Below are 57,671 nucleotides of genomic sequence, written 5' to 3' on the forward strand. Positions count from 1 at the left end.
ATCGACTCGCCGTGGTCGCTCACCTCGATCAGCCAGAACCAGCTGTGGACGCGCAAGCTGCCCGACTACGGCGACGGCGGCGTGCAGGACTGCCTCTCGGTGGACATCTCCGACTGGCACACCCCCGGCATCCTGTATCGCAAGCCCGCGATCGAGTGCACCCACGACGAAATCGCCCGCGAGGTGTGGGCGCAGCTGAAAGCCCACCTCAACGACCGCGGCGACCTGCTGCGCGACGACGACCTGCACTCCTGGTTCCTCGACCCGGCGATCGTCTGGCACCCCGACCGCGGTCGCAACACCAACGACGATCCGCTGCTCATCAACACCGCCGGCTCCTGGGACCTGCGCCCCGCACCGCACGGCGGGGTGCCCAACCTGTTCCTCGCGGGCGACTACGTGCGTACGAACGTGGATCTGGCCACGATGGAGGGCGCGAACGAGTCGGCGCGCGCCGCGGTGAACGCGCTGCTCGATGTCGCGGGCTCGGACGCCCCGCGCTGCCGCACGTTCACGCTGTATCGCGCCGCCGAACTCGAGCCGTTCCGCCAGCTGGACGTGCAGCGCTACGCGGCGGGCGAACCGAATCTCTTCGACGTGGAGTTCTGATCGCCCGCCGGGCACCATTCATGGGATGTAAGTCCGTGGGCGCATCCTGAAGGAGGACGATCCCCGACGTCCCTGCCTCGCTCGAGGAGATGGAGCGCGCCTACACCCTGGAGAACTTCCGCAAGCGGTTGTACTAGGGGTGTGAGCGGCCCGACCCCGGCTGTCGGCACACGCCGGGGGACCCGCACATAGACTCTCGGCGTGGCGAAGATATCGATGCGTGGGCGGATCGCCCTGCGCGCCGCGGCGGCAGCGTCGTGGGCGTCGCAGAAGGCGGGCCGCGGCAAGGGTTCGATGATCGGCGGGCTGATCGCGCTGAAGATCGATCCGACGATCATGGAACAGCTCGGCCGCGACCGCCGGACGGTGCTCATCACCGGCACCAACGGCAAGTCCACCACCACGCGCATGACCACGGCGGCGCTGAGCACGCTGGGCCAGGTCGCCACCCAGGCCGACGGCGCCAACATGGACGCGGGCATCGTGGCCGCGCTGAGCGCGCACCCCGGCGTGGCGCTGGCCGCCATCGAGGTGGACGAACTGCACCTGCCGCACGTGAGCGACGCGCTGAACCCGGCCGGGGTGGTGCTGCTGAACCTCAGCCGCGACCAGTTGGACCGGGTGGGCGAGATCAACATGATCGAGCGCAGGCTGCGGGCGGGGCTGGCACGCCACCCCGAGACCGTGGTGGTCGCCAACTGCGACGACGTGCTGGTCACCTCGATCGCCTACGACCATCCGAACGTGGTGTGGGTGGCGGCGGGCAGCGGCTGGGCCGTCGACGCCACGAGTTGTCCGCGCAGCGGCGAGCCGATCCTCTGGGAAGGCGAGCACTGGTACAGCACCGGCACGGATTTCCAACGGCCGCAACCGGATTGGTGGCTGGAAGGTACCGACCTGGTCGGGCCGGGCGGTGACCGCCACCACCTCGAACTGGCGCTGCCGGGCCGTGCCAATCGCGGCAACGCGGCCCAGGCGGTGGCGGCCTCCGTCGCGTTGGGCGCCGACGCCGCCAAGGCCGTCGCGGCCGCCGGGACCGTGCGCGAGATCGCGGGCCGCTACCGCACCGTGCAGGTCGGCAAGCATTCCGCGCGGCTGCTGCTGGCGAAGAATCCGGCGGGCTGGCAGGAGGCGCTGTCGATGATCGAGCCGACCGCGGCCGGTCTCGTCATCGCCGTGAACGGGCAGGTGCCCGACGGTGAGGACCTGTCCTGGCTGTGGGATGTGCGTTTCGAGCACTTCGAGGGCGTGCAGGTGGTGGCCTCGGGCGAGCGCGCCACCGACCTCGCGGTGCGCCTCACCTACGCGGGTGTCGAGCACACCACGGTGGCGAATCCGTTGCGCGCCATCGCTTCCTGCCCGCCCGGACGGGTGGAAGTGCTCGCCAACTACACCGCGTTCCGCGACCTCAACCGCGACTTGGAGAATCATGGGTGACTCGACCGTTCGGATCGGCCTGGTCCTGCCCGATGTGATGGGCACCTACGGTGACGGCGGCAACGCGCTCGTGCTGCGCCAGCGGCTGCGGATGCGCGGGTACGACGCCGAGATCGTCGAAATCACCCTGCCCGACCCGGTTCCCAACTCCCTCGACCTCTACACCCTCGGCGGCGCGGAGGATTCGGCGCAGCGCCTGGCCACGCGCCACCTCCAGCGGTACCCCGGCTTGCAGGAAGCGGCCGCGAAAGGCGCTCCGGTGCTTGCCATTTGCGCCGCGATCCAGGTGCTGGGTAACTGGTACGAAACCTCGTCCGGCGAGCGCGTGGACGGTGTGGGCATGCTCGACGTCACCACCTCGCCCCAGAAGACCCGCTCCATCGGCGAAGTCACCACGACACCGCTCATCGACGGGCTCACCGCGCCGCTGACAGGCTTCGAAAACCACCGGGGCGGAACGACTCTCGGCGCCTCGGCCAAGGGGTTGGCCCGCGTCACGCGCGGCGTCGGCAACGGAGTGGGCGACAGTCTCGAAGGGGCAGTGCAGGGTTCCGTCATCGGCACCTACATGCACGGCCCCGCCCTGGCCCGCAACCCCGAACTCGCCGACCTGCTGCTCTCCCGAGCACTCGGCGTGGACTCCCTGGCCCCCCTCGACCTGCCCGAGGTGGACCAACTCCGCCGCGAACGCCTCCGCGCCTGAGAGCCGGCCGGCCTTCTCCTACGCGTTGTGCTACTCGAGTAGCATTCATCGTCGTTTGTGCTACTTTTCAGCCGTAAAGTAGCACAAACGACGGTCGGTGCGGGGTGAGTAGCAGATGCGGATCGAGGACTTCGGCCCCGGTCAGCGACCGTACGTCGTGCGAGCCGAGAACGGCTACCGGGCGTTCGTCCCGCCGTCGCTACCACCGGATCTGGCATTGCAGCCCGGTTTGGTGCGGAGGTTGTCGGGGGCCGACCGGGCAGTCGGCGAGCTGGCCGGATTGGGCCGTGGCCTGCCCAATCCCGAACTGTTCTGCCGGGCGCTCGTGCGACGTGAAGCGGTGCTGTCCAGTCGGATCGAAGGCACTCAGGCGTCGCTGTCCGACCTGGCGCTGTACGAGGCCGAGCAGCCACGCAGGTCCGAGGGCGACGTCCGGGAGGTATTCAACTATGTGCGGGCAACGGATCATGTGCTCGATCCGGATCGCCGACTTCCGCTGAGCCTGCCACTGCTGCGGGAAGCGCATCAGATCTTGCTGTCGGGCGTGCGAGGTGAGTACGCGACACCCGGGGACTTCCGCCGGACACAGAACTGGATCGGGCCACCCGGGTCCGTCATCGACAACGCAACTTATGTACCGCCGCCTCCGGAACAGATGTGGGATTGCCTGGTCGCTCTGGAGAAGTACCTCCACGCCGACGGTGTGCTTCCGCCGCTGCTGGCGATCGCCGCGGTGCATTATCAGTTCGAAGCGATTCGTCCATTTGTCGACGGCAACGGCCGTATCGGCCGCCTTCTGGCGGTGTTGCTACTGGTCGAGTGGGGATTGCTGCCGGGTCCACTCCTCGATTTGTCCGCCTACATCGAACCGCGTCGTGACCGGTACTACGACGGCCTGCTTCGCGTATCCACCGACGGTGATTGGCAGGGCTGGTTCGAGTTCTTCCTCGAAGTGATCGAAGAGCAAGCCCGCGACAGTCTGGCGCGCGCGATCCGTCTGGACGAACTCCGCACAGATCTGCGCCGACGGGTCGCGACCGCGCGCTCTTCCGGGCTGTTGCCACTGTTGGTGGACGAACTGTTCCGATCGCCGGTGATCGGTATCAACACCACGAAAGATGTTCTGGGAGTGACGCATCGGGCGGCGACCTTGAATCTGGAGAAGCTGGTCGCGGCAGGGATCCTGGTCGAGGTCACGCGGAGTCGAACCCGGTTGTTCGCCGCTCCGGAGATCATGGCCGTCATGAGCGACACACCGGCACGCGATATTCGCTGACCGGTGACACCGCACCCGGTCGCTACGGTGCTGCCCGGGTTCCGCCCGCGTCGGAGGCGTGGCCCGATACACGGCACCTGAACGGCTTCGACGGTGAGTACTACCGGCGCTCGCGAATACCCGCCCGACGCGACCTCGCGCTACGGGCGACTGGCCGCCCGTTCCAGATCGCCGATCCGGGACACCTCCGTGGGTGCCGCCGACGCGGCGGCACGATCGGGGCTACGACCATTCCCAGACTGCCTGACCCGCCCGCCCGTGGTCGCCACGAACGCGCCAGCGATCACGATCACTCCGCCGGCGAGTTGGAGGGCCGTGGGGTCTTCGTCGAGGACGGCCCAGGAGGCGGCTATGCCGACGATGGGGACGAGGAGGGAGAAGGGGGCTACGGTGCCGGCCGGGTAGCGGCTCATGAGGAAGGTCCACAGGCCCGAACCGATGACGGTGCCGAACACGACGATGTAGGCGAGGCCCGCCAGGGCGGGCCAGAAGGTGGACGCGGCAGTGTCAGCGAGGGCGCGCAGGCCGGTGGACGGGCCCTCGGTGAGCGCCGACAGGGCGAACAGCGGGAGCGGCGGGATCACGGTCATCCACAGGGTGAGGTGCAGGGGGTTGACGTCGCGACCGGTCGCGGCCAGGCGCGAGCCGATATTGCCGAAGGCCCAGCCGAGTCCGCCCGCCAACGTGAGCAGCAGCGGAAGCAACGGCGCGACGTGCATCCGGTCGGCGCCGATCACCACGATCCCGGTCACGGCCACGGCGAGGCCGCCCATCTGGGCCGGGCGCAGGCGTTCGCGCAGCAGCAGCGCGCCGAGCGCGACGGTGAACGGCGCGGAGGATTGCAGCACCAGGGAGGCGAGTCCGGTCGGCATCCCCTCGCGCATCGCGGTGAACAGGAACGCGAATTGCAGCACGCCGAAACCGGTGCCGTACAACAATAACCAGCGCGCGGGCACGCGCGGACGGGGCACGAACAGCAGCACGGGGACGGCGAGCACCGCGAAGCGCAGGGCCGCGAAGAACAGCGGCGGGAAGTGGTCGAGGCCGTAGCGGATGGCGAGGAAGTTCAGGCCCCAGAGCAGGACGACGGTCAGTCCGAGGAGGCGGTCGCGGTGGTTCACCCGTCCATCGTCGGATCGGTGAACCATCAGGACAATCGAATAATACTGTACTAATACTGTAGAAGTACTTCACCAATGGGAGGCGCGGTGCCCGCCGGATCCGGTCCGCCGATGTCGCTGGAGCGCCTGCGCGTGCTGCGCGAGTTCGCCGATCGCGGCACCATCGCGGCCGCGGCCGCCGCGCTGAACATGACGCCCTCGGCCGTGTCGCAGCAGCTCAAGACCCTGGCGCGGGAGGCGGGCGTGGCGCTGCTCGAACCCGACGGCCGCCGCATCCGGCTCACCGACGCCGGGCAGGCGCTGGTGGTGCGCGCCGACGAGGTGCTCGCCGCCATGGATCGCGCCGCCGCCGAGATGGCGCACTACCGCGGCTCGCCGCGCGGACGGGTGCGGGTGGCGCTGTTCCCGTCCGGCGCGGCGCTGCTACTGCCGCTGGTGCTGCCCGCGCTCGCGGGCGGCGACATCGACGTGATCGCCCGCGACGAGGACGTCCCGCCCAGCGGCGCGCCCGCCCTGCTGGCCGACTACGACATCGTGCTCACCCACCGTGACGAGCGCGCCAATCCCCTTGCGGGCCCGCGCATCACGTGCCACCCGCTGATGCGCGAGCCCATCGACGTGGTGGTGGCGCCGACCCATCGGCTGGCCGGGCAGACCTCGGTGGCCCCCGAGGAACTGGCCGACGAGACCTGGTTGAGCGTGCGCGGCGGGTTCCCCGTGGACGACGTGCTCGAGTCGATCGCCACGGTCACCGGAGTGCAGCCGCGAATAGCGCAGCGGCTCAACGACTTCCGCGTGATCGAGACGCTGGTGGCGGCGGACTACGGCGTGGCGCTCATGCCGCGGTTCGTGGTGGCCGACCCCGACCTGGTGATGCTGCGGCTCTCCGGCGTGCGCGCGGCCCGCATCTACGAACTCGTCACCCGGCCCCGCGCCGAACGTCGTCCGGCCATCGCGACGGTGCTGGACGCGTTCCGCGCGGCGGCCGCGCAGGTCACCGAGCGCGACGAGCCGACGGCGAGCTGACCGTCGCCCCACGGCGGGCGGTCGGCATCCGTCGACGCCGCGTGACCGGACTCGCAGACCTCACCGCGTCGCTGACGCCGCGCACAAGTCGTGGACCAACCGCATCTTCTCCAGCACTCGGTCCGGCAGCACGAACGGGTACAGGTCCTGGTGACCCATCGAGCGGTTGATCATGTTCAGCGACCAGGCCAGCGGCAGCCAGAGCTCGATGATCTTGTCGAAGCCCGCGCGGCCGACCTGGGGCCGGTCCAGCGTGGCGCCCGCCGGCGCGAAGCCGAAAGCGGCGGCGGTGTCCAGGGTGTCGCGGATGTGCAGGTAGTGGGCGAAGGTCTCGGCCCAGTCCTCGGCGGCGTGCATGGTGGCGTAGGAGGAGACGTAGTCGTTCTCCCAGCCGGGCGGGGTGCCCTCGGAGTAGTGCCGGTCCAGCGCGGCCTGGTAGTCGGCGTCGGGGTCGCCGAACAGGTCGCGGAACCGGCGTGAGGCCTCGTCGTCGGCGACCAGGACGGTGAAGTAGTAGTGCCCGATCTCGTGGCGGAAGTGCCCGAGCAGCGTGCGGTACGGCTCGTCCATCTCGATGCGCAACTGTTCGCGGTGCGCGTCGTGCGCCTCGGCGAGGTCGACGGTGATCACGCCGTTCTGGTGCCCGGTCATCACATTCTCCGACCAGCTCGACAGCAGGTCGAACGCGAGCCCGAACTCCGGATCGGCGTCGCGGCCGGTGATGGGCAGCCCGAGTTCGTCCAGCTCCATGATCAGCCTGCGCTTGGCCGCCTCGGCCTCGGCGAACGCCGCCAGTCCCGCGGTGTCGGAGTCGTGGGGCCTGGTCCTGGTGAGGCGGCAGGACTCGCACAGCACCGGGCCCGCGTTCGGATCCTGCGGGGGCGCGATCGCCTCCACGTCCTCGGTCTCGGCGGGCTCCGGCGTGGAAACCAGCCAATTGCACGCCGCCACATGGAGGTTGTCGCACAAACGGAACAGCCCGCCGTCCACCACACCGTTGCGGTGATCGACCGCGGCGTCGCCGGGGGGATCACCGATCACCACCAGCGCCCGCTGGGTGAGGCTGAATCCCAGGGGGCTGTTACACGAAAGGCAGACCGAGTTCTCGAAAGCCAGTTGCTGACCGCAGTTGGGACAAGAGAAATCGCGCACGCAGGTTCACACCTCCACCGGAGCGACGTCCACCGACACGGTAATGATGCTCTCCTTGGCGTCGGTGTAGATGATGCCACGCAGGGGCGGCACGTCCGCGTAGTCGCGACCCCACGCGACGGTCACGTAACGCTCGTCGGCGAACTGGTCGTTGGTGGGGTCGAAGCCGATCCAGTGACCGGTGCGGTCGCCCTGGTCCGGGCTCGGCAGCCAGACCGCCGCCCACGCGTGGGTGGCGTCGGCGCCGACCATGCGCTCCTTGCCGGGCGGCGGGTCGGTGGCCAGGTAGCCGGACACGTAGCGCGCCGCCAGACCGTGCGAGCGCAGGCAGGCCGCGCCGATCCTGGCGAAGTCCTGGCAGACGCCCTCGCGTGCGGCGAACACGTCGGCGACGCTGGTGGACACCGTCGTGGACCCGGACCGATACGTGAAATCGCGGTAGATGCGCGAGGTGAGCTCCCGCACCGCCTCCAGCAGCGGGCGGCCGGGGGTGAGTGATTCCGCCGCGTACGCGGTGACCTCGTCGGTGATCTCGGGTGGGCGCAGGTCCAGGGTGAACTCCACCGCGAACGGCCCGTTGGCGTGGGTCGGTCGCGCGGACTCCCACGGCAACCGGGCCAGACCGCCGGCGGGCAGGCCGGGCGGGTCCACCTCGACGGTCGACTCCGCGGTGACCACCAGTTCGCTGTGCTCGGCGGTGACGTGGAAGTACGAGGAGGTGTTGCCGTACACGTCGGCGCCGACGGAACGGTCCGACGGCACGGGTTCGATGTGGATGTCGTGATCGAGCAGCCGCTGACCGGCGAATTCGCGCGGGGTGAGGTAGGCGCGGCCGTACGAGCTGGAGACCTCGTCGGAATAGGAGTACGTGGTCCGGTGCACCACCCGGTACCGCCGGGTGGCGCCGTCGCCGCCGATCATTCGACCACCCGCGTGCTGCCCCACAGCGGTTGGATACCCACCGGCAGTGCGAGTTTCGTGGTCTCGAACGATTCCGAGACCTTCCGCAGCCGCAGGTGCACGCCGTCGAGGAGTTCGATCAGTTCGGTGCGCCGGCCCGCCTCGTCGGTGTGCTCGAGCTCGGCGGGGTCGACGCGGCGCAGCATGCGCTGGGCGTCGGCCAGGAGTCGTTGCGGGCGTGAGGATCCCGACGCGCCGGGCAAGGCCTGGAAGTCGGCCTCCAGCCGTTCCAGCTGATACGCCAGCGACCGGGGGTTGCCCGCGTCGAAGAGCAGCAGTCCGGCGACGGCGGCCAGCCGCACCGAATCCCGGTGCCTGCGGCGATAACTCACCGACGACTCCGCGGCCTGCAACACCGCTTCGATCACCACGCGCTGCGCCTCCGCCGGATAGGTTTCGGTGAGCGCGGCCGAGAGCAGCGCCGTGAGCCCGACGCCGCGCTCGATACGTTTGCCGATATCCATGACGTACCAACCGGTGTCGCGCACCAGCGACTCCGCGCCGATCCCCGACAGCGAGAGCAACGCGGCCAGCGTCAGCGAGTGCACCGCCGAGAGCGCGGCCTCCTGATCCCCTCCGGTGCCGCGATATTCGGCCAGCGCGCGGTCGACGGCGCTGAGGATCATCCAGGTGTCCTCGGAGAGCTGATCGCGCACCGCCCGCGCCGACGACCCGTAGCGGTCGATGGCGAAGGCGAGCGAGCCGGGCATGTCGCGATCGATCGTCAGGGCTTCGAGGTAGTCGTGGCCTTCGCGCGAGGCACCGGCGACGGCGGGCCAGATCGCGGAATGGGTTGCGGTGGAGGCGCTTCCGCCCGGAGCAGCGGCGCTCCCGGAAGCGCCGCCCGCGCCCACGGACGCGTCGGCCGCCCCGGCGATACCTGGCCGCTGATCGCCCGCACTCGCACGCGAGGGACCGGCACTTTCAGTGGACGTTTCGGTTTCCACACCCTCGCCCGCCGCGCGGTCACTCGCCGCCGCCTGCGCCTCCGGCATCGACGCGCGACGACGGCGCGGATCGGCCAGCACCGCGGGCGGGGCGGGGGTGACGCTCAACCGGGACAGCGCCGCCATGAGAACCGGGACCGCCTCGGCCCCTTCGAGCCACGGGCGATAGCGGTAGTCCTGGTAGCGGTCGTGGGTGGCGATGAGCAGGCGCGCCAGCGATTCGGCGCGTTCGGCGTAGCGGCCCATCCAGAACAGGTCGTTGAGCACGCGCGGGGAGCTGATCGCCTCCACCACCGGCGCGGCGCGGCGCGGCGCGCGATCCTCGTGCGGCGGTTCGGCACTCACGGCCGGGGAGGCGGCAGGGGCCGCGCGCACCCAGACGTCCTTGGCGGCCACCTTGATCACGCTGCGGGAGGGCTCGATCCGCTGGCGCAACTGTCCGAGCCCGCCCGCCATCGCCGTGTACCCGCCGCGCCGGGCCAGCGAGAACAACCGCATCCCGACGGGCGCGGCCGACAACCCGCCGTATCCGTGCACGGCCGGCGCCAGCGAGAACTGCGCGGGCTCCTGGCCGACCCACTTCCACCCTTCGGCCTCGATGCGCGCCCGCAGCTCCTCGCGCGCCTCGGCCGCGAGTTCCGGCCCGAACAGCGTCGCGCCGTCCACGGCGGAACGGAGGATCAACCGGTCCAGGTTCGCCAGCAGATGCGACCGCTGCGCGGCGTCACCGCCCCAGTACGAGGGCGCGCTCTCCAGCAGCAGTTCCTCCCCGAGCAGCGCCCGCGCGATCGCGGGCAGGAAACCGGGCAGCGCCGGGCTCTCCAGCAGTCCGCTGCCCAGCGTGTTCACCACCGTCACCGCGCCGCGCCGCAGCACCTCGACCAACCCGACCACGCCCAGATGCGAATCCGGCCGCAGATCCAGCGGATCGGAGAACTCGGCGTCCACGCGGCGCAGCACCACGTCGACCCGTTCCAGCGCGCCCAGCGACCGCATCCACAGCGACCCGTCGCGCACCACCAGATCCGCGCTCTCCACCAGCGGGAAACCCAGAGTGGCCGCGAGATAGGCCTGGTCGAACGCGGTTTCGGAGTGCACGCCCGGACTCAGCACCACCACGACCGGATCGTCCTCCGGCATCGGCGCCGACTCGATGAGCATCAGCCGCATGGCCCGCGCGAACGGGGTGAGCGGGCGCGGGTTGGAGTGCTCGAACGCCTCCGGAATCGCGGTGGACACCACGCGCCGGTCGGCCAGCGCGTACCCCGCGCCCGAGGGGGCCTGCGCCCAGTCGGCGATCGCGCGGAAGCGGCCGTCGCCCCACCGGCTGATATCGCAGGCGTGCAGGAACAGCTGGTGCCGTCCGGGGATCGTGATGCCGTGCGCCGCACGCACATAGCCGTCGTTGCCGAACACCACCTCCGGCGGCAGCAGCCCCGAGGTGAGGGTGCGGCGCGGGCCGTAGACGTCGGTGAGCACTTCGTCCAGCACGCGGGAGCGCTGCACCAGGCCGGCTTCCAGCCGGGTCCAGTCGTCGGCCGAGACCAGCAGCGGGATCGGGTCCAGCCGCCACGGCGTGGGCACCGCGGGATCGCCCGCGCCGACCTCGGTGTAGGTGATGCCGTCGTCCTCGATGAGTCTGCGCACCCGGGTGTCGAGCCTGCCCAGCCCCGCCGTGCCCAGTTCCACGAAATCGGCGCTCAGCTCCGACCACATGCGGCGCACCCGGCCGCCGGAGTCGACGAGTTCGTCGAAGTAGCCGCCCATCGGCCCGCCGCATTCGTCGTAGGCGCCGACCGCCCCGCCCTCGGCGCGATAGCGCGCGAACTGTTCGGCGATCTCGTCGCGCGCGCCCGTCATCGGTCGCGCCGCCTCGGCCACCATGCCGACCTCACCTCCGCCCCTTCACCCGCGCCCGGCGACGTCGACGCCCGGCTCACCGATCGCTGACCGGTCCCCACACCGTGCGGGCCCGGCGTAGATCCAGGATGCCCTGGACGCCGGCGTCGGTCGACTGTGCGGCCATCTTCGCACGTAGCGCGCCGGGATCTACGCGTTCGACGGTATGACCGGCGGCCTCGAAGCGTCGATTGCGCCGCGATTGCGCCGCGACGGCGTTCACCGGCGGATCGTCGTAGGCCATGCCGCCCGGGTGCGAGACGTGATAGGTGCAGCCGCCGCGCGAGAGCCCCGACTCGGTGTCGATCAGGTCGAACACCAGCGGCGCGTCCACGGTGAGGGAGGGGTGCAGCGAGTTCGGCGGCTGCCACGCGCGGTAGCGCACGCCCGCCACCTGCACATCGGCGTTCTCGGTGGCCAGCAGCGGGACCGGCCAGCCGTTGCAGGTCACGGTGTAGCGGCCGCGATCGGCGCCCACCACGCGCACCTGCACGCGCTCCACCGACGAGTCGACGTAGCGGGCCGTGCCGGTGGCCTCGGTCTGTTCGCCGAGTGTGTACCAGGGCTCGATGGCGCCGCGCAGTTCGATCTCGATGCCGCCGAGCACCACGGTGCCGATGCGCGGGAAACGGAACTCGGTGAACGGGTCGAGCCACGCGGTGTCGAAATCGATGCCGTCGGCGCGCAGATCCGCCGCGACCTCGGCGATGTCGGCCATCAGGAAGTGCGGCAGCAGGTAGCGGCCGTGCAGGTTGGCGCCGTGCCGGATCAGCCCGGCGCGCAACGGATTCGACCAGAACTTCGCCACCAGCCCGCGCACCAGCAGCGACTGCACCATGGCCATGCGGTGGTGCGGCGGCATCTCGAAACCGCGCAACTCCACCAGGCCCAGCCGCCCGCGCGCCGAATCGGGGCTGTAGAGCTTGTCGATGCAGAACTCGGCGCGGTGGGTGTTGCCGGTGAGGTCGGTGAGCAGGTGGCGCAGCGCCCGGTCGACGTGCCACGGACCGGATTCGGCGTCGCGCCCGCGCGCGGACGACGCGGTGAGCCGGGCGATTTCGGCGAAAGCGATCTCCAGCTCGTACAGCGCCGACTCGCGGCCCTCGTCCACCCGCGGCGCCTGCGAGGTGGGTCCGACGAAACGGCCCGCGAACAGGTAGGACAGCGCGGGGTGGCGCTGCCAGTAGGTGAGCATGGAGACCAGCAGGTCGGGCCTGCGCAGCAGCGGTGACCGGGCGGGCGTCACGCCGCCCAGGGTGATGTGGTTGCCGCCGCCGGTGCCGCCGTGCGTGCCGTCCACGTCGAAGGATTCGGTGCCGAGGCGGGCCAGCCTGGCCTGTTCGTAGAGGGTGGCGAGCAGCTCGGACTGTTCGGCGAAGGACGCCGTCGGCTGGACGTTGACCTCGATGACGCCGGGATCGGGCGTCACCGACAGCGAGCGCAGTCGGGGGTCGGCGGGCGGGGCGTAGCCCTCCAGCACGATCGGCAGGCCGCCGGCCGCCGCCGCGTCCTCGACCCGGCGCAGCAGGTCGAGGAAATCCTCCAATTCCTCGACGGGCGGGAGGAATACGTGTATCCGGCCGTCGCGCACCTCGGCCACGAGCGCGGTGACCGGCTCGCCGTCCGGCTCGGCGACCTCGCCGGGTGGTTCCCGGTGTGGGTCTCGCTCAGGGGTGTCGGACAGCGGGTCGCGTTCGGGGCGCGGACGCGGTTCGCTCCAGGACACGGCGTCCAGTGGCAGGCGCAGTCCGGCCGGAGAGTCGCCTTCCGTCAGCACTATTCGGCCGTGGGGCGGGTTCTCGAGCTGCCCGCGTCGCAACCGCCAGTTGGGGCTGGCCCAGGCGCGACCGTCCTCGGTGCGGTAGAGCGGCAGGACGTAGGCGCTGGGTTCGGTGATCGAATCGTCCAGTCGCCGCAGCAGTTCCGCGCGCGCCTCGGGGGAGTCGGCGGTCAGGTCTTCGTCGTCGGCGACCGGATTGCCCTCGGGGAGGCGCACTTTCCGCGCGAGGCGGGCGAGCGGGTCCTCGTAGGCGGGGCGCACTTGGGATTCGGGGAGGGCGAGTCCGGCGGCGATGTGGGCGATCAGGGCGCGTGCGGCGTGCGGGGGTACCGGGTGGATGTCGGGGCGTGGCGGCAGCGTATCTGCCCCGATAGCGTGCGTGTCGCCGGGAGCAATGCTGTCCGGTTCACCGGACGGGACAGCAACCGCCCCGACGGTCTGAGCGTCGCCGCCGCGGCCGTCCGAGTCGCCGGTGGCCGAGCCCTCTGTCCCGGCTTCCTTCGGTCCTCCGGCGAAGGGCTCTTCGGGCACCGCCGCCGCCCCTGGCACGCCGAACGGGCTGGCGAGTTCGTTGTCATCAGGCGCGACCGCTGTCCCTGAGGCGGCCAGCGGTGATGCGGTCGGCGAGGGCGTATCAGCGACGGCAACCGGAGTCCACGGGCCGACCAGCAGGTCGGGCCGGGTCCAGATCGGGGTGCCGTCGGCGCTCCACGCGAGCGCTATCTCCCAGCGCGGCAACGGTTCTCCGGGATACCACTTGCCCTGCCGGTACTGGACGATGCCGTTCGGGGCGTAGATGCGGCGCAGGCGTTCGGCGAGGTCGACGGCGCGTTCACGTTTGTGCGGGCCGTCGGCGTCGGTGTTCCACTCCGGGGAGGTCTGGTCGTCGAGCGAGACGAACGTGGGTTCGCCGCCCATCGTGAGGCCCACGTCCTCGGCGGCCATCCGCGCGTCGATGGCCGCGCCCGAGGCGGTGATGCGCTCCCACTGGGATTCGGTGTAGGGCAACGTGACCCGCGGGTCCTCGTGCACGCGGCGCACCGTGTTCGCGAAGTCGAGGGTGGCGTTGGTGCGACCGGTCGCGCCGGTGATCGGGGCCGAGGAGTTCGGGTGCGGGGTGGCCGAGAGCGGGATGTGGCCCTCCCCCGCGAACAGGCCCGACGTCGGGTCGAGGCCCACCCAGCCCGCGCCCGGCACGTAGACCTCGGTCCAGGCGTGCAGGTCGGTGAAATCGGCGGCGGGACCGGAGGGGCCGTCCAGGGCGGGCACATCCTGCGCGAGTTGCACCAGGTACCCCGACACGAACCGCGCGGCCAACCCGAACTCGCGCAGGATCGACACCAGCAGCCACGCGGAGTCGCGGCACGAGCCGAGCGCGGCACGCAACGTGTGGTCGGGTGACTGCACGCCCGGCTCCATCCGCACCGTGTACGCGACATCCCCGCGCACCGCGTGATTCAACGCGACCAGGAAGTCGATGGTGCGCGGCGCGTCGCCGGGGACGTGGGCGCGCACCCAGTCCCGTACCAGCGCGCCCGGGCCCGCGCCGGGCGATTCGTCCACGGGCCGCAGGTAGGGCTCCAGATCGGCGGCCAGCGCGGGCGGGTAGGTGAACGGGAAGTGCTCGGCGTAGTCCTCGACGAAGAAGTCGAACGGGTTGACCACCTCCAGATCGGCGATCAGCCCCACCGTGATGGACAGTTCCCTGGCGGGCGCGGGAAACACCAGGCGCGCAAGGAAATTGCCGAAGGCGTCCTGCTGCCAGTTGACGAAGTGCTCGCGCGGCGTCACCCGCATCGAGTAGGCGTCGATGCGGGTGCGCGAGTGCGGCGCCGGGCGTAGCCGCACCACGTGCGGGTGCACCTCCACCAGCCGGTCGAAGGTGTAGGTCGTCCGGTGTTCGAGCGACACCTTGATGCCCATCCCGCAAGTTCACCACACGGCGCCGGTGCGTGACGGCCCGAGCGCGGCGTTTCGGCGGACCCGCCGCCGACACACCGGTGCCGGGTCCCACCGCGGGCCGTGCCAGGATGCCAGCATCGAATCACCAGCCGATCCGTCGGGAGGTCCCATGCGCGCGATCTGCACGTTCTGCGAATCCGCCGTCGACCACTGCCACGGCACCCTCGTCGTCCACCCCACCGGCCGCCCCGAGTGCACCGACGACACCTGCCCCGACCCCGACCACGCCCGCCACGCGTTCGTCATCGACTGCACCGACATCGCCGGCGGCTGCGCCTGCGCGGCCGAGGAGGCCCGCCGTTCGGCCTAGCGATCAGCCGACGTCTTCGTCGAGATCGTCCCAGGTGGCGTGGATCCCGAACGGGGCGACCGTTTCGATCGCGAGCGGATTCGCCCGGGTCCGGTGGCCGTAGGAGGCGTACTTGCCCTCGGAATCCAGCGTCAGCATCTCGATCGACACGACCGGCCCGTCGTTGTCCACCATTCGGACGATCCAGTAGTACTGGATGCCGAATCGCGCGTACTCCGCCCGCTTGTCGATCAGGTCTGCGGTCACGGTGCTCGGCGAGACGATCTCGATGACCAGCACCGCGTCCGCGACCGTCGGCTTCAGTTTCCACTTGCCGCGCGGCTCGTCGATGCAGCGGTACACGATGACGTCCGGCCGCTTGTAGTGCAACGGCACCTCGGAGACGAGCATGTCGACATCGCGGTTGATCCGCAGGCACGGCTGACTGTCCCCGCGCTTGGCCCTGCCGTCCAACAGCGCTCGCTCCAGATTGCGGGCGACGGCGTTGTGGTTCGGCGACGGCGACTCGCAGTGCACGATCATCCCATCCTTGACCTCGATGGCACTCGCGATGTCCTCGGGCATCGTGAGGTAGTCGTCGAGCTCGACCGCGTAGGGGTACGGCTTCAGCGAAGACCAGTCGAACGCTTCCGACATCATGACCGTCCTTGGGCTGGTGGGTGCCCCAATCGTAGGTCAGCCCAACGGGGCGGAGAGGTCGCGTCGGTACGCCCCCGTACGCTGGCCGGGTGAATTACGAGCACGTGCTGTTGCCTGCCGGGGTCGTCGCGGGTGCCGAGGAGGCGGAGGGGTATCTCGCGGCGCAGGAGGGGCTGGCCGAGGCGGCGGTGGTGGCCGAGATGCGGGCGGAGGTCGAGAAGCGCGACGCCGAGCTGCCACCCGCGGACACTTTTCTGGGTGGGGATCCAGTGGGTATCGGGACCGCGCTGTTCGTCGCGAGCCCGTATGACGCCATCGGCTACGTCCGGCACCTGCTTTTCGAGATCGCGACGCCGCGCGGCTACGCCATATACGACCCGCAGCTGATGTGGCTGGTCTCGCCCACGAACCACGTGCCGGCGCTGGTCACGCACGGTGGTGCCGGGCACTACCCGTACCTCACCGAAGACGTGCTGCGACAATGGATTCCGGATCTCGCCCCGCCGAACCCCTACCTCATCGCCGAACGCGGCGACCACGACTACATCCAGACCTACCGCGCCAAACCCTCCGAGTACACGGTCGAGTACCGCGCGGGCGGCCCCGACCAGCACTACGCCACCGTGGTCAACGACCCGGCCGTGGTGATCAAGCTGATCTGGGCGTGGGCCACCGGGCAGACCAGCGCGCTCGCGGGCGTCCCATGGGAGCGCGTCGAACTCTGACCCGGCCGCACACCGAAACCAGGGTCACCAGCCCAGCGCACCGACCTGACAGTCCCGTCACTCCGAGCCGCGGCCCGGGCTCCTACCGGTCCTGTACCGCCAACCGCCCGGCCAGCGCGACGAACGACGCCCCGAACACCCGCCGCATCCACGTCACCACCGCGGGCCGCGCGAGGACGTGCGCGCGCACCGCCGCCGCGCACGCGCCGTAGGCGGCGAACACCACGAACGTGACCAGCATGAACACCGCGCTCGACAGCAGCATGCGGGGCAGCGCGTCGGGCGCGCCCGCGGGCACGAACTGCGGCAGGAACGCGAAGAAGAACAGGGTCAGCTTCGGGTTGAGCACGTTCAGCAGCACCGCCGACACGATCACCTGCCGCGACGATGGCGCGGGCGCGCCCGCTTCCGCCTCGGACAGCGCCAGCGCGCCCTTGTCGCGCAACGTCGTCCACGCCATGTACAGCAAGTAGGCGACGCCGAGGTACTTCACCGTGTGGAAGGCGACGGCGCTGGTGTTCATCAGCGCCGCCAGCCCGGTGACGGCGGCCGCCACATGCGGCACGATGCCCAGCGTGCACCCGAACGCCGCCACCGCGCTCGCGCGCACGCCGCGCGACAACCCGGCCGCCAGGGTGAACAGCACCCCCGTCCCCGGGGTGGCCACGACGACGAGCGTCGTCAACAGGAATTCGATGCTCATCCCCCGCACGCTAACCCGTCGGCGGGGACGCGGCTAGACCCGGTTTCGCGGACTACAGCGTGCGCCGCCCGGAAAGGGCACGCCCGAGGGTGAGTTCGTCGGCGAACTCCAGATCGCCGCCCATCGGCAGGCCCGACGCCAGCCGGGTGACGGTGAGACCGGGGAAATCGCGCAGCATCCGCACCAGGTAGGTGGCGGTGGCCTCGCCCTCGGTGTTCGGGTCGGTCGCGATGATCACCTCGGTCACATCGACGCCGTCGGTCTGGGTGCCGATGCGCGCCAGCAACTCCCGGATGCGCAGCTGGTCGGGGCCGACGCCGCTGAGCGGGTCGAGCGCGCCGCCGAGCACGTGGTAGCGGCCGCGGAACTCGCGCGTGCGCTCGATGGCCTGCACGTCCTTGGGCTCCTCGACCACACAGATCATGGTGAGATCGCGGCGCGGGTCGGCGCAGATGCGGCACAGTTCACCGTCGGACACGGTGCCGCAGACCGTGCAGAACTGCACGCCGTCGCGCACCTTCTGCAAGGCGGCCTGCAACCGATCGATCTCCGGCGGCTCCACCTGCAACAGGTGGAAGGCGATGCGCTGCGCGCTCTTGGGACCGACGCCGGGGAGTTTGCCCAATTCGTCGATCAGATCCTGGACCGGACCCTCGTACAACCGACCCGCCCTCGATCAGAAGCCGGGCAGACCGGGCAGCGCACCGCCGCCGAGGCCGCCGGAGAGCGGGCCGAGCTTGTCGGCGGCCAGCTGCTGGGCGTTGGCCATCGCGTCGTTGACCGCGCCGATCACCAGGTCCTGCAAGCCCTCGATATCGTCGGGGTCGACCACCTTCGGGTCGATGGTCAGCGCGACCACCTCACCGGTCGCCTTGATGGTCACCGAGACCAGCCCGCCACCGGCCTGCCCTTGCACCTCCGTCGCCGCGATCTCGGCCTGCGCCTGCACCATCGCCTGCTGCATCTGCTGGGCCTGGGCGAGCAACTGCTGCATGTCGAACTGACCACCACCGGGCTGCACGGTTCGTCCTCTCCTCGTTCGCTGCGCGGTCGCGGGCGAGCCGGTCGCACCACCGCGGGATTGCCGCGTCCCAGCCTAGTCCGCGTGCGACGGCCCAGGCGGACAGGTCGGCGCGGGAGTGCGCGCAATCGGCCGTCCCGGCGCGGTTGCCGGATCTATGCTCGGAGGGAGGTCGGGAGCACGACGATGTGAACCTGGAGACAGCCATGAGCGCGAAACGATTTCGACTGCTCGGCGCGGCGATGAGCGCGGCGATCGTCCCGAGCCTCTTCCTCGGCGGGGCGGGCCCCGCGTCCGCCGCCCCCGCGGCCGTCCCGGTCGCCGACTACGGCGGCGGGTGCGTGCTCGACCCGAACAACAAGGCGGTGACGCTGGATTCGCTGCGTTTCCGCTGTTCACCGGAGCAGGAGGACATGATCTTCCACAACGCTCCGCAGGGTGCGGTGCCGACGGGCGTGCGCGACGGCTGGGTGGTGCGGCCGAGGTATCTGCAAGGCGCGGCCTCCGGCGTGTGGATCGGCAAGACCTTCTACACCGGGCCCGACGGCGGCTTCCTCATGAACCGCGTGACGGGCGCGGGCCTCGAGGCGTGGCGGGCAGACGTGTACCGCGCGCCCGCGTTGCTCGACGGACGCCCGGCGTGGGCGCTGAACTACGCGCCGTCGCCCACGCCGCCGCTGTGGGACGAGATCCGCGAGGTCACCCCGGGCGTGTGGCTGGGCTATTCGTGGTGGCGCGGAGGGCTCCAGAACGTGCTGCTGCTGACGTTCGCGCTGGCGTGAGCTTGACTCTCCCGTTGCCGGAGGGTGTTCGCTGAACCCATGACAGCGACCGTGTCCATCGGCGAGTTCGCCAGGCTCACCTACCTGGGTGTGAAGACGCTGCGCCACTACCACGAGGTCGGCCTGCTCGAACCGGTGTCGGTGGACCCGGTCACCGGCTACCGCCGCTACTCGACCGAGCAGGTCGGCCGGGGGCACCTGATCCGCCGCCTGCGCGCCCTCGACATGCCGATCCCGGAGATCGCGGCGGTGCTGGCCGCACCCGACACCGCCGCCCGCGACGCCGCGCTGCGCGCGCACCTGACGCGGATGGAGGACCAGCTGCGCCGCACCGCCGATGTGGTGGCGTCGTTGCGCTCGCTGCTGACGCCGGGCCCCGCGCTGGAGGTGTCGTACCGCTCGGTGCCCGCGTTCCGCGCCCTCGCGATGGCGAAGTCCGTGGCGCGCCCGGAGATCGGGCCGTGGTGCGGGATAGCGTTCAGCACCCTTTACACAGCGCTGGGCGCCGCGGGCGTTGCGCCGGCCGGGCCCGGGGGCGCGACGTATTCGATGGAGTTCTTCGAGTACGACGAGGGCGAAGTCGTGGTGTTCGTCCCGATCCCCGGGGACGCCGAACCACACGCGCCCGACGGCTGCGCGGTGACCGAACTGCCTGGCCTGCGCTTCGCCGTCGCCGAACATCACGGCGATTTCGAGGATTTCGACCGCACCTACGGCGCGCTCGGCAGCTACGTCGCCGAGCACGATGTCGCACTGCCGGAACCCGTGCGCGAGATCTACCTGACCTCGCCCCGCGAAACCGGCGACACCGCCGACTACCGCACCGAGGTCTGCTGGCCCGTCGGCAGGCTCTGACGCCCGTCGGCGAAAGCCCCTGTCCCGCAATCGAGAAAGGCACCACCATGTCCTTGGCCATCGCCAATATCACCGTCGACTGCCGGAACGCGGCCGCGCTCGCCGACTTCTGGGCGCGACTGCTGGAACTCGAGGTGGATCCCGACCCCAATCCCTACTTCGCGACGGTCGGGCGGGCGGCCGGGATGTCGCCGATCCTGATGTTCATCCAGGTGCCGGACAAGACGCCGGGCAAGAACGTCGTGCACCTCGACCTGTCCGCCGCCGACTGGCGCGAGCACATCGACCGCGCGATCGCGTTGGGCGCCCGGCACATCGGCGATTTCGAGGAGTACGGCGGGCGCTGGACCACCCTCGCCGATCCGGAGGGCAATCTGTTCGACATCGGCGCGAGCTGATCGGCGCGGTTCCGGCGGTAGTGCGGGTCCGGGAGTATTCGGGGCGAAAACATGTCCGGCTCAGCGGGACTCGCCCAGGCGCGCTCGGGCGGCGGCGCACACTTCCCGTGACCCGGGGTGAACCCCGGGTCACGGTGCGGCTCAAGCCAGTTCGCGCTGGAGGTTGCCGAGGACCTCGGCCTGGATCTTCTTCAGGCCGAGCGGGGCGAAGATGCCCTCGAAGATGCCCTTGACGCCGCCCGCGCCCTGCCAGGTGGTGCGCAGCGTGACCTGCGCGCCCGCACCGTCGGGGGTGACGGTCCAGGTGTTCACCAGCGTGGAGTTGGCGTCGCGCTCGGTGACGATCGAATCCGACACCGTGACGGCCGCCTTGATGTCGCGCGAGCGCGATTCGGTGGCCTGCAGGGTCCACTGGGCCACGGTGCCCGCGCCCTTGCCGCCCTCGATCACCTTGTAGTCGCGGTAGTGCGCGGAGAGGATGCGCGGGCGCACCGTCTCGTAGTCGGCGATGGCCTCGAGGGTGCGCTGCGGATCCGCCGCGACGGTGATCGAACTGCTGGCGCTGACCTGTCCCACAATGAGCTCCTCTGTCCCGGGTGCGTGTCTCGACCGCCCCCTATCCTGCCCTGTCGCCCGCGCGGACGGTGGTGCGCCCTCGGCCTTGCCGGGCTTCCGCGTTCGATCGTTCCAGAGGGGACAGCCTGCGGAATTTCGCGTACGGGCCGGCCCTACCGGCCGCAGTACGTGCGACAGCCCGGCAACCCGCCGCCCGGCCAGCCGTGCTGAACATCCGTCGCCGCGCCGCGCCGGGCCACAGCCGGTTCCGGGTCACCATCCGACTCAGGCATCCGAGCGGCGACACCGGGCCGGGCGTCCGCAGCGCCTACTGCCATCCACAACGTCCGGTGTTCCCGATGCAACATTCCCGTGACATTTCTCGCTGGGAGATCATTTCTCGCTGGCCGGGCGTGACGGGGCGTACTAGCGTCGAGGGGTGGCAGTGAGTCTGTTGGGGAAGGCCGGTCACACTCCGGCCGCACACGAATCAGGGTTCGCCGCGCACCGAGCGGGTGTGGATCGCCTCCTGGCGAGTTACCGCGCCATACCCGAGCACGCCAACGTGCGCCTGGCCAAGAAGACCTCGAACCTGTTCCGGGCGAGGGCGAAGAACACCGCCCCCGGCCTGGACGTTTCCGGTCTGACCAAGGTCATCGCCGTCGATCCGGAGGCCGGCACGGCCGAGGTGGCGGGCATGACCACCTACGAGGATCTGGTCGCCGCGACGCTGCCCTACGGGCTGGCGCCGCTGGTGGTGCCGCAGCTCAAGACCATCACCCTGGGCGGTGCGGTCACCGGGCTCGGCATCGAATCGACCTCGTTCCGCAACGGCCTGCCGCACGAATCCGTGCTGGAGATGGACGTGCTGACCGGCGCGGGCGAGATCGTCACCGCCACGCCGGACGGTGAGCACGCCGACCTGTTCCACGGTTTCCCCAACTCCTACGGCACCCTCGGCTACGCCGTGCGGCTGAAGATCGAGCTGGAGCCGGTGCCGCCCTACGTCGCACTGCGGCACCTGCGCTTCCACGACCTGCGCGAACTCGAGGCCGCCATCGCGCGCATCGTGGACGAGAAGTCCCACGGCGGCGAACGCGTCGACTACCTCGACGGCGTGGTGTTCAGCGCCGGCGAGAGCTACCTGACGCTGGGCAGGCAGACCGACGAGCCGGGCCCGGTGAGCGACTACACCGGCATGGACATCTATTACCGCTCGCTGCAGCACGATTCGGCGCAGCCCAAGCGCGACCGGCTCACCATCCACGACTACCTGTGGCGCTGGGACACCGACTGGTTCTGGTGCTCGCGGGCGTTCGGCACGCAGAACCCGAAGATCCGCCGGTTCTGGCCGAAGCGCTACCGGCGCAGCAGTTTCTACTGGAAGCTCGTCGCGCTGGACCACAAATACAACATCGGCGACAAGCTGGAGGCCAGGAAGGGCAATCCGCCGCGCGAGCGGGTGGTGCAGGACATCGAGGTGCCCGTCGAGCGCACCGCCGATTTCATGGAATGGTTCCTGCGCGAGATCCCGATCGAGCCGGTGTGGCTGTGCCCGTTGCGGTTGCGCGACACGGCGGCCCCCGGCGCGGCCGACGAACGCCCCTGGCCGCTGTACCCTATCCAGCCGGATCGCACCTACGTCAACGTCGGCTTCTGGTCGGCGGTGCCCACCGTTCCCGGGCAGCCCGAGGGTGCGGCCAACCGCGCGATCGAAAGCACCGTGACCGAGTTCGACGGCCACAAATCGCTCTACTCGGATGCCTATTACGACGAGGCCGAGTTCGCCGAGTTGTACGGCGGCTCGGTCTACACCGATCTGAAGAAACGCTACGACCCGAACCAGCGGCTGCTGGATTTGTATTCGAAGGCGGTGCAACGCAAATGACGACGTTCAAGGACGCGCGGACCGGAAAGCTACCGGACCCGGGGATGAAGCTCAGCATTGCCGAGATCTTCGAGACCCTCATCGACGGTGAGGTCCCGATCCGCCTCACGGCCTACGACGGCAGCGCGACCGGTCCCGAGGATTCGCCCTACTCGCTGGACATCCGCACGCCGCGCGGCATCAACTACCTGGCCACCGCGCCCGGCGATCTGGGCATGGCCCGCGCCTACATCTCCGGCGATATGACCGCCACCGGCGTGCATCCCGGCGACCCCTACCCGATCCTGGTGGCGATGCGGGACATGAAGTTCCGCCGCCCGTCGGCGCTGGCGCTGGTCGCGATCGCGCGCTCGCTGGGCTGGGAGCGGCTCAAGCCGATCGCCCCGCCGCCGCAGGAGACGCTGCCGCGCTGGCGGCGGATCGCGCTGGAAGGGTTGCGGCACTCCAAGACTCGCGACGCCGAGGCCATCCACCACCACTACGACGTCTCGAACACCTTCTACGAGCACGTGCTCGGCCCGTCGATGACCTACACCTGCGCGGCCTACGGCGAGGCGGACTGGTCGCTGGAGCGCGCGCAGGAGAACAAGTACCGGCTGGTGTTCGACAAGCTGCGCCTGAAGGCGGGCGACCGGCTGCTCGACATCGGCTGCGGCTGGGGCGGCATGGTGCGCTACGCGGCCAAGCGCGGGGTGCGGGTGATCGGCGCGACGCTCTCGGCCGAACAGGCCGAATGGGCCCAGCGCAAGATCGCCGAGGAGGGTCTGAGCGAACTGGCCGAGGTGCGCCACTCCGATTACCGCGATGTGCCCGAGGGCGAGTTCGACGCGGTGTCATCGATCGGCCTGACCGAGCACATCGGCGTGCACAACTACCCGTTCTACTTCGAGTACATCAAGGGCAAGCTGCGGCCGGGCGGGCTGTTCCTGAACCACTGCATCACCCGTCCCGACAACACCCGCACCACCAAGGCGGGCGATTTCATCGACCGCTATGTGTTCCCCGACGGGGAGCTGATCGGTTCCGGCCGCATCATCTCCGACATCCAGAACGTGGGCCTCGAGGTCCTGCACGAGGAGAACCTGCGCGAGCATTACGCGCTGACCCTGCACGAATGGTGTAAGAACCTGGTCGCCAATTGGGACGCCTGCGTCGCGGAGGCCGGCGAGGGCACCGCCAAGGTCTGGGGCCTGTACATGGCCGGCTCCCGGCTCGGCTTCCAGCGCAACGTCGTCCAGCTCCACCAGGTCCTCGGCGTCCGTCTCCCCGACGACGGCACCTGGACCGTCCCCCTCCGCCCCTGGTGGGAGCCGTAGCCCCCAGGTCCGTGGCCGGGGATCGGCGGCCGGAGAAGGGGCCGATACCGGGGCCCGAGCTCCAACCGTCCGGTCGGCACGAAGCGGATCGTTGGAGTGACGGTCGCCCATTCGACCGGTGGTGATGACGTCCCACCGGCGAACCCCGCTCAGTCGAGGAGTTCGGCGAGGAAGACGGCCGGGAGGGTGTTCTCCTCGGTGTGGCCGTCGCCGTGCAGGACGCGCAGGATGGCCAGCACGCCGGGGCCCGCGTCCAGCAGGGGGCGGGTCCAGCCGAGGCGGGCGCAGGTGGCGGCGGCGGGCAGCAGCATGCCGGTGGCCTCGCCCACCCAGCCCGCCGCGGCCAGGCATTCGGCCAGCAGCAGGGCGGTGTCGAGTTCGGCGCGCGGCCTGCGCTGCTCCACCATGCGGCCGTAGAGGGCGCGGGCATGACGCACGGCCAGATCGTCGGCGGCGGACGGGTCGGCGGCGAGCAGTCCGCGGATGGCCGCGATCTCCTCCGCCTCGGCAGTCAACGCCACCGCACCTGTCGCGCGGTGCAGGCGGTGGCCCCCGAGCCGATCGGACTCGGCGTCGCGCGCGGGCTCGACCGGGAACCCCAGCCGCAACCGCTCCCCGCGGATGTGCGCGGCCAGGCGCGGCAACCGCTGGTCGGCGGCCAGGCGCGCGCCCTCGTCCAGGCGCGACGCGGCCGTGTCGAGATCGCCGAGCACCGCCTTCACCCTGGCGCCCACGACGAACGTCGAGATCAGGAAATCCACCGGGCCGATCCGCGTGACGAGGCGGTGACTCTCGTCGAGCAACCGATCGGCGGCGTCCAGATCACCGCGCCGATAGTTCAAGTCGCCGAGCAGCGCCGAGGCCACCCGCACGGCGTGTGACCGAGGCCCCGCCCGCACCCGCGCGATCTCCCACGCCCGCTGGTAGCAGCGCGCGGCGGTGTCGATATCGAGTTGCTCGTAGGCGGCCGCGCCCTGCCCGCACAACCCGAACACCGCGCCGAGCGGATCCTTGGATTCGGCGTGGTACTCCGCTGCCCAGTCCTGCATTTCGCGCGCGCCGTCGAAATCGAACTCGCACAGCCGCACGAACGTGACGAGGTTCGCCGCCGTCGACACCGTCCAGGCGGGCAGCTGATCGGCGCGCTCCAGACAGCCCGCGACCCGGTCCTGCACGCCTTCGGTGTGGTCGCGCGCCACCAGATCGGCGGCCGCCAGGACCTCGGCCTCGCACCGCTGTCGCTCCACGTCCTCGTCACCGGACGACCCGCGCGCCAGCATGCCCGACAACCGCCCGAGCGCGGTGCGCGCCGCACCGGACTGCTGCAGATTGACGTTGGCCCGCGCCACCGCCATCAGCAGCTTCGATCGCGAAGCCACCTGCTGCACAGGCAGTTTCGACACGGTGCCGAGCAGCGTGGCCAGCCGCGACCCGTCGATCAGGTCCATCCCGCCCACCTCGAGCAGGTCCAGCGCCATCTTCAGATCCGCGGCCTCCAGCGCGTGATCCACCGACTTGCGCAGCATCTGGTGCTCGGCGTACCAGCGAGAAGCCTTGCGGTGCAGCGACTTCAGCTTCCCCGGCTGGGTGCGCTCCAGCCGGGCGCGCAGATGTTCGGCGAACAGCGGCTGCATCCGGAACCACTCCGGGTCGTGGTCGATGCGGCGCAGGAACAGCTCACGCTGCTCGGCCTGCTCGAGCAGCAGTTCGGCCTCGCTGTCGTCGGACAGCGCCGCGGCCAGCGACCCCGACACCCGTTCGGTCACCGAGATGGCGGACAGGAAGTCCAGCATCCGCGGTTCCAGTGTGTCGAGCACGTTTTCGGCGAGGTATTCGCGCAGGCCGTGACTGCCGTCGGAGAGCGTGGTGATGAGCGCCTCGGGATCGGCGTCGCCGCGCAGCGACAGGCTGATGAGCTGGATGGCGGCCGGCCAGCCGTCGGTCACCTCGTGGATCCGGCGCACCTGCTCGTCGGTGAGGTCGAAACCGTTGCGCTCCACCAGGATCTGGCGCGTCTCGGCCCGGGTGAGCCGCAGCGCGGCCGAACCGATCTCGACCAGTTCGTCGTGCACCCGCATCCGGCTCACGGGCAGACCCGACTGTTCGCGGCTGATGACCACGAAACGCAAGTGGTGACAACCGTTGTCGAGCAGCGCGGCCATGGCGCGATGCGCGCCGGGATCGGTGACGCGGTGCCAGTCGTCGACGATCACGACGATGGTCTGCCCGCTGCCGTGGATCTCATCGATCAGGGTGGACACGACGTAGGCGGCCGCGTCGGCGGGGCGCTCCTCCAGCGCCTGTTCCAGGCCCGCGCCGATATCGGGGCGCACCCGGCGGATGGCCTGGACGAGGTGGGCGAGAAACCAGACCTCGTTGTCGTCGTCGTGGTCGACGCCGATCCACGCCACCGGCACCCCGCCCGCGTCCAGCTCGGCCCGCCACTGCGCGGCCACGGTGCTCTTGCCGAACCCGGCGGGCGCGTGGATCACGGCGAGCCTGCGCCGCCCGCCCGCGCGCAGCGTGTCGAGCAGGCGGGGGCGCGGCACCGGCTCGCGGGCCGGGGTGGGCGGGCGGAATTTCGTCGCGGCGGTCGGCGGCAAGGTCACCGAATTGCCGGACGGAGAAACGGTGGGGCGCAACGTCAACGGCATACTGCGCCGGGCGGTCACCAGCGACCCGGTGGTGTGGGCGGCCGACTCGCCCGCGGGTTCGACCAGCGCCGGGTCCAGCAAGGCCATCTCGTCGGGCACCTGGCCGTGCGCCTCCTGCACCGCGCGCAGCAGCGACCCCAGTTCGAACGCCGACGCGGGCCGCCGCTGCGGGTCCGTCGCCATGGCCTGCTCGATCACCTCGGCGACATCGGCGGGGATGTCCTGCTCGCGCAGATCGGGCACCGGCTGGGTGGTGATGCGCAGGAACTGCGCCACCACCTTCTCGCCGGCCTGCCGCTCGAACGCCGCGTGACCGGTGAGCAGGGCGAACAGCGTGGCGCCCAGCCCGTACACGTCCGAGCGCACGGTCGGCTCGTCGCCGCGCAGCAGTTCGGGCGCGGTGAACGCGGGCGAGCCGGTGATCAGGCTGCCCGAGGTGCGGAAGCCGCCCGGGATGCGGGCGATGCCGAAATCGGTGAGCTGCGGTTCGCCGTACGCGCTGAGCAGCACGTTCGCGGGTTTCACGTCGCGGTGCAGGATCCCGGCGCGGTGCGCGCTCTCGATCGCGCCCGCCAGTTTCACCCCGGCGCGCAGCGAGTCGGCCCAGGTGAGCGGGCCGTGATCGCGGACGAGCGTTTCCAGCGAACCCCGTGTGCAGTACGGCATCACGATGAACGGGAGGCCGGTGGCGGTCACGTCGACCTGGAGGATGTCCACGATGTTCGGGTGCCCGGAGAGCCGGCCCATGGCCTGTTCCTCGCGCAGGAACCGTTCCCGGCTCTCGATGCCGATCTCCGAGGACAGCACCTTCACCGCGACCACCCGGTCCAGCGCGGGTTGCAGACAGCGATAGACCACGCCGAACCCACCCCGCCCGATCTCCACGGCACCGGTGAGGCCCATCGACTCCAGATCGTCGGCGACCCCGAGGGGTTCGCTGCGCTGGGTGTCCGAATCGGCCGACGTCCCTTCGCGACTCGACCGGCCCGAACCCGGCTCTGGATTCACGTGACCACCTCGAATTCACATCGAATCGGCGTCACCGGCGATCGTGGCGGGTGCGGGCAACCGTCCCCGCGCGAACCCACGCGATGTCCGAATTGCCTGCGCATACTCCAACGTAGCGCGACCGCGTGCGGGTTGGGCGAAATTGTCGCGGCGCGCCTCAGCGCACGGCGAGCGCGATCACCTGGGTCACCTGGGCCGGTGCGAAATTGTCGTCGCTGACCAGGATCAACGTGCGCTCCCCCGACGGCAGGCGCGGACCCCAGGTCATGCCCTCGACGTTGTCGACGTGCGCGAGGCCCACCTCGCCGAGGTCGGCGAGCAGGCGCTTGGCCACCGGGCGCGCACCCGCCAGCGGGGCGTCGAGCACGTTCGTCGCGCCCGCCAGATCCGCCTCGTAGATCCGGATCTTGTTGCCCGCGCCCACCACGAAGGAGCGTTCCAGCACCAGCAGCCGGGCCGGGTCCAGCGGGTCGGCGGCCAGGATCGACGCCACGCCGTTGGTGCCCTGACCTGGCTCCGGACTCGACTCGGTGAACACCGGCTCCAGCGGGTAGGCGAACTGGGCCAGCGGCGGACCGAACCTGCCCTGCACCGTGATCCGGGTGAGCGCGCCGTGCGCGACCGTCGCGTCCGGTCCGTCCTCGAGCAGCGGTCCCTCCAGCGCGGTGACGAACAGCGAGCCGCCGGCGGCGAACGTCGCGGCCTCCAGCGCGGCGTTGCGGCGCGGACCGGAGTCGGGGCGCATCCGCTCGTTGTCCGGGATCGGCAGCTCACCCGCGAAGGCGCCGTCGGGGCGGGAAACGCGCACGGCGGGGTCGTCGAGCACACCGTCGGCGCGCTCGCCCTCCTGCGTCCAGAAGAAGTCGCCCGACCACGGGTCGACCCGGATCTCCTCCGGGTCCACCGATTTCGGCGCGTACGGCGCGCCGTTCGCGGAGAGCAGCGGGCGGGTGCCGGTGAACTCGACCGCGCCGAGCCCGTGCGCGCCGACGGCGGCGCGGGCGGTGTAGAAGCGCGCCGGGCCGCGCTCGGACCTGTCGTCGCTGATCAGCACGTAATCGCCGGTGGCGGGCCGGTAGTCGATGCCCGACAGCCCGCCGACGACGGTGCCCTCGAACTCGAAACCGTGCGCGATCGTCTGGTGGCCGAGCAGGCGGACGCCCGGCTGGGCATGGGCCGGTGACGTGGTCAGCGCGCCTATCGCGACCGTCAGGGCGAGAATCGAACCGATACGTCTGCGAACCGTCACGGTCCCCCACCGTATCGGCCGCGCCGGACCACAGGGTGAACGGAACCGGAAGAGTCCGCTCACCGGGACCCGCGAAAGGCGGAAGCCCGCCACCGCGAAAAGCGGTGGCGGGCTTCGCCGTTGACGCGCGTACTACTTGCGCAGCGAGGCGGGCACCTCGAAGCGGTCGCCGTACTTGGCCTTCAGCTCGTCGGCGCGGGCCACGAAGCCCTCCTGGCCGCCGGGGTAACCGACGATGAACTGGTGCACACCACCGGTCCAGGCCGGGTACCCGATGCCGAAGATCGACCCGATATTGGCGTCGGCGGTGGTCTCGAGCACACCCTCGTCGAAGCACTTCTGGGTCTCGATCGCCTCGATGAAGAGCATGCGGTCGATCAGATCCTGGATCGGCACGGTGAAGTCGGCCGTGGTCTTGAAGTGCTCGCGCAGACCGGGCCACAGGCCCAGGCGCTTGCCGTCCTCGTCGTACTCGTAGAAGCCGGCCTTCTTCAGGCGGCCCGGACGACCCTGCTCGACCAGGTAGTCGACCACGTCCTGCGCCGGGTGGCGCTGCTTGCCCATGGTGGTGTCGCCCGCCTCGGCGGCCGCCTGGGTCTCCTTGGCGATCTTCTGCATGAGCTCGAGGTTCAGCTCATCCGAGAGCTGCAGCGGCGCGGCCGGGTAGCCCGCCTGCAGACCGGCCTGCTCGATGGTCGCGGGCTCGATGCCCTCGGTGAGCATGGCGATCGCCTCGTTGACGAAGGTGCCGATCACGCGCGAGGTGAAGAAGCCGCGGCTGTCGTTGACGACGATCGGGGTCTTCTTGATGGCCAGGGTGTAGTCGAACACCCGCGCCAGCGCCTCGGGCGAGGTCTTCTCACCCTTGATGATCTCCACCAGCGGCATCTTGTCGACCGGCGAGAAGAAGTGGATGCCGATGAAGTCCTCCTGGCGCTTCACGCCGGTCGCCAGACCGGTGATCGGCAGCGTGGAGGTGTTGGAACCCAGCAGCGCGTCGGGGGTGACGATGTCCTCGATCTCCTGGAACACCTTGTGCTTGAGCTCGGTGTTCTCGAAGACGGCCTCGATCACGAAGTCCACGCCCGCGAAGTCGGCCGCGTCGGCGGTCGGCGTGATGCGGTCCAGCAGCGCCTTGGACTTCTCCTCGGTGGTGCGGCCGCGCGAGAGCGCCTTGGCCTCGATCTTCTCCGAGTAGTTCTTGCCGCGCTCGGCCGCCTCGATCGTGACGTCCTTGAGCACCACGTCGTAGCCGGCCTTGGCCGAGACGTAGGCGATGCCCGCGCCCATCATGCCGGCGCCGAGCACGCCGATCTTCTTGATCTCCTTCTGCGGCACGTCCTTCGGACGCGAACCGCCGTTATTGATCGACTGGAGATCGAAGAAGAACGCCTGGATCATGTTCTTGGCGACCGGGCCGGTCAGCAGGTGCACGAAGTAGCGCGACTCGATGAGCGAGGCGTTGTCGATGTCGACCTGCGACCCCTCGACCGCCGCGGCCATGATGGCGCGCGGGGCGGGCATGTTCGCGCCCTTGATCTGCTTGCGCAGGTTCGCGGGGAACGCGGGCAGGTTGGCGGCGAACGCCGGGCTCGACGGGGTGCCGCCCGGGATCTTGAAGCCCTTCTTGTCCCACGGCTGCACGCCGCCCTCGGGGTTGGCCTTGATCCACGCCTTGGCGGCCGGGATCAGCTCCTCGACGGTGCCGACCAGCTCGTCGACCAGGCCGATCTCCTTGGCCTTGGCCGGACGGTTGCGCTGGCCCTGCAGCAGCACCTGCATCAGGGCGTTCTGCAGGCCGAGCATGCGCACGGTGCGGATCACGCCGCCGCCCGCGGGCAGCAGGCCGAGGGTGACCTCGGGCAGGCCGATCTGCGAGCCCTTCACATCGGCCGCGATGCGGTAGTGGGTGGCCAGCGCGATCTCCAGGCCGCCGCCCAGCGCGGCGCCGTTGATGGCGGCCACGACGGGCTTGCCGAGCTGCTCGAGGCGGCGCAGCGCGCCCTTGATCTCGCCCAGCTCGTCCATCAGGGCCTGCGCGTCGTCCGGGCCGACCTTCATCATGTTCTTCAGGTCGCCGCCGGCGAAGAAGGTCTTCTTGGCCGAGGTCAGCACCACGCCGGTGATGTTGTCCTTCTCGGCCTCGAGCCGCTCGACCGTGGCGGTCATCGACTTCTTGTACAGCTCGTTCATCGTGTTGGCGCCCTGGTTCGGGTCGTCCATCGTCAGCACGACGATGCCGTCCGAATCCTGCTCCCAACCGATCATGTTGGTTTCGCTCACAGCTCTGTGTCTCCTGTGTCTTTACGTCTCAGCTGTTCGGTTGGGTCAGACCCGCTCGATGATGGTCGCGACGCCCATGCCGCCGCCGATGCACAGGGTGATCAGCGCGTAGCGGCCGCCCCGGCGCTCGAGCTCGTCCACCATGGTGCCGGTGATCATCGCGCCGGTGGCGCCCAGCGGGTGGCCCATCGCGATGGCGCCGCCGTTGACGTTCAGCTTCTCGTCCGGGATGTTCAGGTCCTTCTGGAACTTCAGCACCACGGAGGCGAACGCCTCGTTGATCTCGACCAGGTCGATGTCGTCCAGCGTCAGGCCCGCCTTGGCGAGGGCCTTCTTGGCGGCCGGGGTGGGACCGGTCAGCATGATGGTGGAGTCGGCGCCGCTGGTGGCGGTCGCGACCACGCGGGCGCGCGGGGTCAGGCCCGAGGCCTTGCCGGCCTCCTCCGAACCGATCAGCACCAGGGCGGCGCCGTCGACGATGCCCGAGCTGTTGCCGCCGTGGTGGACGTGGTTGATCTTCTCCACGAAGTGGAACTTCTGCAGCGCCACCGCGTCGAAGCCGCCCATCTCGCCGATCACGGCGAAGGAGGGGTTGAGCTTGGCCAGGTCCTCGGCCGTGGTGCCGGGGCGCATGTGCTCGTCGCGGTCCAGCACGACCAGGCCGTTCTGATCCTTGACCGGCACGATCGACTTGGCGAAGTAGCCGCCGGTGGTGGCCTTGGCGGCGAGGTCCTGCGAGCGCACGGCGTAGGCGTCCACGTCGTCGCGGCTGAAGCCCTCGATGGTGGCGATGAGGTCGGCGGACACACCCTGCGGAACGAAGTAGGTGTCGTAGTTGGTGGCCGGGTCCAGGGCCCAGGCGCCACCGTCGCTACCCATGGCGACACGCGACATGGACTCCACGCCACCGGCGATCACCAGATCGTCGAAGCCCGAGCGCACCTTCTGCGCGGCCAGGTTCACGGCCTCGAGGCCGGAGGCGCAGAAGCGGTTGAGCTGGAAGCCGCCGACGGTGTCGGGCAGGCCCGCGACGGTCACGGCGGTGCGGGCGATGTCCATGCCCTGGTCGCCGACCGGGCTCACGACGCCGAGGATCAGGTCCGACAGGCGGTCCTCGTCGAGGTTCGGGAAGCGGTTGCGCAGCTCCTGGATCAGACCAACAGTCAGGTCGATCGGCTTGACCGAGTGCAGCGAACCGTTCTTCTTGCCGCGGCCGCGCGGAGTGCGGATGGCCTCGTAAATGTAGGCCTCTGTGGTCATATCGGAGTGTTCCTTCCTTGGGGTGCGCCTGCACCGCGATGTGCGGCACGGCCGCGGACAACCTCGCCGACCGGCCATGGGACCGACCGTCCGTATTCAGTTGACGGTGCTCGCCCGTGCCCGTGGTCCGCACCGCATAACGCTGTACAAATCATGGCGAACACCGGCGGACGCACGTCCCAGGGTCGCCCGTACGCCTGGGCTAACCATAGAACCTCGTCACACCGGAGTTCACGGCCACCCGTTCATACTACCGTCGTGTGCGAACTCCGGTTAACTTAACGGTGTCGAGGCGGTGGTTGTCAACCATCGAGCCGGGTCGCGCCCAGCTCGGAGCGCAGCAACTCCAGGGCGACCTCGTCGGGGTCGCGCCGGTCCTCCGGGGCCACCGGCTTGGCGGCCTCGGCGAGCATCTCCTGCTCCTCCTCGGCCGTCAGCGGGCCGGGTACCGCGGGAGCGGGCGCGTACTCGACGGGATCGGGCGGCGGATAGCTGCCCGGACCGGGGTCGTCGGGTAGGTCGGGGTAGTCGGGCGGGGGGATGTCGTCGTCGCCTCCCGAGCGGGGTGGCGGGGCGGGCCTGCCGCCGCCGGTGCCGCCCGCCTTCGCCTGGCTCGGGCGCGAATAGCGCGGCGGGGTGTTCGACTCCCGGTTACCTTCCGGAGCGGGCGGGCGCGACGGCGCCGCGGGGGCGCGAGTGCCCGCGGCCCGGTTGCCCTGGGCAGGACGATCCGTCGCGGCCCCTTGACCACCTTGGCCGCTTCGGCCACCCTGACCGCCCCGGCCGCGCGGGGCCTGCGCCGCGGCACCGGCCACCACCCACCGGATCTCGTGATCGCGGCCGAGGGCCGCGCGCACCGCCGATCGCACCGCCTCGGTATTGCGCGGATCCGACAACCGCTGCGCCAGCGGCGCGTGCTGGTGCGCGAACACGATGACGCCGTCCTCGACCCCGGCCACCGACGCCCCCGACAGCAGCGCGTGCACCGCCGCCCCGAACTCCCGCACCTTGGCCCGGATGTCTCCCCAAGCGCTTTCGACCGCGCGCCTGAGCTCTTCACCGTCCGGCGCACCGGACGAATCTGCATGCGTTGCTTCGGGTTCCGAGGGTGCGGGAGCTGCTGCGGGCATTGCCGGAGTGGGTTCGGGCGCGCCGACCGGCTCAGCGGCCCGCATGGGGGCCGACTCGAAAGCCTTTGCGGGCACGGCAGATTCGGACACCTGCGCGGTGGGCTCGGCCCGATCCGCAGATTCACCCCGCCGGACCGCAGGGTCAGCGTGCTGCGCGGCGGCCTCGGCCTGCCGGGTGGTGGGCTCCGGCCGCTGAGGGGTGGGCTCAACTCGACCAGCGGAATCAGCTTGTCCGGCGGCAGGCGCAGCATGTTGCGCGCCGGATTCAGCGCGTCGAGCGGCGGTCTCGGCACCGTGTGCGGTGGGCCCAGCGTGATGTCCGCCGGATTCAGCGTGCAGAGCGGAGGCCTCGGGCTGCTGCGTGGCGGACTCGGCCTGCCGCGCGGCGGGTCGAGCGTTCTCCTGATGCGCGGCGTCACCCGGATGGGCGGTTTCCTGCCCGCCCGCCGGCGAACTCACAGCGCCCTCCACAGGACCGGACGCCCCGGCGCCGGAGCCCGCCCCGGCCGCCCGCACACCCGCCGACGGAGTCTCCGCAGGGCCCCTTTCCGCCCCGCGCGCCGCACTCGACGCCGCCGAGTCGGGCCGCGCCGAAATACTCTCGGTCGGCACATCGGCACTCGGCCGCTCGGGCACCGGGCTCGGTTCACCCACGCGCGACTCGGGGGAGGCCGGGCGATCCTGACCCGCGGGCTGCTCGGCTCCGGCGACGCCCGGCGACGCCGAGTGCACGCCACCGGGCGGCGCCGGCGAATCACCGGCGCTCAGGTTCTGCGCATCGGGTCGCGTCGCACCCCCGGCTCGCTCATGTCCGGCGGCGACTTCCGACTCATGGGGCGTATCCGAGGCGGAGTGCTCCGCCCGCAGCGAGCCGACCGCGTCGTCACCGCGCCCCTGTCCACCACCCGAGGGACGCCGACCTGCGGCATTGTCGAGCGAATCCGGGCGGTCCGGGCCGGAACCGCTTGCGGCATCACCCTTTCCGGGGCGTCCGGACTTCTCCTCGCGCAGCGCGGCGAGCGCTTCCGCTCCGCGGCGGCGGGACGGGTCACCGCCGGACGGGCGCGGAGATTCCGTGCGCGGCGCGGCGGCCGGGGCCGCTGCCGACGGGGCGGGCACCCCGCCGGCGAATCCGCGCTCCAGGCGCTCCAGGCGTTGCAGCGTGGCGGATTCCGCGTCGGACACCGAGGGCAGCAGCATGCGGGCGCAGATGACTTCGAGCAGCAGGCGCGGGGCGGTGGCGCCGCGCATCTCGCCCAGACCCTCGTGCAGGAGTTCGGCGTAGCGGGTGAGGGTGGCGGAGCCGATGCGCTCGGCCTGCTCACGCATGCGGTCCAGCACGTCGCCGGGGCCGGAGACCAGCCCGCGATCGGCGGCGTCGGGCACCGCGCGCAGCAGGATCAGATCGCGGAACCGCTCCAGCAGGTCCACCGCGAAGCGGCGCGGGTCGTGCCCGGCCTCCATCACCCGGTCGACGGTGCCGAACAGCGCCGCGCCGTCGTCGGTGGCGAGCGCGGCGACCGCGTCGTCGATGAGCGCCACGTCGGTGACGCCGAGCAGCGCGACGGCGCGGTTGTAGGTGACGCCCTCGGGCCCGGCGCCGGCCAGCAGCTGGTCGAGCACGCTCAGGCTGTCGCGCGGCGAACCGCCGCCCGCGCGGATGACCAGCGGATACACCGCCTCCTCGACCGGCACGTGCTCCTGTTCGCAGATCCGGCCGAGCAGCCCGCGCATGGTGGCGGGCGGCAGCAGCCGGAACGGGTAGTGGTGGGTGCGCGAGCGGATGGTCGGCAGCACCTTGTCGGGCTCGGTGGTGGCGAAGATGAAGATCAGGTGGGCGGGCGGCTCCTCCACGATCTTGAGCAGTGCGTTGAAGCCCGCCGTGGTGACCATGTGCGCCTCGTCCACGATGAACACGCGATAGCGGGATTCGGCGGGCGCGTAGAACGCGCGGTCGCGCAGTTCGCGGGTGTCGTCGACGCCGCCGTGGCTCGCGGCGTCGAGTTCGATGACGTCGAGATTGCCCGAACCGCCCGGCCCGAGCGCCACACACGACGGGCAGACGCCGCAGGGCCGCGAGGTGGGGCCTTGCACGCAGTTCAGCGAGCGCGCGAGGATGCGCGCCGAGGAGGTCTTACCGCAGCCGCGCGGACCGGAGAACAGGTAGGCATGACTGATCCGCCCGGTGTCCAGCGCGGTACTCAGCGGGTCGGTGACGTGCTCCTGACCCACCACCTCAGCGAACGTTGCCGGTCGGTACTTCCGGTACAGAGCCACGGCCAGAGGTTACCGGCGCCCACCGACAGGCCGGGCGGCGACCGGCCGCCACGCGGACCCGGGCGAGCGAAGGCGCCGGACGCCCGCGAGAATGTGACATATCTAACAAGATTCCCGGCGACTTCTTCGCCCGTGCCGAACCGCTCGCGCGCGGGCGAACCCACCCGCGATCCCGCACGCCGTCCCGCGACCGACCGAACTATTTCCGCCGACCAGTCCCCTCCGCCGGGAGTCGACCGAACTCACACCCCGATTCACCGCCGATTTGCCGACATAACGAATCAATCACCGGAATCGACACGGCCGGATCGCCGTGGCTACCGTGGGCAATGGCAACTTCGGTAGCCAAACCTTCATCAGGTTGGTGACCCCGACCGGTCCCTCATCCCGGCCGGGGCACAACCTTCGCACCACATCGCCGCATCCCACCGCGCCTCCCGGAGGTCCGCGCCACCGTGCCGTCGTGTGACGAAATCGCCGCCGCCTGGCTCTCCCAGACCGACTTCGCGGGCAACACCGCCGCGGTCGGCTTGCTCAGCCGGGCGATCAATCCGCAGGAGTACGCACTCAAACGCGATTCGCTACCCGTGGCGGCGGCCGCCGATCCGATGACCGCCTCGGCCATCCTGGAACTGCTCGAACGCGGCCAGGTGCCCACCATGGCGGCGATCCGCACCCTCACCGCGCAGAACGAGATGCGCCGCGAGGCCGCGCGCATCGAGCGCCTGGGCAGACGCGCCCAGCGCAGCATCGACGAGTTCGGCAAGGTGCTGGCGCGGCTGGCGCACGAGCACTGTGCCGAGCACGGCACGGGCCCCACCCGCCGCGACATCCTCACCTCGGAGCCGGTCACCGCGCTCATCGCCGCACGAATCGGCCCGGTCGCGCCCAACGCGGTCAAGCACCTGTGGCTGGTGGAACGCGCCCAGCGCGCCGGCTGGATCGCCTTCAACGCCAGTCCGCACTCGCTGTGCGCGGCACGGCGATTCCACGCGGCCCCGTTCGGCAAGCGGGTCTCGCTGCGCCCGATGCACACGATCGGCACCCTGGTGGCGGGCTATCTGGCCGACCATCGGGACGCGCACGGCCACCCGCCGCACTGGACGGCGCTCGCGGACGAAGCGCGCGACGACCGCGGCCACCGGATCTTCCACGACACGGCCGACGCCCACGCACAGCGCCTGTGGCTCACCACGGCCGAGTGGATCGCGATCGAGGACGATCTGCCGGTGCCGGGCCGCCGCGGCCTGCGCGCGCTGTCGCGCCGCCGCACGGCCGGTGCGTGATCCGGGACACAGATCTTTTCACCCCTGGTCGCCCGTCTTACGCTGACGGCGCAACCAACGAGGGGATGTAATGCTCGGTCGGATCGCTCTGTTCGCCACCCGCCATCCGCGGGCCATTCTGCTCGGCGCGCTCGCCGTGGCGGTGCTGGCCGGGCTGTTCGGGGCCACGGCGGCCAGCCACCTGAAGTCGGGCGGATTCGTCTCCGACGACGCCGAGTCCCTGCGCGCCTCGCGTGTGCTCGAGGAGCACTTCCCCGGCGCGACGCCGAACTACGTTCTGCTGGTCGACTCCCCGGCGGGCGTGGACACCGAGGCCGCGCGCGACACCGGACAGCGCCTGGCCGAGGAGCTGCGCGATACACCGGCCGTGGAGGGCGTGCAGTCGTACTGGACGACGCCCGCGCCCTACAACACCGCGCTGCGCGGGGCCGACGGCAACAGCGCGCTGGTGCTGGCCGCGATCACCGGCGACGAGACCGAGATGCAGAAGATCGCGGGCGAGCTGACCGATCGCCTGGCGGGCACCGCCGACGGTGTCACCGTGCGCGCGGGCGGGCCCGCCGCGGTCTACAACGACGTCACCGTGCAGACCTCGCGCGATCTCGCGATCGCCGAGGCGGTCGCGATCCCGCTGTCGATGATCGTGCTGATCCTGGTGTTCGGCAGCCTGATCGCCGCCGCGCTGCCGCTGGCCGTGGGCCTGTTCGCGATCGCCGCCGCGCTGGCCATCCTGCGGCTGTTCACGCTGATCACCGACGTGTCGATCTACGCGCTGAACATGACGACCGCGCTCGGCCTGGCGCTGGCCATCGACTACAGCCTGTTCATCGTCAGCCGCTATCGCGAGGAGCTGGCCGCGGGCCGCGACGTGACCGCCGCGACCGTGCGCGCCGTACAGACCGCCGGGCGCACGGTGCTGTTCTCCGCGCTCACCGTCGCGCTGTCGCTGGCCGCGCTGAGCGTGTTCAACCTGTACTTCCTCAAGTCGTTCGCCTACGCGGGCGTGGCGGTGGTCGCCGCCGCCGCGGTGGCCTCGATCCTGATCCTGCCCGCCGCGCTGGTGCTGCTCGGACACCGCGTCAACTCGCTCGACCTGCGGGTGCCGGTGCGGCGGCTGCTGCGCAGGCCCGCCCCCACCGCGGCGCCGCGCCCGGAGGACACCGGCTGGTACCGCCTGGTGTCGAAGGTGATGCGCCACCCGATTCCGTTCGCGACGATCATCATCGCGCTGCTGCTGGTGGTCGGCTCGCCGTTCCTGAACCTGGCCTTCGGCTACCCCGACGACCGGGTGCTGCCCACCTCGGCGGAGAGCAGACAGGTCGGCGACGAACTGCGCTCGAATTTCCCGCAGGCCGACCCGGTTTCGGCGGTGTACATCGTGCTCGACGACTACACCGGCGGCCCCGAACCGATCGCGGCCTACGCGAAGGAACTCGCGCAACTGCCCGACGTCCCCGCGGTGCTCTCCAGCGCGGGCACGTTCGCGGGCGGCCTGTCCGCGCCCGCGCCGCCCGGTATGGCGACCGATTCGGTCACCTACCTGACCGTCAGCAGCGCACTCGACCCGTACTCCGAGGAAGGCGCGCGGCACCTGGAGATGATCCGGGCCGTCGAACCGCCCGTGCCCGCGCTCTACAGCGGCGCGGCGGTGATCAACGACGACGCGCTCTCGGCGCTCGGCGCGCGCCTGCCCATCGCGGCCGCGCTCATCGCGTTCACCACCCTGCTCGTGCTGTTCCTGTTCACCGGCAGCGTGGTGCTGCCCGTGAAAGCGCTTGTGCTCAACACCTTCTCGCTGACAGCGGCGTTCGGCGCCATGGTGTGGGTGTTCCAGGAGGGGCACCTGTCCGGGCTGCTCGGCTTCACCGCCGTCGGCTACCTGGTGCCGACCATGCCGATCCTCATGTTCTGCCTGGCGTTCGGCCTGTCGATGGACTACGAGGTGTTCCTGCTCTCGCGGATTCGCGAGGAGTGGCTGCGCACCGGCGACAACACGCGCGCCGTGGCGCTCGGCGTGGCCCGCACCGGGCGCATCATCACCGCCGCCGCCCTGCTGATGGCCATCGTGCTCGGCGCGATGGTCACCTCCAAGGTGTCGTTCATGCAGCTCATGGGCCTCGGGCTCACGCTCACGGTGCTGGTGGACGCCACCGTCATCCGCGGCATGCTGGCCCCGGCCCTGATGCGCCTGCTCGGCACCGCCAACTGGTGGGCGCCCGCGCCGCTGGCCAAGCTGCACGCGAAGATCGGCCTCACCGAGGACGCGGAACCGGCCGCGCCCGCACCCAGTCCGGATCTGGCGAAGAAGGGCTGAACCCGTTGGCGGAGCGGCGGATTCAGTTGACTTCCGAGGCCGGCGCGGTGAAGGTGTTGCACTCGGTGGTGAGGTTCTCGTCCACGCCCGCCTCGAACCAGTTGCCGCTGTTCTCCGGCGTGCCGTGATCGCGCGCGTCGGTGGGGCCGTCGCCGCGGCCGAACGCGTCGCGGCGGGCGACGGTGATCTGCGACGAGCTCAGCCCGCCGCCGTCCTCGGACGCACCGAGGTACATGCCGTTGAAACACTGCGCCTGCAACTCGATTCGGCGCGAGAGCTCGAGCCCGCGCGCGCTGCGGGTGCCCGCGTCCACGCGCTCGCTGTTGGCGGCGCGCAGGATGCCCGACACCGACTGCACGTGGTGGGCGTACTCGTGGGCGAACACCGAGAGGTAGACCACCCAGTTGTCCTTGAACAGATCGGTCTGCAACTGGCTGATCGGCATGTAGATGGACTTGTTGGCCGGGCAGTAGAACGCGGCGAAGTCGGTGGTGGTGCCGGTGCAGGGCGTCTTGATGCCCTGCGTGGAGGCGCTGACGTGCACGGTGGGCGGGGTGAACGGCAGTCCCGCCTGGTCGAGCACCGGCTTCCAGGCGTCCTCGAGGCACTGTTCGGCGGTGTCGAAGAACGCGCGCGCGACCTCGACATCGGTGCTCCAGCGGGTGTACTCGCAGTCGGCGGGGATGAGCGTGTGCGGGCCGGTGACCAGCGGGTTGGCGCCCGTCTCGGCGGGACCCTGGGTTCCCTCCTCGTAGGTGATCCCCGAGGACGGACCCGTCGCGCGATCATCGCGGTCGATCATGCGAAAACCGTTGCGCACCAACGCCGCGACCACCACGGCCACGATCAGCAACAGCACACCGGCGATCTTCGATCCGCCGCTCTTACGCGGCGGACGGGGCGCCTGGCCGGGCGGGCCGTAGGGCAGGGGCGGCGGCATCGGCGGGCGGTAACCGCCCTGCGGCGGATCGGCGGGGCGCCGGCCGTACCCGGGCGGCGGACCGTAGGCCGGGCGCGGCGCGTAACCGGGTGGTTGCTGCGGATATCCGGGCGGGGGGCCGTAACCGGGGCGCTGCCCATACCCGGGCGGCGGGACCGGACGCCCACCGGGTGGAACCGGTCCATATCCGTACGGTGGTTGGGTCACTCCCCCGTACCCCCTCGTCTCCGATGTTTCGCCGACAGCCGCTGACGCAGGATAGCAACCTGTCTAGAGTAGGCACCCATGCTGACATTCCGGGGGGCCGCCGTAGGCGTGCTGCTTCTCGCCGCGGCGGGATTGGCGAGCGCGCCGGCGGCCCAGAGCCAGCCCGCACCCGACGGGATCACGATTGTCGCGGATCTGAAGCTCAGCCGCGAAGGTGTGCTCGAAGTGGTCGAAGAAGTCACCGTGCCCGAGGGCGAGCACTTCACCCAATCCTTGCCGCTGCGACTGCAACTCGACGGCGATATCGAGCGCCGCTTCCAGGTCACCGACATCCAGGCGCAGGGGGCGGGCACCGCGCAGGTCGCCGACGAGCAGTTCACCATCGACGCCACCCCGGGGCAGTCGACCTACTCGTATTCGATCCACAACACCGTCAGCGACGCGCCGGGCACCCAGGTGTTCAACTGGTTCGGCGTGCTCAACACCGATATCGCCGCGATCAGCGCGTCGGTGATCAGTCCCAGCTTCGAAATGGCCATCGTGGACTGCAAACTCGGCCCGCCCGGCAACACCCGGCCGTGCGCCGATGTGCGGATCGAGGCCGACGGCGTGCTCTGGCTGGAGCAGACCGATCTGAACAAGGGCGACGCGATCGACCTCACCCTCCAGCTGCCGCCCGGCACGGTGCCCGCCAACGCCGATGTGGAGGATCTCGGTAAACCCGGGCCGTTCTCGGTGACCGCGCCGGTGCTGCTGGCGTTCGGCGCGCTGCTCGCCGCGCTGGCCGGGCTCGCGGCGTACGTGCTGCGCGCCCGCCGCGCCGACGCGGCCGCCCTCGCGGGCACCGACAGCATCGACCCGCTGCGCGAGGAGTCGGGCGAGGTGCGGTTCACCTCGCCCGAGGGCATCCTGCCCGGCGAGGCCGGTGTGCTGCTCGACGAGCACGCTGATCCGGTCGACATCGCCGCCACCGTCGTGGATCTCGCGGTGCGCCGTTACCTGTGGATCGACCGCATCGCCGAGAACGACTGGCGCATCACCAGAGTGAACGCACCCGACGATCAGCTGCGCGACTACGAAAATGCCGTCTACGAGGCGATTCTGCCCGAAGGCACGGACGCGGTGACCGTCGGCCAACTGCGCGGCCGGGTCGACCCGGCGCCCATCCGCGCGGCGATGATCGCCGACGCCGTCGACAACGGCGCGTTCACCGACCGGTCGGGGATCGCCCCGGCCACCTGGATCGGCGGCGCGCTGGTGGTGGCGGGCGTCGCCGCGACGGTCGCCCTCGCGAGCGCCGGCGGGGCGGCGCTGGTCGGCGTGGCCGTCGCGCTGGCGGGTGTCGCGACGCTGTTTTTGCCCAAGTACCTTCCGGTGCGCACCGCCCACGGCAGGCAGCTGGCCGGGCAGGTGCGGGCGCTGCAACGCGGCCTGGATGCCGTTCGCCCCGAACGGATTCCGCCGACCGACCAGGAGACGGTGTTCTCGCGCGGGCTGCCCTTCACGGTCATCGGCGGGCGCGGGGACAACTGGATCCGCGCCTTCCGCGACCTCAATCCCGCCGCCGACGCCCACCCGGGCCTCTATTGGTTCGGCGGATTCGAGCGCGACCCGAACCTGCACCGGTTCGCCGCGCACTTCCCGTACTTCATCATCGCCGTCGAAGGACTCTTCGGGGAGAACTGACGAAAGGTCCGGGCTCCCTGGGGAACCCGGACCTTTCCTCGACTGCTCAGTCGACCGCGGTGACGCGCCGCATGGCCGAGAGCGGATCGGCGTAGAGCGAGCTGAGCGAGGTCACCACCGCGGCGAACTCCTGCACCTTGCCACCGAAGCCGCTGATGCGAATGTCGGTGGACGGCAATGTGGAACTCTGCCGGAAGGCCTGCGCGACGTGCGCGATGCCCGGCCGGTACCCGGTGAACGCCTGCCCGCCCAGGATCACCCGGTCGGGGTTGAGCATGTCGCGCACCAAGGCGACGGTCTGGCCGAGCATGGTGGCGCGTTCGGCCAGCAGCTCCTGCGCCTGCGCCGAACCGCCCGACGCCGCGCGATACAGGTCCGCGATGGTGGTGCCCGCGGTGCCGTTGTGCGCCGGGATGATTCCGCGTCCGACCGCGCGCGCGTGCAGCGCCCGGTCACCCACGGTCACTTCCAAGCAGCCCCGCTTGCCGCAGGTGCATTCCACGTCGGAACCGGTCGGCAGGTGCGCGATGGAACCCGGGCCGTTGCTCGGGGTGTGCACGCGGCCGTCCAGCGTGACCGCGACACCCGCGGTCTCGCGCACGTAGAAGTACAGGCTGCTGCCGCGCTCGCCACCCTCCCGCGGTTCCGGGGTGGGGAGCAGGAGCTCGGAGGCGGCCATGGCCTCCACGTGCGGGGCCACCGAGACCGGCAGCTCGAGCACGTCACCGAGTACGGCGCCGACCTTGGCGCCCTGCCACTCCAGCTTCGGGTGGTCGACCACGCCGGTCAGCGTGTCGACGCGGCCGCCGATGGCGACGCCGGCCCAGAGTGGTTTTCGCCGGTGCCAGCGCTGTAGGAAGGCTCGCGCGCTGCGCGCCACCGTGGTGGTGGCGAATTCCTGACCGGTCTGCGGCGTCGCGATGGCGAGACCGCCGAGAATGCGGCCCCGCAGGTCGGCGGCCACGATCTTGGTGGCGGCGGCGCCGATGTGGATGCCGAGAGTGATGTAGGTGTCGTGGTCGATCTCGAACGGCACCCGGGGGCGGCCGACGGCACCGGAGGCGGTCAGGTCGGGGCGTTCCCGCAGCAGACCGGCGGTGAGCAGCGCGGACACCTGACGGTTGACCGTCGCGATACTCAAACCCGTGGTGCGGGCGGCGTTGTCGCGGGAGATCGGACCCGCGGTGGCGGCGCGGAGCACCGCGGCGGCGGGGTTGTCGGAGATACGGAGTTCCGGCGCGACGACGGGGCGCTGAACACGGACACGGCCGGTGGCAACCCGCGAAACGGATCGCTCCAGGGTGGGGATGGACATGTGAAGATTCCTCGCTGAAGACCCGCTCGAAGCGGGTCGTGCCTACACGTGCGGCGACGGTGCAGCGAGCGAGTACGGAAACCGGCTCAGCTGCGGGGGCAGCGACAACACAGTTCCCGCGTCAACGGCAGCCGAAGGCCCAGCGCGGCGGTCACATAGGTGACCCGCGGCGCGATGTGACGGCTGGCGGACATGTTCATGAAGGTAACACCCGGGCCGCCACCATTCCAAGGCCCGACCGCTCCCGGTGTTCCAGGACACACCGTTTCGCCTGGTCGGGTGCCACGCACGCGGAATCGGGCCCCGCTCGGCCGAGAGGTGTTGAGCGGGGCCCGATTCCGCGTCGTGCGGCGCGGTCGCCGTGCCTGCTACTTGGCGGGCGGGGTGAACGGCTGGTTGATCGTGGTGAAGTACTGGATCACCGCGCCGATCGCGAACGGAGCGGTCACGAAGATCTGCCCGGCGAGCGTGCCGAGGGCGCCGACCGCGAGGATGCCGCCGAGGCAGCCGATCGCCGCCGCGGGGATGAACGGGCCGAACAGACCGACGATCGTCGCCGAGGCGACGGTGGCGCCGGCGATGCCGCCGAGGACGCAACCCAGCGCGCCGCCACCGAGGCCACCGACGAGCGTGCCGATCGCGGCGCCGAGGGAGACGGTGCTGGTCAGGCGGCTCCAGGCGGCCTGCTCACGCTCGTACTCGGTCTTCCACGGCGCCTGGTTCTCGAACGGCAGCGCGACGGGCTTGTAGATCGCCTTGTCCAGCGACAACTGCGGCGTCAGGGTCGCGGTGCGGCCCGCGATCTGCGCGGCGATCGGGAACTCGAACTCGTCGAGGCGGAACGTCAGCGGCGTCCCCGCGACGGTGGTGCCATCGGCGGCTTTGATCTTCAACGCGCCGTCCTCGACCACCAGCGAACCCTGGTCGATGGAGATGATCGACTGGGTGTCGGTGCTGTCGGCGGTGAAGTTGATGACGTCGGCGGCAGGCGCTTCCGGAGCCGCGACAGCGGTCCCCGCCGTAATGCCGGTCGCGACCGTGAGCATGGCCGCGACCACGGCGAGCTTCCTGAATTTCATGTGTGCTGCTATCCCTCATCCGATGGAGCTTTCGTGACGAAAGCATCGAGCACGCGACGCCGCGGGACGAGGGAAAAACGCAGCAAGATCGGAACTGCGGCAACCGACCGGCGAACTACTACTTACCGGTTTTCTCCTTGGCCGCCGCTTTCATCTGCTTCTTGAACGCGCGCACCTCGAGCAGCGACTGTTCGTCGGTGATGTCGGCGGCCGAACGGCGCGAATCCTTTTCGGAGTAGGCGCCCGCCGCCTGCTCCCAGCCCGCCGGACGCACACCGAGCTGCTTGCCGAGCAGGGCCAGGAAGATGCGCGCCTTCTGGTCGCCGTAGCCGGGCAGATCCTTGAGTCTGCGCAGCACTTCCTTGCCGTCGGGGTCGCCCTTGGTCCAGATAGCGGTGGTGTCGCCGTCGTAGTGTTCCACCACGTAGCGGGCCAGCTCCTGGGTACGGCGCGCCATCGACCGCCCGTAGCGGTGAATGGCGGGCGGGGTGGCGCCGAGTTCCTCGAACGCCTCCGGATCGGCGTCGGCGATCTTGTGGATATCGAAGCCGTCCATGCGATCGGCGATCTTCTTCGGCCCGCGGAAGGCGTGTTCCAGCGGAAACTGCTGATCCAGCAACATCCCGGTCAGCAACGCGAACGGGTCCTCGGAGAGGAGTTTATCCGCCTCGGGTTCCTGGGCGAGACACAATGTCACGGTCACCGTCGACATCCTTTCGCGATCGTCGGCTCGTGCGGGCCCTGCGATCATCTCACCCATTTCCTACTGTGTGGTACGTCTCGGTGCCGCGTAGGCTCGGCGCATGCCACTGACTGCGGCGATTTCCAGGGACGGACACGGACCCATGAGCACTGAACCGCTGCGCCCGGACCGCTTCGACAGCGCGGGCCAGGACCAATTGGTCGATGTGCGCGACCTACAGGCCGCGCTGCCCGGTATCCATCGCCTGCGCACCTGGGCCCACGAGGCACTAGCGCTGCGCCCGGGGGAGAAGGCCGTCGATATCGGCTCGGGAACGGGATCGGAGGTGTTCGCGTTCGCCGACGCCGTCGGGCCCACCGGCGAGGCCGTCGGCGTCGAACCCGACCCGAACCTGCTGGCCTCCGCCGAGCGTCGCGCGAATCAGCTCGGCTCGGCCGCGCGATTCCATTCCGGCGACGCCTACGGCATCCCGTTCGGCGCCGACTATTTCGACGCCGCGCTGTGCGAGCGGGTGTTCCAGCACCTCACCGCGCCGGTGCGGGCGGCGAACGAGATCGCCCGCGTGTTGCGCCCCGGCGGGCGGGCCGTGGTGGTCGACGTCGACTGGGACACCGCGATCGTGCATCCGGGCGAGCGCGGCGTGGTGCGCCAGGTGCTCGACACGCTGATCTCCGCCACCACCAATCCCCTCGCGGGCCGCGCCATCCCCGGCCAGCTCACCAGGGCAGGTCTGGTGGTGGACGAGATCGGCTCCCACGCCCTGGTCCAGGACCGCGCGGCGGGGCCCGGCTCGCTCGTCACCCGCATCTCCGCCATGGCGGTGGCGCGCGGTTCGATCACCGAAGCCGAGCGCGAGGACTTGCTGCGCGACCTCGAACGCGGCGCCGAAACCGGCGACATCCACCTCTCGGTGACCATGTTCGCGGTGCTGGCCCACAAACCGAACTGACGGCGAAGGCTCCCCGCCCCGGGGAGCCTTCTCGTCCCCTTACTTACCCAGCAACTTCTCCGTGGCGGCCAGCAGCACGCAGGTCGCCAGGCCGTCCATCGCCTTCTCCAGCTCCTCGGTCTTCGGGAAGCTAGGGGCGATGCGAATGTTCTTGTCCTCCGGGTCCTTCCGGTAGGGGAAGGCCGAGCCGGCGGCGGTCAGCGCGATACCCGCCTCCTTCGCCAGGGCGATCACGCGAGCGGCGGTGCCCTCCAGCACATCCAGGCTGATGAAGTAGCCGCCCTTCGGCTCGGTCCACGACGCGACCTTCGAGGCGCCGAGGCGGTCCTCCAGGATCTTCAGCACCAGAGCGAATTTCGGCTCCAGGATGGCGCGGTGCTTCTGCATGTGCGCGCGCACGCCGTCGGCGTCCCGGAAGAAGCGCAAGTGGCGCAGCTGGTTCACCTTGTCGGGGCCGATGCTCTTCTTCGCGGCGTGCGAGAGGTACCAGTCCAGGTTCGCGGTGGACGCGCCGAGGAAGCTCACGCCCGCGCCCGCGAAGGTGATCTTGGAGGTGGAGGCGAACACGATGGGCCGGTTCGGGTTACCGGCGGTGGCCGCCAGGCCGAGCACGTCGATCACCGGGTCCGCGGTGTCGGTGAGCGGGTGCACCGCGTAGGCGTTGTCCCAGAACAGACGGAAGTCGGGCGCTGCGGCGGACAGCGAAACCAGTTCGCGCACAACCTCTTCGGAGTAGGTGACGCCGGTGGGGTTGGAGTAGTTCGGCACCGCCCACAGACCCTTGATCTGCGGGTCGGCGGCCAGCAGCTCGCCGATCAGGTGGGTGTCGGGGCCGTCGTGGCGCATCGGGACGGTGATCATCTCGAAGCCCAGCGCCTCGGTGATCGCGAAGTGGCGGTCGTAACCCGGTGCGGGACAGAGGAATTTGAGGGTGGGCTCGGCGGCCCAGCGGCGCTCGGAATCGTTGGTGCCGTACAGCATCGCGTAGGTGATGACGTCGTGCATCAGCTCCAGGCTGGCGTTATTGCCCGCGAGCAGGTTGTCGACGCCGATGCCGAGCAGTTCGCCGAAGAGGGCGCGCAGCTCCGGGAGTCCGTGCAGGCCACCGTAGTTGCGGCAGTCGGTGCCGGTGCCGTCGCGGAAGTCGCCGTCGCCGGGTAACGAGAGCAGCGCCGCGGATAGGTCCAGTTGTTCCGGCGAGGGTTTTCCTCGGGTCAGATCCAGCGTGAGCTTCTCGGTCCGGAGCTTCGCGTAGTTCGCGGTCTGGGTCTCGTGCTCGGACACGAGCTCCTCGTGGCTCATCAAACCGATCTGCGTTTGCCGGGGCATCCTTGGGCAGCCTTTCGAAGCAGCTGGGGGTGTGGTTTCGGTGGTCCGTTCCGATGTCGGGGGGACCATCGGCGGATCGCTGCCCACGTTACCCGGCGGTTGCCCGTATCAGTAGGCGTTCGCCCGAGTGAGGAGACTGGCCGATCTCCGGCCGCTGGGCCCGTCGACCGGGCCGATATATAGGGGACCCCGCGCACCCGGCAGAGCCCGTTGACCCTTGCTGCCTTCCGGCCCTGGGGGAGTTCACAGGATGCGCGCCGCGCGGGATCCGTCGGCCAGTGTAGCGGGTCACCCCCGCCCCGCCCACATCCGCCCCCGATCACCCGTCCCACCAGCACCGACACCCCCACCCCACCGACTCCCCGGCACCCATTTGGCATCCCACCGGGGTCACCCGGTATGCTGCTCCACGGAGGATTCGCCTAGTGGCCTATGGCGCTCGCCTGGAACGCGGGTTGGGTTAACAGCCCTCAGGGGTTCAAATCCCCTATCCTCCGCTCAACCGGCTGGCCGGGTGGTTCACGAACCACCCGGCCAGCCGTTGTTTCGGGGGCATGTCTGCGCGGCTCCACCCCTTCCCTCTGCCACCTTCTGACCACCGCATGTTCTGGTTTTCAACACGAAACTGAGGCCGACTCGAACCAGGGGGACCGATCATGAGCCAGCCGGGATACCGCCACCAGCCGATAGTCGTCGAACCCCGGGATGCGGCGGCGTATCTCGCCAAGATGGATCTGGACGTGGACGACATCGCGAACGCACTCGCCGCGGGCGAGACCGTTGCGGGCAACATCACGGGCTTCCACCCGTCTACCGGCGCGGGACTGGCCAGGTGGATCTACACGGTCGACAGGCTGCCGCTCGACGTCGGAGGACAGGATGTCGACTTCCGAGTCGTCGAAGCCGGCTAGGACCTTTCTCGACCCGGATCGCGTCCGGATCGCCCGGATGCGCCGAGGCTGACCAAAGTCGAACTGGCGCATCGTCTCTCGGTCACGCCCCGGACCATCGCGAAATATGAGGACGGTATGGCGCCGACCGGTGTCGCCGGTTCTCTCGGTGCTGCCCTCGACTACCCCGCCACCTATTTCTCGGTTGGTGCCCCACCGCTGATCGGCGCGAACGAGGTCCGGTTCCGCGCCGCGCGACGCGCGACCGCGCGGGAACGGGATGCCGCCGTAGCGGCCGGTGTGTCCGGGATCGAGATCGACAGGTGGATCTCGACTCGGTTCGTGCTGCCTCCGGTCGACGTACCGTCGTTCACCGGCCACGCCCCCGCGACCGCCGCGCAACTCCTGCGCGCCGTATGGGGGCTCGGAACGAAGCCGCTGCCCAACCTGGTGCAGTTGTGCGAATCCCGGGGAATCAGGGTGTACACCCTGCCGCCGTTGGCGGACGCGGTCGACGCGTATTCACTGTGGCGCGACGACATTCCGTATGTCTTCCTCCATCTCGTGCTGCACGGCGAGGAAGCGTGCGACACATCGAACCAGGAACGCGAAGCGGATGCCTTCGCGTCCGAGTTCCTCCTGCCCGCCGCGAGTGTCGCCGAATACCTGCCGAACAACCCGTCGCTCCCACAGATCCTGATGCTGCGCGACACGTTCAAGACCTCGGCGATGGCGACAGCGTTCGCCTGTCACAAGGCGGGGCGCCTGTCCGACTGGGCCTATCGGCAGACCTGCGTCGAGCTGTCCACGCGCGGTTATCGCACCTCCGAACCGGACGGTATGCCCAATTACGAGATGTCACGGGTCTTTCCGCAGGTCTTGGATCGAACCGGCGCGGTCCACGCGCGCACCATCGCCGGCGAACTGCACCTCCCCGTGAGCGACGTCCACGCGCTGACCTTCGGAACCGAGCTGCGCAGTGCGCAATCGACCGAGGTGAATGCGGAAACGGCGCGGCGCGGTCCGACCGGGCGTCATCTGCGCATGGTGTGAGCGAGCGGCGGTGTCCGCTACGTTCAGCTCACCCGTACACCCGTCACGACGCCGAGTCCAGTGTTCGGGTAGCCGCCGACGCAGGGGGCCGTGAGTCCTTCGGACAGGTTGCCGAAGTAGCGCTGGGTGTACGGGCCGACGCCGGGGCCGAGGCCGTAGGTGAGGTACACACCGACGCAGTCGACGTCGACCCCTCGGTACATATCGGTGGTGCCGGGGCAGTGGACGGTCACGCTGGTGAGATTGCGAGTTTCCACGCAGCCCGGCGGCACCGCCTGCGCGGCACCGGAACCGGCGAATACGGCGGTGGTGCTCGCGGCCAAGGCTATTCCGAAGGCAGCCGGAACGACACGGGTGAGTTTCACGCTCGAATCCTCCTATTCGTCCCCTTCGGATCGAGCGCACCATAACGGGGACCGCACCGGCAGACCCCAGAACCGGTGCCCACGATGGGACCGGGCGGCGGCTCGGGGGTGCGGTGGTGGAGGCGGTGACGCCGACCGGTGGGTTCAGTCACGGTGCGGCCGTGCGGATTCGGACCGAGCACGGTGGGCGCGCGTTCGTGAAGGTGATCGAGGGTGCGGATGGGTTGGCCGGGGCGTATCGGTCCGAGGCGGGTACGGCGGCGCGGCTGCCGAGGGAGGTGTCCGCGCCGCGCGTGCTGTTCACGCTCGAGGACGACGGGTGGTTCGCGGTCGCGTTCGAGGACCTGGACGGGCGACATCCGCGGTTCGCCCAGCCCGACGAGTTGGCGGCCGCACTGCGCACGGTCGAACGACTGGCGACCATCCTGACGCCGTGCCCGATCCCAGACGCGCCCACCCTCGACCTCGACCCGATCCTGGCCACGCACCCCGTCACCCGCGACGTCGACCCCACCACAGCTCAACGTCGTACCTGGCGAGCTCTACTCGCATGCTCAACAGCTCAACGACCTCGGCGGGCGGCTCAGGTCGATCGCCGACGCTGCGCGCACGACCACCGAATCGGCGGATCCGAGCCAAGCGTTCGGTGTGCTGGCCGACCCGATCGGATGGTTGCTGAAGGCGCAGATCCACGAACCCACCGTCGGGAAGATCTACCAGGTCGGCGACGCCGCCGGTGTCATGGGTGTTCGCGTACAAACCTGCGCGCAGGTCTACGAGACGGTCGACGTCACCGCGCGGACGGATCGTGAGGCCGAGGAGCTGTGATGATGGAGTTCGAAGTGCTCGGCGTCGAAGTCGATCTGAACCCGGATGTCGACTACGAAGGCAACTCCGCTGGTCGGCTCACCGGATTCACCCCGGCCGAGGCCCTCGTCCAGATCTCGCACGGTTTCGATTCGGACAGCATCTTCAACATCTTCTCCGGGGTCGCCGCGCTGGGTATCGACATGCTGGGTGCTGTGACCGATCCGATCGAGCGTGAGGCACTCCATCATCCGCTCGCCGGCGGCCCGTGCCGCGACCCACGCCGCCAGGGGCAGCACGGCGCCACCGAGGAGCATGGGGACCACCATGGACTGTGTGAGGTTGCGGCCGGCGAAGACGATGATCAACGCTATGCCGACGACGACCTGCGCGTACGCCGTGGCGAGCACGATTCCCCAGCGTGTCCAGTCGTCATAGGTGCGGCGACGGAGTCGCACCAGCGCCACCGCACCCGGAAGCGCCGCGCCGCCCAGGCAGATCAGCATCGGGAGAAAGCCGGCCGCACTCACGGACGATGCCCGCCGCTCGGCGGACAGCCGGTGGTCAGCGTACCCACCGGCCGTCGCCACTCGGAGCGGCACGTGTCCGGTACGTTCAGCCCACCCGCACACCCGTCACGACGCCGAGTCCGGTGTTCGGGTAGCCGCCGACGCAGGGGGCCGTGAGTCCTTCGAACGGGTTGCCGAGTCCCCCCGGTGACCCTCCTACTCCACAACCTCCACTCGGTCACCCGGCCACAGGTACTCGTAGAACGCCTTGGCGCCCTCGTGCGTCATGCGGACGCAGCCGTGCGATTCCTTTTCGATGGGGCCGACGTGGAAGGCGATGTCGCCGTTGAAGAAGGTGGCGTAGGGCATGGGCGCGTTGTGCATGGTGCTCCAGTGGAACTCGCGCTTGAACGACACCTTGAACACGCCGGGCGGGGTCTCGTAACCGCGCATACCGTGCGAGATCGGGGTGGGGCCGTAGGCGACCTTGCCGTTGTCCATCAGCCAGGCCTCGTTGGTGGACAGGCGCATGCAGGCGCGCGCCTCGGTGGAGCAGGGGGCGACCGGCACCGGTGGCGGGATGATTGCCGGAACACCCGGGATGTCGGGTCCGCCCGGCCACAGTGGTTCGGCCTGCGCGGTCGCCGTCATGGCGAACACGGCCGATGCGATACCGGCGAGCACCGCGAAGCGGGCCGCCCAGTGACGTGAACGAGTGCTGCTCATTACGTTCCTGACCTCTCTACCGGGCCGCCGACGTCGGTGTCGGCGGTAGGCTGGATGGAACCGTCGCGAGGTGAACATGATCATCGCGGACCCGGTCCGCAGCGGTCAACGGTGCGCGATACACGCGTAACCGATCCGTTGCCAGACACCGATCCGTCACCTCCCTACGGTCTCGTCGCGCCCGCGAACCCCGGTTCGGGCAGGGGCTTGCGGCGGAAGGACACGTGCCGGTGGCCGAAGAAGCTGACCACCGCCACCAGCGCCATCACCACGACGGCCGACGGAATGCTCGGCAACCCGAGCACCGAGACGGCCGCTTGGAGCAGCACCATGTTCAGCAGCAGTCCGCCGGAGTTCACAGCCACGAAGGCGCAGAAATCGCGGACCACGTGCCCGCGCACCCGGAACACCAGGGTCCGGTGCAGCACGAAGGCCACCACGATGCTGATCGCGTAGGCCGCGGCGGGTGCGGCGGCCGCGGCGATCCGGTCGCCGAACACCGCCAGCCAGAAGACGGTCAGCGCGATCCCGAGCACCGTGTTGAATCCGCCGACCACGGCGAACGCGATTTCCTGCCGGCGCACCACGCGCAGCAGCGGGCCCGGATCGGCGGTCACGGTCATCGCGCACCTACCAGCTCGGCCGGGGTGGGCGGCGCGGGCGCGGGCTCGTCCGGGTCACGTTCACGGCGGTACAGCCAGTGCAGTGCCGCGACGCCGGCCACGCCGAGCAGGGCCGCCGCGCCCCCGATCTTCCAGCCCGGCGGGCGCCACGAGAGTACGAGTTCGGCCTCGGTGTCGGCCGGAATGTCCACGGCGACAAAGGTTCGCGCGACGGTGTCGAACGGGATCTCGCGTCCGTCGAGCGTCACGCGGTAGCCGGGCCAGCCGAGGCGAGCGAACACGACGCGGCCGCCCGAATCCGAGCTGACGCGCACGCGACTGGTGGTGTCGGACTCGGCGAGCGACGTCGCCCTGACGCCCTCGGCCACCGCGATCCGCCCGTTGACGGTGGAGACGGGACCGTCGAGGCGCTCGAGCACCGCGATGTAGCGCTCGTGGCCGGGGTAGTCGACCCACCGCCAACCGGCCGGGGGTTCCTGGCCGCGCGCGTCCGGGTACAGGGCCGTGTGCAGGACCACGCGGTCGATCTTCATGAGGTCGACGATCGTCTTGCCGGTGGAGGGCTCGACGGCGAACGCGCGCCGGTAGGCGTCGGGGCAAGCACTGACATCCCAACGCATGCAGAGGAGTTCGCCGAAGTAGAAGTGCCCGTTTGGTGTGTATCCGCCGACGTAGTCGAGGCCGAGATTCTTGGCGTAGTTGCCGAAAACCAAAGAGCCGTAAGCCCCTTCGGCGGCGCGTTCGCCGGGCGGGATCAGCGCGCGGTCGGCCAATTGCAGTGTGTTGCCGGGGAAGTCGGGGAAGGCGGCCTTCATCTCGGAACGCTTCTCGGGCAGGTTCCAGCCCAGCGGCGTCGGTTGCGCGGCCGCTACCTGGAGGTAGGCGATCGGCGCGACGGTGGCGACGACGAAACCGCACGCCGCCGTGCCGCCACGGTTGCGCGTCAGCCAGACAGTCACCACACCGAGTGCACCCACCGCGAGCGCGGCCACGACATGCCAGGCGAATTCGCTCGGCGCCGCGGAAATCGAACGCACCCACAGCACTCCGATCAGGGCGGCCGCGACGAGTCCGCGCGTGCGCGCGTTCTCCACCGTCGCGCACCGGCCGAGCAGCACGCACACCAGCACCAGCAGGCCCAGCGCCACCATCGGCAGCACCCGCCCCGGCCAGCGCAGTGGACCGATCGCACCGGGACCGGCCGCCCACATCAGCGCCACCGCCGCGAACACGATCGGGCCGGTGAGCTCGCGCACCATGCCCTTCGCGCGCTCCCAGTCGATGAACGCCAGCGCGGGGATCAGGAACCACGCGATATAGACCACGGGCATCGGCTGCACGTACCCCCACCAGGAAGTGAAGGCGGGCAGGGTGCTCGGCAGGCTCGCGTTGAGCGACTCCGACCACGGCACCGTGAGCAGCGGCTCGTTATTGATCTGCGCGGTGCCGCGCCAGGTCGACTTGGCCGACAGCGCGCTCGGCAGATAGGTCGCCAACCCGGCCAGCGCGGCGCACGCCGACACCGCGAGCAGCCGCAGCGACGGCCGCCACACCCGCTGGTAGACGACCTCGCCGATCACCACGGCGGCGATCATCAGCCCGGCCTCCACGGCGGGGAACACGTACTGCACCGAGATCGTGAGGTACAGGAAGACGAACACCGGGATCGGCCCGCCGCGCCCGCGCGCGTACCGGACGCCCGACGCCCACGCGTGGGTGAGCCAAGCGGTGCCGGTGAACGCCGTCATCCAGCTGGCCTCGTCGAAGAAGAGCAGCCAGCCGCTGAACGGCAGCGCCACACCGGCGACCGCCGCCCAGGGCGCGCGCGAACCGTAGGCGAGGCAGATGCGGAAGACGCCGAGGCCCAGGATGATCGCGAACAGCAGTTTGACGACCGTGGCGTAGAGCGCGAGGTTGTCGACCGAGGGGGCGATGAGGTCGATGAGCAGTTGCGGCGGGTTCAGCAGGCCGGCTTCCTCGATGGCGTAGTTACCGGCCAGCCAGTGTTCGGGCACCAGGACGGGGAACTCGCCCGCGCGCAGTCGCTCGCCCATCATGACCCACAGCGGCGCGTACTGGGATTCGGTGTCGTCGGCGTAGAAATGCCGGGCGTTGGCGAGCAGGACCGCGACGTATCCCGTGACGACCCCGAGCGCGGTGACGATGCCCCATCCGACTGTCCCGGGCGTTGCCCGAGTTGTGCTGTCCGCCACGAGTCCCAGACATTAACAGGCGATGTGTGATCCGTGACACGGAAGCGACACGCGCGCAGCTATCGTTGGGCGTACGCGACTTCCCCACGAGTGAGGGCGACCATGCGCACACGGTTCGAATTCGACCTGCATTCCCTCGCGACGCCGGCGCAGATCCTCGAGCTGTTCACGGACTTCTCCGCGAACCGCCCGCGCCGCTGGCCCGCCCTCTCGTCCCGGCACTACCGGGTGTACGACGTCGGCGAAACCACCGCCGACGTGCAGGAAGGTCAGGATTTCCCACCCATCTCGGCGCGCTGGGTCTACGACTGGTCCACGCCGGGCCTGATCCGGATGCACGTCGTGGACAGCGCGCATCTCGCGCCGGGCAGCCTCCACGAACTCACCATCCGTCCCGCGGACGACGGCGGCAGCGACATCCACGGGCTCTGGGACAACACCGCGATCCACCCCTCGGCGCGTCTCGGCGTGGGGATGATGCGGCTGATGGGGCCGAAGTTCTTCACGACGTACTACCGGCGGGTGTTCGACGGGCTCGCGAAAGAGGGGTGAGGGACGCGCACCGGAACGACGTCTGGTGGTGCCGATATCCCCGTGCGGGTAGGTCACCGAATCGCGCCGGGCCGCATGGTTGCACCGGCCGGACAAGCGGTGATTCCGCCGCAACGATGCGAGACCGGGGTGCACGCCCGGGGATACGTGTGAGTACGCCGCCACAGCCCCGCTCGCCCGAAGCGATCGGGCGCCCCCGATCGACGGCGGTATCCCGCACGAGGAGTGGCCACTCCCGGAGTGCGCGACGCAACGGCCTTGTTTCGGGGCGCCGCGGCTCGCGGTGTCCCGCCGCCGGTGCCAGAAGGGTGAACTCGCGCGGCAGGGGTCGCCCACTGTGCGTCACGAAGTGGGCTCGGCGCCGCCGTCGCGACGTGCGCGAACCTGCGCAGTGGGCACGCCGTGGGTCGGGGCGCTGTCGCTACAGCGCACACTCACGCGCTGGGCGCGCCCGAGAGTCAGGGGGCGGCCGCGAGGGCGGACGGGACGGTCGACAGGGCGGTGCGGAGGAGGGTGGCGTAGCGGTCGAGGTCGGGGAGGTCGGCGTGGAGGGAGAGGGTGACGGTGTCGCCGAGGCCGTGGACGCCGTGGGTGAGGTGCATGACCGAGCCGAGGGCGGGGAAACCGGCGGTGAAGAGCACCGGGCCGCCGAAGGCGAGGTCGGCGGGGCCGCGGTGGACGCTGGAGACGACCGTGTGGCCGGCGAGCGCGTCGGGGACCACGTCGAGCGGGTAGCGGGCGACGTCGCGGCGCAGGATGGGCGCCGGCGTGCAGGTGGTGACGCGGTCCTGCGCGGCCAGCAGCGGGTGGCGGGCGCGGCGGCGGCGCTGGTCGAGATCGTCGGCGATGCGACGGGCTCGCGCGCGCAGATCGGGCTCGTCGGCGAAGAGGTCGATGCCCAGGCTGCGATAGTTGTTGCGCGCCCGCGCTTTCCCGTCCAACGCCATCGGCACCTGAGCGCCGAGCCGCTGCTCCCCCGCAAGGTATTCCGACAACGCGACGGACACGGCGGTGAGCACCACCACGGTCACCGTGTAGTCGGGCACCCGCAACTCCCCCGCCTGGCACACGATCATGCGCACCCGGTGCCGCGAAACCTCCCCGTCGCCAACCAGATTCACCGCCGACGGCGCGAAACCACCACCGGCAGCGGGAACTTCCCCCGCCTCCGTCAACGCGGCGAGCTCCCGCTGCGCCCGAAACGCCCCCACCCCGAACACCACGGTCCCCACCATCCGAAAGGGAAACTCCGCCAATCCCCGAACCGCATCAACCACCGCACCGACCCGCTCCGGCGAGGGAACAGCACCGAACCACGAGCGCGCGGGTCCCCCCGACTTACCCGGGGGCACAGAGGCTTCCACAGCATCGACCTCAGTCCCCTGCGGCAGGTCCGTGAAGAGGGCGCGGGCGAGCGTGGCGGCGTGACGGCCGTCGGCCAGGGCGTGTGACATCTGGAGGACGGCGACGGTGACGGGGCCGGAGGAGGTGGGGGCCCCGGTGACGGCGCGAAAGACGTGCAGGCGCCACGGGCGGTGGGTGGCGTCGACGCCCGTGGCGAGGAGGGTGCCGAGGGCGGATTCCACAGCAGGCCAAGTGCACTCGGGCAGATGGTGCTCGAAGAACTGGTCGTCGGCGAAGGCGCACGGCACCCACGACGGGTACGACAGATCGCGCGGGACTTCGCGCAGCCGCACGCTCAGATCGGGGACGAGCGCCGCCCGAGCCGCCACCCTCGCGCGCAGTTCTTCGCTCGGCACGCCGGTGTCGGTGAAGCAGTACAGGAGGAACAGGTCGTTGCGCGTGCGACCCGACAGCCAGAACATCGTCGCATCCTGCGGCGCCACCGAACCCACGGTCACGACCCTAGTCGGCGCCGTCGCGCGAAACGCACCGCACGCACGCGAAGGCCCCGAGTCGAGACGACCCGGGGCCCGTGCTGACAGTTCGGCGCGCCGCTCAGGCGGGACCGAACTCCCCCGCAGATACGCCGGTTAGGAAGGCGTCCCATGCGCGCGGCGTGAACGCGAGAACGGGGCCCTCGCCCCGCGCCTTGGTGTCACGGACCGCTACATCGCCGTCGCCGAGAAACGCCACTTCCACGCAGTTCCCGTCGGGGCCGCTGTATGTGCTCTTACGCCACACAGCGCCCGTCAGATCAACTTCCACGGCACTAGCTCCTTCGCTGCGTCGAGAACGA

General features: G+C 70.3%; 47 protein-coding genes, 1 tRNA gene and 1 other RNA gene (1 of these 49 running past the window's edge). 21 read left to right on the forward strand and 28 right to left on the reverse strand.

Going from position 1 to position 57,671, the window contains the following annotated elements; all coding sequences use genetic code 11:
- The 4 genes from DFR74_RS30285 to DFR74_RS30300 form a co-directional block, all read left to right on the forward strand.
- On the forward strand, nucleotides 1–609 hold the 3' end of the coding sequence (locus DFR74_RS30285; RefSeq protein WP_067507785.1) for a hydroxysqualene dehydroxylase. It extends 1,092 nt beyond the left edge of the window; 609 of the gene's 1,701 nt are visible here — the last part of the coding sequence; the start codon falls outside the window, past its left edge; it ends in the stop codon at nucleotides 607–609.
- 216 nt (nucleotides 610–825) lie between these two features.
- Nucleotides 826–2,046 (forward strand): Mur ligase family protein, encoded by a 1,221-nt coding sequence (locus DFR74_RS30290; RefSeq protein WP_067508080.1) that lies wholly within the window; start codon nucleotides 826–828, stop codon nucleotides 2,044–2,046.
- Entirely contained in the window at nucleotides 2,039–2,749 is a 711-nt protein-coding gene (locus DFR74_RS30295) for a type 1 glutamine amidotransferase (RefSeq protein ID WP_067507788.1), read from the forward strand. Before DFR74_RS30290 ends, DFR74_RS30295 begins: the two co-directional genes overlap by 8 nt.
- Before the next feature lie 115 nt (nucleotides 2,750–2,864).
- Nucleotides 2,865–4,025: a Fic family protein gene (locus DFR74_RS30300; protein WP_067507790.1), complete on the forward strand. Its 1,161-nt coding sequence runs from the start codon at nucleotides 2,865–2,867 to the stop codon at nucleotides 4,023–4,025.
- 140 nt (nucleotides 4,026–4,165) lie between these two features.
- Here DFR74_RS30300 and DFR74_RS30305 read toward each other — a convergent pair whose 3' ends face one another.
- Complete coding sequence (locus DFR74_RS30305) at nucleotides 4,166–5,146, reverse strand: EamA family transporter (protein WP_113975361.1); 981 nt, start codon at nucleotides 5,144–5,146, stop codon at nucleotides 4,166–4,168.
- Between the two features lie 111 nt (nucleotides 5,147–5,257).
- Between DFR74_RS30305 and DFR74_RS30310 the strand changes: the two genes are divergently transcribed.
- A complete protein-coding gene (locus tag DFR74_RS30310; protein ID WP_067507794.1) occupies nucleotides 5,258–6,172 on the forward strand; it encodes a LysR family transcriptional regulator in 915 nt (304 codons plus the stop codon).
- Nucleotides 6,173–6,232: 60 nt separating this feature from the next.
- Here the strand turns inward: DFR74_RS30310 and DFR74_RS30315 are convergent, their stop codons facing one another.
- Genes DFR74_RS30315 through DFR74_RS30330 form a run of 4 tightly spaced genes read right to left on the reverse strand, consistent with a single transcriptional unit; the run spans nucleotide 6,233 to nucleotide 14,833 of the window.
- Nucleotides 6,233–7,324 (reverse strand): zinc-binding metallopeptidase family protein, encoded by a 1,092-nt coding sequence (locus tag DFR74_RS30315; protein ID WP_067507796.1) that lies wholly within the window; start codon nucleotides 7,322–7,324, stop codon nucleotides 6,233–6,235.
- A gap of 6 nt (nucleotides 7,325–7,330) precedes the next feature.
- The gene (locus DFR74_RS30320; RefSeq protein ID WP_067507798.1) at nucleotides 7,331–8,245 is read right to left on the reverse strand and encodes a transglutaminase family protein; all 915 of its coding nucleotides are present in this window, start codon (nucleotides 8,243–8,245) and stop codon (nucleotides 7,331–7,333) included.
- Nucleotides 8,242–11,115: a circularly permuted type 2 ATP-grasp protein gene (locus DFR74_RS30325; RefSeq protein WP_067507800.1), complete on the reverse strand. Its 2,874-nt coding sequence runs from the start codon at nucleotides 11,113–11,115 to the stop codon at nucleotides 8,242–8,244. The genes DFR74_RS30320 and DFR74_RS30325 overlap by 4 nt, the downstream gene beginning before the upstream one ends.
- Before the next feature lie 52 nt (nucleotides 11,116–11,167).
- On the reverse strand, nucleotides 11,168–14,833 hold the full coding sequence (locus DFR74_RS30330) for a transglutaminase family protein (protein WP_067507802.1): 3,666 nt from the start codon (nucleotides 14,831–14,833) through the stop codon (nucleotides 11,168–11,170).
- A 148-nt stretch (nucleotides 14,834–14,981) separates the two neighbouring features.
- Between DFR74_RS30330 and DFR74_RS30335 the strand changes: the two genes are divergently transcribed.
- Entirely contained in the window at nucleotides 14,982–15,182 is a 201-nt protein-coding gene (locus tag DFR74_RS30335) for a hypothetical protein (RefSeq protein WP_067507803.1), read from the forward strand.
- Between the two features lie 3 nt (nucleotides 15,183–15,185).
- On the opposite strand, the gene DFR74_RS30340 is transcribed toward DFR74_RS30335, so the two are convergent.
- On the reverse strand, nucleotides 15,186–15,821 hold the full coding sequence (locus tag DFR74_RS30340) for a Uma2 family endonuclease (protein ID WP_067507805.1): 636 nt from the start codon (nucleotides 15,819–15,821) through the stop codon (nucleotides 15,186–15,188).
- 89 nt (nucleotides 15,822–15,910) lie between these two features.
- Between DFR74_RS30340 and DFR74_RS30350 the strand changes: the two genes are divergently transcribed.
- Complete coding sequence (locus tag DFR74_RS30350; protein WP_067507807.1) at nucleotides 15,911–16,546, forward strand: hypothetical protein; 636 nt, start codon at nucleotides 15,911–15,913, stop codon at nucleotides 16,544–16,546.
- Between the two features lie 82 nt (nucleotides 16,547–16,628).
- Here DFR74_RS30350 and DFR74_RS30355 read toward each other — a convergent pair whose 3' ends face one another.
- From DFR74_RS30355 to DFR74_RS30365, 3 genes are read right to left on the reverse strand one after another with little or no spacing between them, the layout of a single operon-like run.
- Complete coding sequence (locus DFR74_RS30355; protein ID WP_067507809.1) at nucleotides 16,629–17,249, reverse strand: LysE family translocator; 621 nt, start codon at nucleotides 17,247–17,249, stop codon at nucleotides 16,629–16,631.
- Between the two features lie 52 nt (nucleotides 17,250–17,301).
- Complete coding sequence (recR, locus tag DFR74_RS30360) at nucleotides 17,302–17,910, reverse strand: recombination mediator RecR (protein ID WP_067507811.1); 609 nt, start codon at nucleotides 17,908–17,910, stop codon at nucleotides 17,302–17,304.
- A 15-nt stretch (nucleotides 17,911–17,925) separates the two neighbouring features.
- On the reverse strand, nucleotides 17,926–18,270 hold the full coding sequence (locus DFR74_RS30365; protein WP_067507813.1) for a YbaB/EbfC family nucleoid-associated protein: 345 nt from the start codon (nucleotides 18,268–18,270) through the stop codon (nucleotides 17,926–17,928).
- A gap of 206 nt (nucleotides 18,271–18,476) precedes the next feature.
- On the opposite strand from DFR74_RS30365, the gene DFR74_RS30370 reads away from it, so the two are divergent.
- The 3 genes from DFR74_RS30370 to DFR74_RS30380 are packed head-to-tail and all read left to right on the forward strand — an operon-like array spanning nucleotide 18,477 to nucleotide 20,305.
- A complete protein-coding gene (locus DFR74_RS30370; protein WP_067508082.1) occupies nucleotides 18,477–19,052 on the forward strand; it encodes a hypothetical protein in 576 nt (191 codons plus the stop codon).
- A gap of 39 nt (nucleotides 19,053–19,091) precedes the next feature.
- The gene (locus DFR74_RS30375; protein ID WP_067507815.1) at nucleotides 19,092–19,907 is read left to right on the forward strand and encodes a MerR family transcriptional regulator; all 816 of its coding nucleotides are present in this window, start codon (nucleotides 19,092–19,094) and stop codon (nucleotides 19,905–19,907) included.
- 47 nt (nucleotides 19,908–19,954) lie between these two features.
- Nucleotides 19,955–20,305, forward strand: coding sequence for a VOC family protein (locus tag DFR74_RS30380; protein WP_067507817.1), 351 nt, complete (start codon nucleotides 19,955–19,957; stop codon nucleotides 20,303–20,305).
- 141 nt (nucleotides 20,306–20,446) lie between these two features.
- On the opposite strand, the gene DFR74_RS30385 is transcribed toward DFR74_RS30380, so the two are convergent.
- On the reverse strand, nucleotides 20,447–20,881 hold the full coding sequence (locus tag DFR74_RS30385; RefSeq protein WP_067507819.1) for an SRPBCC family protein: 435 nt from the start codon (nucleotides 20,879–20,881) through the stop codon (nucleotides 20,447–20,449).
- Nucleotides 20,882–21,305: 424 nt separating this feature from the next.
- Between DFR74_RS30385 and DFR74_RS30390 the strand changes: the two genes are divergently transcribed.
- Together DFR74_RS30390 and DFR74_RS30395 are read left to right on the forward strand one after the other, a co-directional pair.
- Nucleotides 21,306–22,748: an FAD-binding oxidoreductase gene (locus tag DFR74_RS30390; RefSeq protein ID WP_067507821.1), complete on the forward strand. Its 1,443-nt coding sequence runs from the start codon at nucleotides 21,306–21,308 to the stop codon at nucleotides 22,746–22,748.
- On the forward strand, nucleotides 22,745–24,064 hold the full coding sequence (locus DFR74_RS30395) for a class I SAM-dependent methyltransferase (RefSeq protein WP_067507823.1): 1,320 nt from the start codon (nucleotides 22,745–22,747) through the stop codon (nucleotides 24,062–24,064). Before DFR74_RS30390 ends, DFR74_RS30395 begins: the two co-directional genes overlap by 4 nt.
- A 149-nt stretch (nucleotides 24,065–24,213) precedes the next feature.
- Here DFR74_RS30395 and DFR74_RS30400 read toward each other — a convergent pair whose 3' ends face one another.
- The 5 genes from DFR74_RS30400 to DFR74_RS37430 form a co-directional block, all read right to left on the reverse strand.
- Nucleotides 24,214–27,726 (reverse strand): serine/threonine-protein kinase, encoded by a 3,513-nt coding sequence (locus tag DFR74_RS30400; RefSeq protein WP_232331714.1) that lies wholly within the window; start codon nucleotides 27,724–27,726, stop codon nucleotides 24,214–24,216.
- 157 nt (nucleotides 27,727–27,883) lie between these two features.
- Entirely contained in the window at nucleotides 27,884–28,975 is a 1,092-nt protein-coding gene (locus tag DFR74_RS30405) for an esterase-like activity of phytase family protein (protein WP_113975363.1), read from the reverse strand.
- 132 nt (nucleotides 28,976–29,107) lie between these two features.
- A complete protein-coding gene (locus DFR74_RS30410) occupies nucleotides 29,108–31,258 on the reverse strand; it encodes a 3-hydroxyacyl-CoA dehydrogenase NAD-binding domain-containing protein (protein ID WP_067507825.1) in 2,151 nt (716 codons plus the stop codon).
- 45 nt (nucleotides 31,259–31,303) lie between these two features.
- On the reverse strand, nucleotides 31,304–32,518 hold the full coding sequence (locus DFR74_RS30415) for an acetyl-CoA C-acetyltransferase (protein WP_067507827.1): 1,215 nt from the start codon (nucleotides 32,516–32,518) through the stop codon (nucleotides 31,304–31,306).
- Nucleotides 32,519–32,820: 302 nt separating this feature from the next.
- Complete coding sequence (locus DFR74_RS37430; protein WP_084537499.1) at nucleotides 32,821–35,925, reverse strand: DNA polymerase III subunit gamma and tau; 3,105 nt, start codon at nucleotides 35,923–35,925, stop codon at nucleotides 32,821–32,823.
- Nucleotides 35,926–36,380: 455 nt separating this feature from the next.
- On the opposite strand from DFR74_RS37430, the gene DFR74_RS30425 reads away from it, so the two are divergent.
- Both DFR74_RS30425 and DFR74_RS30430 read left to right on the forward strand, forming a co-directional pair.
- Entirely contained in the window at nucleotides 36,381–37,211 is an 831-nt protein-coding gene (locus DFR74_RS30425; RefSeq protein WP_067507829.1) for a hypothetical protein, read from the forward strand.
- 70 nt (nucleotides 37,212–37,281) lie between these two features.
- Nucleotides 37,282–39,525 (forward strand): MMPL family transporter, encoded by a 2,244-nt coding sequence (locus DFR74_RS30430; RefSeq protein ID WP_067507831.1) that lies wholly within the window; start codon nucleotides 37,282–37,284, stop codon nucleotides 39,523–39,525.
- A gap of 22 nt (nucleotides 39,526–39,547) precedes the next feature.
- On the opposite strand, the gene DFR74_RS30435 is transcribed toward DFR74_RS30430, so the two are convergent.
- Nucleotides 39,548–40,465 carry a neutral zinc metallopeptidase gene (locus DFR74_RS30435; protein ID WP_067507833.1) on the reverse strand — a complete coding sequence of 306 codons (918 nt, stop codon included), beginning with the start codon at nucleotides 40,463–40,465 and terminating at the stop codon, nucleotides 39,548–39,550.
- A gap of 285 nt (nucleotides 40,466–40,750) precedes the next feature.
- Between DFR74_RS30435 and DFR74_RS30440 the strand changes: the two genes are divergently transcribed.
- Complete coding sequence (locus DFR74_RS30440) at nucleotides 40,751–42,358, forward strand: DUF2207 family protein (protein ID WP_067507835.1); 1,608 nt, start codon at nucleotides 40,751–40,753, stop codon at nucleotides 42,356–42,358.
- Nucleotides 42,359–42,404: 46 nt separating this feature from the next.
- Here the strand turns inward: DFR74_RS30440 and DFR74_RS30445 are convergent, their stop codons facing one another.
- From DFR74_RS30445 to DFR74_RS30455, 3 genes are all read right to left on the reverse strand, one after another.
- The gene (locus tag DFR74_RS30445) at nucleotides 42,405–43,673 is read right to left on the reverse strand and encodes an ROK family transcriptional regulator (protein ID WP_067507837.1); all 1,269 of its coding nucleotides are present in this window, start codon (nucleotides 43,671–43,673) and stop codon (nucleotides 42,405–42,407) included.
- Between the two features lie 368 nt (nucleotides 43,674–44,041).
- Nucleotides 44,042–44,752 carry a hypothetical protein gene (locus DFR74_RS30450; RefSeq protein WP_067507839.1) on the reverse strand — a complete coding sequence of 237 codons (711 nt, stop codon included), beginning with the start codon at nucleotides 44,750–44,752 and terminating at the stop codon, nucleotides 44,042–44,044.
- Nucleotides 44,753–44,870: 118 nt separating this feature from the next.
- Complete coding sequence (locus DFR74_RS30455; RefSeq protein ID WP_232331715.1) at nucleotides 44,871–45,455, reverse strand: HhH-GPD-type base excision DNA repair protein; 585 nt, start codon at nucleotides 45,453–45,455, stop codon at nucleotides 44,871–44,873.
- 142 nt (nucleotides 45,456–45,597) lie between these two features.
- On the opposite strand from DFR74_RS30455, the gene DFR74_RS30460 reads away from it, so the two are divergent.
- Entirely contained in the window at nucleotides 45,598–46,404 is an 807-nt protein-coding gene (locus DFR74_RS30460; RefSeq protein ID WP_067507843.1) for a methyltransferase domain-containing protein, read from the forward strand.
- 39 nt (nucleotides 46,405–46,443) lie between these two features.
- On the opposite strand, the gene DFR74_RS30465 is transcribed toward DFR74_RS30460, so the two are convergent.
- Nucleotides 46,444–47,733, reverse strand: coding sequence for an aminotransferase class I/II-fold pyridoxal phosphate-dependent enzyme (locus DFR74_RS30465; RefSeq protein WP_067507845.1), 1,290 nt, complete (start codon nucleotides 47,731–47,733; stop codon nucleotides 46,444–46,446).
- 178 nt (nucleotides 47,734–47,911) lie between these two features.
- An RNA gene (gene ffs / locus DFR74_RS30470) (signal recognition particle sRNA small type) lies at nucleotides 47,912–48,006 on the reverse strand.
- A 138-nt stretch (nucleotides 48,007–48,144) separates the two neighbouring features.
- Here ffs and DFR74_RS30475 point away from each other — a divergent pair.
- From DFR74_RS30475 to DFR74_RS30485, 3 genes are all read left to right on the forward strand, one after another.
- Nucleotides 48,145–48,230, forward strand: a tRNA-Ser gene (locus DFR74_RS30475).
- A gap of 159 nt (nucleotides 48,231–48,389) precedes the next feature.
- On the forward strand, nucleotides 48,390–48,644 hold the full coding sequence (locus DFR74_RS30480; RefSeq protein WP_067507847.1) for a hypothetical protein: 255 nt from the start codon (nucleotides 48,390–48,392) through the stop codon (nucleotides 48,642–48,644).
- 321 nt (nucleotides 48,645–48,965) lie between these two features.
- On the forward strand, nucleotides 48,966–49,676 hold the full coding sequence (locus tag DFR74_RS30485; protein ID WP_147265990.1) for a M78 family metallopeptidase domain-containing protein: 711 nt from the start codon (nucleotides 48,966–48,968) through the stop codon (nucleotides 49,674–49,676).
- 23 nt (nucleotides 49,677–49,699) lie between these two features.
- On the opposite strand, the gene DFR74_RS30490 is transcribed toward DFR74_RS30485, so the two are convergent.
- On the reverse strand, nucleotides 49,700–50,041 hold the full coding sequence (locus DFR74_RS30490) for a hypothetical protein (protein WP_147265991.1): 342 nt from the start codon (nucleotides 50,039–50,041) through the stop codon (nucleotides 49,700–49,702).
- 648 nt (nucleotides 50,042–50,689) lie between these two features.
- Here DFR74_RS30490 and DFR74_RS30500 point away from each other — a divergent pair.
- Nucleotides 50,690–50,869 (forward strand): hypothetical protein, encoded by a 180-nt coding sequence (locus DFR74_RS30500; RefSeq protein ID WP_067507854.1) that lies wholly within the window; start codon nucleotides 50,690–50,692, stop codon nucleotides 50,867–50,869.
- On the opposite strand, the gene DFR74_RS30505 is transcribed toward DFR74_RS30500, so the two are convergent.
- The 4 genes from DFR74_RS30505 to DFR74_RS30520 form a co-directional block, all read right to left on the reverse strand.
- Nucleotides 50,815–51,378 carry a hypothetical protein gene (locus DFR74_RS30505; protein ID WP_170160826.1) on the reverse strand — a complete coding sequence of 188 codons (564 nt, stop codon included), beginning with the start codon at nucleotides 51,376–51,378 and terminating at the stop codon, nucleotides 50,815–50,817. The two genes, DFR74_RS30500 and DFR74_RS30505, sit on opposite strands and share 55 nt — an antisense overlap.
- Before the next feature lie 195 nt (nucleotides 51,379–51,573).
- Nucleotides 51,574–52,083 (reverse strand): L,D-transpeptidase, encoded by a 510-nt coding sequence (locus tag DFR74_RS30510; RefSeq protein WP_067507859.1) that lies wholly within the window; start codon nucleotides 52,081–52,083, stop codon nucleotides 51,574–51,576.
- A 164-nt stretch (nucleotides 52,084–52,247) separates the two neighbouring features.
- Entirely contained in the window at nucleotides 52,248–52,706 is a 459-nt protein-coding gene (locus DFR74_RS30515; RefSeq protein WP_067507861.1) for a GtrA family protein, read from the reverse strand.
- Nucleotides 52,703–54,919, reverse strand: coding sequence for a hypothetical protein (locus DFR74_RS30520; RefSeq protein WP_067507863.1), 2,217 nt, complete (start codon nucleotides 54,917–54,919; stop codon nucleotides 52,703–52,705). Before DFR74_RS30520 ends, DFR74_RS30515 begins: the two co-directional genes overlap by 4 nt.
- 102 nt (nucleotides 54,920–55,021) lie before the next feature.
- Between DFR74_RS30520 and DFR74_RS30525 the strand changes: the two genes are divergently transcribed.
- On the forward strand, nucleotides 55,022–55,471 hold the full coding sequence (locus DFR74_RS30525) for a hypothetical protein (RefSeq protein ID WP_195126142.1): 450 nt from the start codon (nucleotides 55,022–55,024) through the stop codon (nucleotides 55,469–55,471).
- 458 nt (nucleotides 55,472–55,929) lie between these two features.
- Here DFR74_RS30525 and DFR74_RS30530 read toward each other — a convergent pair whose 3' ends face one another.
- Together DFR74_RS30530 and DFR74_RS30535 are read right to left on the reverse strand one after the other, a co-directional pair.
- Nucleotides 55,930–57,333: a wax ester/triacylglycerol synthase domain-containing protein gene (locus DFR74_RS30530; RefSeq protein ID WP_067507865.1), complete on the reverse strand. Its 1,404-nt coding sequence runs from the start codon at nucleotides 57,331–57,333 to the stop codon at nucleotides 55,930–55,932.
- A gap of 97 nt (nucleotides 57,334–57,430) precedes the next feature.
- Nucleotides 57,431–57,640 (reverse strand): DUF397 domain-containing protein, encoded by a 210-nt coding sequence (locus tag DFR74_RS30535; protein ID WP_113975365.1) that lies wholly within the window; start codon nucleotides 57,638–57,640, stop codon nucleotides 57,431–57,433.
- Nucleotides 57,641–57,671: the final 31 nt, after the last annotated feature.

Origin of the sequence: Nocardia puris (genome assembly GCF_003315035.1) — a bacterium.
GTDB classification, from domain to species: domain Bacteria; phylum Actinomycetota; class Actinomycetes; order Mycobacteriales; family Mycobacteriaceae; genus Nocardia; species Nocardia puris.

Bases quoted from the DNA above. Each gene is read 5' to 3' on its own strand.
- DFR74_RS30395 (WP_067507823.1), top strand. From the start codon at position 22,745: ATGACGACGTTCAAGGACGCGCGGACCGGAAAGCTACCGGACCCGGGG.
- DFR74_RS30430 (WP_067507831.1), top strand. From the start codon at position 37,282: ATGCTCGGTCGGATCGCTCTGTTCGCCACCCGCCATCCGCGGGCCATT.
- DFR74_RS30370 (WP_067508082.1), top strand. From the start codon at position 18,477: ATGAGCGCGAAACGATTTCGACTGCTCGGCGCGGCGATGAGCGCGGCG.
- DFR74_RS30525 (WP_195126142.1), top strand. From the start codon at position 55,022: ATGCGCACACGGTTCGAATTCGACCTGCATTCCCTCGCGACGCCGGCG.
- DFR74_RS30450 (WP_067507839.1), bottom strand. From the start codon at position 44,752: ATGAAATTCAGGAAGCTCGCCGTGGTCGCGGCCATGCTCACGGTCGCG.
- DFR74_RS30465 (WP_067507845.1), bottom strand. From the start codon at position 47,733: ATGCCCCGGCAAACGCAGATCGGTTTGATGAGCCACGAGGAGCTCGTG.
- DFR74_RS30290 (WP_067508080.1), top strand. From the start codon at position 826: ATGCGTGGGCGGATCGCCCTGCGCGCCGCGGCGGCAGCGTCGTGGGCG.
- DFR74_RS30330 (WP_067507802.1), bottom strand. From the start codon at position 14,833: ATGGGCATCAAGGTGTCGCTCGAACACCGGACGACCTACACCTTCGAC.
- DFR74_RS30435 (WP_067507833.1), bottom strand. From the start codon at position 40,465: ATGCCGCCGCCCCTGCCCTACGGCCCGCCCGGCCAGGCGCCCCGTCCG.
- DFR74_RS30340 (WP_067507805.1), bottom strand. From the start codon at position 15,821: ATGATGTCGGAAGCGTTCGACTGGTCTTCGCTGAAGCCGTACCCCTAC.
- DFR74_RS30335 (WP_067507803.1), top strand. From the start codon at position 14,982: ATGCGCGCGATCTGCACGTTCTGCGAATCCGCCGTCGACCACTGCCAC.
- DFR74_RS30515 (WP_067507861.1), bottom strand. From the start codon at position 52,706: ATGACCGTGACCGCCGATCCGGGCCCGCTGCTGCGCGTGGTGCGCCGG.
- DFR74_RS30480 (WP_067507847.1), top strand. From the start codon at position 48,390: ATGAGCCAGCCGGGATACCGCCACCAGCCGATAGTCGTCGAACCCCGG.
- DFR74_RS30310 (WP_067507794.1), top strand. From the start codon at position 5,258: ATGTCGCTGGAGCGCCTGCGCGTGCTGCGCGAGTTCGCCGATCGCGGC.
- DFR74_RS30445 (WP_067507837.1), bottom strand. From the start codon at position 43,673: ATGTCCATCCCCACCCTGGAGCGATCCGTTTCGCGGGTTGCCACCGGC.
- DFR74_RS30325 (WP_067507800.1), bottom strand. From the start codon at position 11,115: ATGGTGGCCGAGGCGGCGCGACCGATGACGGGCGCGCGCGACGAGATC.
- DFR74_RS30415 (WP_067507827.1), bottom strand. From the start codon at position 32,518: ATGACCACAGAGGCCTACATTTACGAGGCCATCCGCACTCCGCGCGGC.
- DFR74_RS30460 (WP_067507843.1), top strand. From the start codon at position 45,598: ATGAGCACTGAACCGCTGCGCCCGGACCGCTTCGACAGCGCGGGCCAG.
- DFR74_RS30440 (WP_067507835.1), top strand. From the start codon at position 40,751: ATGCTGACATTCCGGGGGGCCGCCGTAGGCGTGCTGCTTCTCGCCGCG.
- DFR74_RS30295 (WP_067507788.1), top strand. From the start codon at position 2,039: ATGGGTGACTCGACCGTTCGGATCGGCCTGGTCCTGCCCGATGTGATG.
- DFR74_RS30300 (WP_067507790.1), top strand. From the start codon at position 2,865: ATGCGGATCGAGGACTTCGGCCCCGGTCAGCGACCGTACGTCGTGCGA.
- DFR74_RS30510 (WP_067507859.1), bottom strand. From the start codon at position 52,083: ATGAGCAGCACTCGTTCACGTCACTGGGCGGCCCGCTTCGCGGTGCTC.
- DFR74_RS30355 (WP_067507809.1), bottom strand. From the start codon at position 17,249: ATGAGCATCGAATTCCTGTTGACGACGCTCGTCGTCGTGGCCACCCCG.
- DFR74_RS30320 (WP_067507798.1), bottom strand. From the start codon at position 8,245: ATGATCGGCGGCGACGGCGCCACCCGGCGGTACCGGGTGGTGCACCGG.
- DFR74_RS30380 (WP_067507817.1), top strand. From the start codon at position 19,955: ATGTCCTTGGCCATCGCCAATATCACCGTCGACTGCCGGAACGCGGCC.
- DFR74_RS30375 (WP_067507815.1), top strand. From the start codon at position 19,092: ATGACAGCGACCGTGTCCATCGGCGAGTTCGCCAGGCTCACCTACCTG.